Source organism: Arthrobacter sp. zg-Y1219 (genome assembly GCF_030125545.1).
GTDB lineage: Bacteria > Actinomycetota > Actinomycetes > Actinomycetales > Micrococcaceae > Arthrobacter_B.
The window spans coordinates 56,677-114,347 of record NZ_JASKLY010000012.1; the positions used below are offsets into that span (position 1 = coordinate 56,677).

The following is a 57,671-nucleotide window of genomic DNA, read 5'->3' on the forward strand; positions in this document are numbered from 1 at the left end:
GGGCCTCGAGCTTTTCAAAACCTTCCGAATCGCCGAGGTCGACGTCGTGATGGGCACCCAGATAGGCGTCGATGACGGCCTGGTCCTTCATGACCTCACTCGGCGGGCCCTCGGCCACCACCTTGCCTTCGGCCATGACAATCACCCAGTCGGCAATGTGCCGGACCATGTGCATGTCGTGTTCCACGAACAGGACGGTCATGCCTTCGGCCTTGAGGTTCTTGATGTGGTCCAGCAGGGACTGCGTCAGCGCCGGGTTGACCCCGGCCATCGGTTCATCCAGCATCACCAGTTTGGGCCGGACCATCAGGGCCCGGGCCATTTCCAGCAGCTTGCGCTGGCCGCCGGAGAGCGACGCCGCATAGTCGCTGCGCTTGGTGTCCAGCTTGAACTTGGCCAGCAGCACGTCGGCCTGCTCGGTGATTTCGTGTTCCCGGCCCCGCCAGAGCGGCGGCAGGAACGCCCGCCAGAGGGACTCGCCCGGCTGGGAGGAAGCGCCGAGCCGCATGTTTTCGATGACGGTGAGCTTGCCCATGACCTTGGTCAGCTGGAACGTGCGGACCATGCCCATCCGGGCCACCTTGTACGCGGATACTCCGGCCAGATCGCGGCCTTCGAACTGCCAGTCACCGGACTGCGGAGTGTCGAAGCCGGTCAGGAGATTGAACAGGGTGGTCTTGCCGGCGCCGTTGGGACCGATCAGGGCCGTGATCTTGTTCCGCGGGATCTCCACGTGCTTGACGTCAACGGCATTGATGCCGCCGTAGGTCCGGGTGACGTTCCGGGCCACCAGGATCGGATCGCGCTTGCGGCAGCCCGGTCCGGCGTCGTCGGCCGCTATGGCCCGGGTGTCGTTCATGTAATCGTCGGGGGCCGCGGCATGCGCGCCCGTCGCGCGGGCGCCCGGCCCGGGCTCGTCTGACTGGGAACTCATGCGAACGCCAGCTCCTTCTTGTTGCCCAGGATGCCCTGGGGCCTGAAGATCATCAGCAGCATCAGTGCCACACCAACAAGGATGTAGCGCACCTGTCCTGCCTGGGAAGTGGTTATGAAAGTGATGTACCCGGCTTCGATGGCGCCGTACAGCAGGCCCTGCGTCACGGAGAGGATGACCCAGAAGATCATGGCGCCGATGACCGGGCCCAGCACGGTGGACATGCCGCCCAGGAGCAGTGCGGTGTAGAGGTAGAAGGTCAGCTCGGTCCCGTAGTTGGCCGGCTGCACCGCATCCCGGGGGAGGGTGAAGATAATGCCGGCCAGGGAGCCGAGCAGGCCACCGATGATCAGGGCCTGCATTTTGTACGCGTACACGTTCTTGCCCAGGGCCCGGACGGCGTTTTCATCCTCGCGGATGCCCTTGACCACGCGCCCCCAGGGGCTGCGGATCAGCATCCACACCAGGAGGCAGGCCACGATGACGAGGGTCCAGGCGACAATCCGAACCCAGACGTCCCGCTCGTTCATGGCGAAGGGGCCCAGGTTGTAGCTGCCCGGAGGAACCGGGTTCAGGCCGTAGAAGTCTCCGGTGAAGGCCGCCAGGCCGTTCGCCGATCCGGTGATCGACGTCATGCCGTTGGTGGTCACGATGTAGCGGATGATCTCCGCTGCGGCAATGGTCACGATGGCCAGGTAGTCGGCCCGGAGCCGCAGTGTCGGGATGCCCAGGATCACCGCGAAAATCGCGGACCCCGCCAGGGCAATCAGCAGTGCCACCGGCAGCGGTGCGTTGAAGGACAGAATTGGGATGGCGAAGCCGTAGGCGCCCATCGCCATGAACCCGGCCTGTCCGAAGTTCAGCAGCCCGGTGTAGCCGAAATGCACGGCCAGCCCGAGGGCGGCAAGTGCGTAGGCCGCCGTGGTGGGGCTGATGATCTCGTTGAGTGCACCGAGAAGAATATTAACGAAGTCCATCTGAGCTAAGCCCCTAACCTATGCGCTCGCGGCGGCCGAGGATCCCCTGCGGCCGGACGAGGAGGACAAGAATCATGATGACCAGTGCACCCACGTATTTGAGGTCCGCCTCCAGCCAGATTGTGGAGATTTCCACGAAAAGACCCACGATGACGGAGCCAATCAGCGCGCCGTACACCGTACCGAGTCCGCCGAGCGTGACGCCGGCAAAGATCAGCAGCAGGATCTGCTGGCCCATGTTGAAGGAGACGCCGGGCCGGTAGTAGGCCCAGAGGATGCCGCCCATGGCCGCGAGGGCCCCGCCGAGGACCCAGACAATCCGAATGACGCGGTCCACATCGATGCCGGAGGCAGCGGCCAGCGCCGGATTATCCGAGACGGCGCGGGTTGCCTTGCCGATGCGGGTCCGCAGCAGCAGCACGGCCACGAGCAGAATGACGGCCAGGCTGACAAACAGGGAAATCAGGGTGTTCCGCGGAATGGACACCGGACCCAGCTCCAGCAGCGGGCTCTGGGCGCCCGGCAGCTGCTGCGTGCCTCCGCCAAAGAAGAACAGGATGATGTAGCGCACGGCAACCGCCAGACCGATGCTCACGATCATCATCGGCACCAGGCCGGTGCCGCGGCGCCGCAGCGGTTTCCAGAGTCCGGCGTCTTGGACGTAGCCGAAGGCGCCGCCTCCGACCACCGCCAGCGGCAGGGCAATCCAGGCCGGCATTCCCATCGCCGCAAAGCCGAAAGCCAGGACGGCGCCGAGGGTGACCATCTCGCCGTGGGCAAAGTTGGTCAGGCCTGTGGTGCCGAAGATGAGGGAGAGCCCGACGGCGCTCAGCGCCAGGAGCAGGCCGAAGCTCAGGCCCGCAATGGTGCGTTCAGTCAGGATCGAGGCGAAGCTCTCCTGCTGCAGGACGATGCCCTCGCCGAGCAGGAACAGCGTGGTGATGTTGGAGGTGCCGGCAAAGGTGACAGTGCGCGGGTTCTCCTGTCCCTCGGCCAGGGCGACACCCTCCGGCAGCGAGGATTCGTCCAGTTCCACTTCGAAGGCGCCCTGTTCGGGAACGCCGATGGACCAGGAACCGTTGGCTCCGGTTACCGTTTCCGCTTCGTAGCCGTTGCCGCTGGCCGTGATCCGGACCCCTTCCACCGGGACGCCCTCGTTCCGCACCACGCCGCTGATGCGGTCGCTGAATTCGGCACCGTCCGCGGCGGGGGCTGATGCACTGCCCGACGGCGGGGCTGAGGGTGTCGCTGTTGTTGCATGAGCGGCAGGGGAAGCGAGCAGCAGGGCAGCGAACATCGCCGCCACCGCTGCCAGCATCCCCAGATACCGGGTCAGCGCCGATGTTCTTAGCAAGTTCCAAAACCTCCACGCCACGGCCGCGGGCACCGAAAAATTCCCAGGCCTTAGGCGGATCTGATTGTGACTGATGTCACCGATTGGGGATTATGCTACCCAGTGAATGTTTCAGGCAGTGACCAATCCCATCCGGCGCATGTCGCGATCGGGTAACGACTTGATCCGCCAGTTCCGCGGGCTCTCGACAGGCGGGCTATGCCAAACTGTTACCGGCAGCGGTGGTTCCCCGGGAATCTCCCGCCCCCGTCCGCCGTTGACATTGGTAGGCTCTAGGTAAACAGCCCCCAGATGGAGGACATTGAATGGCACTCGGCGGTAATCCGGTCTTTAACGGCAAGAATTTCAACTCCCAGGTTCAGGGCAGCAGGATGAACCGAGGTTCCCTGGCGACGCAGGACCAGACTTCGATGACCCCGCAGCAGCTGCAGGAGCTCTACACCGCTCCTTCGGCGGGTCCGGCGCTGACCGGACGCATGACGTACGACGACGTCATCATGAAGACCCTGGCCTGCCTGGCGGTCGTCCTCATCGGCGCAGCTGTCCCGATGATCCTGATCCCCGGCGCCGCGGCGCCGCTGATGATCGTCGGTGCGCTCGGCGGTTTCGTGCTCGGCCTGGTGAACTCGTTCAAGCGCGAGCCCGCTCCGGCCCTTATCCTGGCCTATGCAGCGCTTGAGGGTCTGTTCCTCGGCGGCCTGACCCTGGTGCTGGACAACCTGTACCCGGGCATCGGACTGCAGGCCGTGCTCGGCACGCTGTCCGTCTTCGCCGTGACCCTGGTGCTGTTCCGCAACGGCAAGGTCCGCGCCACTCCCAAGGCCATGCGCTTCTTCATGATCGCGATGATCGGCTACGCCGTATTCTCACTGGTGAACATGGGCCTGATGATCTTCGGCGCCACCGACAGCATGTTCGGTGCCCGCGATTCAATCACGATCATGGGTATTCCGCTGGGCGTCCTGATCGGCCTCCTGGCCGTCGGCCTGGCCGCCTTCTCGCTGATCATGGACTTCACCTCCATTGAGCAGGGCGTGAAGGCCGGCGCTCCCCAGCGCTACTCCTGGACCGCTGCCTTCGGCCTGACCGTGACACTGGTTTGGCTGTACGTGGAAATCATCCGCATCCTCGCCATTCTTCGCGGCGACGACTAGCGCGTTGGGGGCGCCCTGACCAGTGGTCGGGCGTGCCCCGGGAACAGAGGCCGGCAGGAATTTTTCCTGCCGGCCTCTTTTCTGTAAGCCTCTTTTTTCCCCAACCACTCTGTGCCTGCCTTTCCCGGGACCGTAGGATCCGGGACGGGCCGTTCCGCCGGGGGATGTTTCCTCCGGGAGCGGCTGGACCGGCAGGTCCCGGGAACGGCGGAAGGGGGCGGACGTGGACGACTCGGCGGATACTGCCGCGTTGCCGCTGCGGCTCCAGGACCTGCTGCTGCAGCATCCGGACTTGGAGGAATTTCTCAGTGCCCTCGCCGTCCTGGTCGCCGGGCACCTGGGCGGCTGGGATGTGGCGGGTACGTCACTGATGGTTGTGCGGCCGCGGCGGCAACCGGCGCAGGCCGGCAGTGCGGAGCGCTTCGTGGCGCTGCAGGGTGGTTCGCGGGGGGATGACCCGGCCGGCGTCGTCCTGGCGGGCGGAGGTTCGGCCGTGGTCCGCGATCTGGCTACGGAAAACCGGTGGTTTGGCTTCCGGAGCGCGGCCCGGGAACAGGATGTGGCCGCCGTAGCCGCCGTGCCGGTGCCGGGGCTTGAACCGGCGGCCGCCGTGCTTACCTGCTATTCCTCCCGCCCCGGAGCCTTCGGCCCGGAGGCCGTGCGCGGGGTCGAACGTGCGGCGGCCGATCTGGCCGCGCCGCTGGCCCTGGCCCTGCGCCTGGACGCGCAGGCGCATCGGGCCCACAACCTGCAGGCCGCCCTGGAATCACGGACCGTAGTGGATCTCGCGGCCGGAATCATCATGGGGCAGAACAACTGCAGCCAGCAGCGGGCCGTGGAGATTCTGCGCAGCGTCTCCAACAGCCGCAACGTCAAGGTCCGTGAGGTGGCGGCCGGAGTGGTTGCCGTGGTCTCCGACCGGGTGAGTACGCACTTCGAGGAGTGAGCGGCTGTAGGCTGGTGCAATGAGCGCTACCGGCACGGATCCGGCGGCTGTCCCCGCCACCGGCACCCAGTTTCAGATCACCCGCAACACCCCCGGCGGCCGCGCGGAAGCACGCATCGCGTCGCTCGCCGGAGCGCTGCGCAGCTACTCGGTGGGCGGCACCGACTTCGTGGAGACCTACCCTGACACGGACCTGCCGCCGTCGGCGTGCGGCATCCTGTTGGCGCCGTGGCCCAACCGGGTGGCCGGCGGGAAATGGCTTTTGGGCGGCCGCATCCAGCAACTGGACATCACCGAGCCCTCGCGGGGCAACGCCAGCCACGGGCTGCTTCGCAATACCGGATACGTTCGGGCCGATCCGGGTGACGCTGCTGCCGGCAGCCACCTGCCCGGCAGCAGCGTCACCCTGAAGGCTGAGATTTTCCCCCAGCACGGATATCCGTTCCACCTGGTTCACCAGGTCACCTACAGCCTGGACGACGACGGCGGTCTGCGCGTGCGGCAGGGCCTGACAAATGTGGGCGGCAGCCGGGCACCGTTTGCCCTCGGCGCGCATCCGTTTCTGCGGATCGGATCGGTGCCGGTGGAGGACCTGACACTGACCGTTTCGGGAAACACCCGGCTGACCGCCGACGAGCGGCTGATCCCGTCGGGCCGGGAACCCGCCGACGGACCGAACGACCTCCGGGCCGGCCGCAGGATTTCCGAGCTCAAGCTGGACGCCGCCTACACCGGGCTGGACCTGCAGGACGGCGAGTTCCGGCACCGCCTCGAGGCGCCCGACGGCAGGCGGGTGCTGCTGTGGAGCGGTCCGGAGTTCGGCTATGTCCACGTTTTCGTGACCGACAAGCTTCCGGGACGCGCCTGCGCTGTCGCCCTGGAGCCGATGACCGCCCCAGCCAATGCCCTCAACTCCGGGGAGGGGCTGCGCTGGCTGGAGCCCGGAACAGCCTTCGCCGCAGAGTGGGGAATCCGCCCGGAAAGACCGGCCGGCAGCCCGGCCGCCGGCTTCGCGTAAAGGTGGGAACCGCAGCCAGTGAGTGTGGAAAGATGAGCGCATGAGACCTCATGCACGAAGCATCGCCGCGTCCAAAGCGGTGCAGGCTGCGGCTGTCCGCTCCGGCAGGGGGAACGACGACGTGCCGTACGCGCTCCGCGTCAGCGCAGCGTGGGCCTGGCGGCTGGGCGTGGTGCTGGTGGTCGCCGCCGGCCTGGTCTGGATCCTGCGCAACTTTTCCCTGCTGATCATTCCCCTGATGATTGCCGCCCTGCTGGCGGGCCTGCTTTCACCGATCACCACCTGGCTGCGCCGCAACAAGGTGCCGGGCGGGCTGGCGGTGGCCGTCACAATCGTCACCTTCCTCGGCGTGATCGTTGCCGCCCTGACCTTGGTCGGACGGCAGCTGGCGCTCGGGTTCCGGGATCTGTGGGGAGAAACCCTGTCCGGCGTGGGACAGATCCAGGACTGGCTCGCCGACGGTCCGCTGCGCATCACCACCACCCAGATGGACACCCTGCTGCAGGAAGCCACCAATACGCTGCAGCAGAATTCGGCGAACATCGTGTCCGGTGCGCTCTCCGTTGGCACCGGTGCCGGACACTTTGCCGCGGGCGTGCTGCTGACCCTGTTCGCCCTGGTCTTCTTCCTGCTGGACGGCCACCGCATCTGGCGCTTCACCGCCGGCCTGCTGCCGCGCCGTGCCCGCCCCGGCGCCTACGGCGCCGGCATCCACGGCTGGGAGTCCATGGTGAACTACGTCCGGGTGCAGCTGCTCGTGGCGTTCATCGACGCCGTCGGCATCGGCGCAGGCGCGGCAATCATCGGGGTTCCGCTGGCGCTGCCGCTCTCGGTCCTCGTCTTCCTGGGCTCCTTCGTCCCGCTGATCGGCGCGTTTGTCACCGGCTTCGTTGCCGTCCTGCTCGCCCTTGTCGCGAATGACTGGGTGAACGCCCTGATCATGCTGGGCATCGTGCTCCTGGTCCAGCAGTTGGAGTCGCACATCCTGCAGCCACTGATCATGGGCCGGGCCGTCGCCCTGCACCCGCTGGCCGTGATCCTGGCCGTCACCGGCGGGACGCTGGCAGCCGGCATTCCCGGCGCCCTCTTCTCCGTTCCGCTGCTCGCCATCCTCAACACCGTGGTGCGCTACATCGCCGCCAGGGGATGGGAGGGGGACCCCGCACTGGCCCGCGATCCCGTGTTCGCGGCCGCCGGCGGGCAGCCCTCCAGAACCGATGAAACCGAAAACGCGTTGGAAGACAACGCAGAAGACGAGAAGCGACCGTGACTGACCTGTCCCAACTGCCTGTGACCCTCGACGACATTGAGGAGGCCGCCAAGCTGTTGGACGGTGTGATTGCCCGGACCCCCATCGAGATGTCCCGGGCACTGGGACGCTTAACCGGCTCGAATGTCTATTTGAAGTGTGAAAACCTGCAGCGGGCCGGATCGTTCAAGGTTCGCGGTGCCTACGTCCGGATGGCCAAGCTCTCCCCGTCGGAACGGGACCGCGGAGTGGTTGCCGCATCAGCGGGCAATCACGCCCAGGGCGTCGCCGTCGCGGCCGCGCGCCTGGGCATCAAGGCCCGGATCTTCATGCCCCTGGGGGTGGCGCTGCCCAAGCTGGCGGCCACGCAGGGCCACGGAGCGGAGGTCGTGCTGCACGGGCACAACGTGGACGAAGCCCTCGCGGAAGCCCAGCGCTACTCCGACGAGACCGGCGCCGTTTTTGTGCATCCGTTCGACAACGTGGACGTTGTGGCCGGGCAGGGCACCATCGGCCTGGAGGTGCTGGAACAGATTCCGGACGTCGACACCGTGCTCATGGGCGTGGGCGGCGGAGGTCTTCTCGCCGGCGTGGCCGTGGCCATCAAGACCCGGGCGAAGGAACTTGGACGCGAAGTCCGCATCATTGGCGTGCAGGCCGAAAACGCCGCCGCCTACCCGCCGTCGTTGGCTGCCGACGCGCTGGTGCCGCTGACCAAGGTATCCACGATCGCCGACGGCATTGCCGTGGGGCGTCCGGGCCAGCTGCCCTTCTCCATCATCAAGGAGCTGGTGGACGACGTCGTGACCGTCAGCGAGGACTCGCTGGCACGGGCCCTGATCTTCCTGCTGGAGCGGTCCAAGATGGTGGTCGAGCCGGCCGGTGCCGTGGGCGTGGCGGCGCTGATGGACGGCAAGATCGAGAACCCGGGAAACACGGCGGTGATCCTTTCCGGAGGCAACATCGACCCGATGCTGATGCTGAAGGTCATCCAGCGCGGCCTCGCAGCCGCAGGCCGGTACCTGGTCGTGCGCATCCTGTTGGATGACCGCCCGGGCTCGCTGGCCACCATCTCCCGGATCATCGCGGAGTCGGACGCCAATGTCACCGGCGTCGACCATACCCGGGTGGGCGGATCAATCAGCATGGGGGACGTCGCCATCACCATCAACATGGAAACCAAGGGCCACGAACACTGCGAACTTGTGCTGAACAACCTGCGCGCGCAGGGGTTCCAGCCGATCGTGCTGCACGGGTAGGGCGTGCTTGCCAACCGGGCCAGGACGGCCCTCTTCGTTTCGCTCGGACTGGCCGCCCTGGTCTGGGGATGCTATCTCCTGGCCCTGTTCGCCGGTCCCGCGGTGCTGCATCAACTCGGCATCCTGCCGCGCCGGGTGGACGGGCTGGACGGAATCCTCTTCGGCCCGCTGCTCCACGCCGGGATCAACCATCTGCTGGGAAACACGCTGCCGCTGGTGGTGTTTTCGTTCCTCACCCTGCTGGAGGGCGTGCGGCGCTACTTGGTGGTGCTGGCCTCGTCCTGGCTCGCGTCGGGGCTGGGGGTGTGGCTCTTTGGGGGCGGGCTGACGGTGGGCATCTCCGGCGTCGTCTTCGGGCTTTTCGCCTATCTGATGGTCCGCGGCATCTACAACCGGGACCTGGCGCAGCTGCTGCTCGGGGGCATCCTGTTCCTGGTGTACGGCTCGCTGCTGTGGGGCGTGCTGCCGGTGTCGATCGGTGTCTCCTGGCAGGCGCATCTCTTCGGTGCCGCCGGGGGAGTGCTGGCGGCGGTGCTGCTCAGCCGGCACCGGCAGCGCGGACGCACAAGCAAAAGCGGGCCCTCCCGATGGAAGGACCCGCTGTAACGCCGAAAATCAGCTGGAGTAGGGCTTGGCGGAAATGATCTCCACCGAGATGCTCTTGCCGTTCGGGGCGGTGTAATTGGCCACGTCTCCGGCCTTCATGCCCTGGATGGCCGCGCCGAGGGGCGACTTCTCGCTGTAGACGTTGATGTCCGAGTCGCCGGCGATTTCGCGGCTGCCCAGCAGGAAGGTCTCCACGTCGCCGGCAATCTTGGCTTCGACGAGCATGCCGGGTTCCACGATGCCGTCGTCGGCCGGGGCCTCGCCCACGTGGGCGGTCCGCAGCAGGTGAGTCAGCTGGCGGATGCGGGCCTCGGCCTTGCCCTGCTCTTCCTTGGCTGCGTGGTACCCGCCGTTTTCCTTCAAATCGCCCTCGGACCGGGCCTGCTCAATACGGGCCACGATTTCCGTGCGGCCGGGACCGGACAGGTGATCCAGTTCGGCCTTCAGACGGTCGTAAGACTCCTGAGTGAGCCAAGCGGCGGGTGCGCTGTTGGTGGACACGGGTCTCTCCTTTTAGTGACGACCGGACCAAACGATCTGGTCCGGCAGGTGCGAATACGCTTTGGGGGCCGGAATGGCCTGACAAGCAAAGACCCCGCCGGGCGGTGACCGGTCACTGTGCTGATCACCTGGGCGGGGCATAACGTAGGCTCCATACTAGTTCGCTAAGCGCGTTTACCCAAGAACCTCGCGGGCTTGGTAATCCGCCGGAAACCTGCACCGCATGCGCCGCCGTGCATCGGCGGCCGGGGCTAGGGTTCCTCGGTGATCCAGCAGGCATTGACGCCGCCGGTGACGCCCAGGGAATCCGTGCGGATGGCCACCCGCTGGCCGGTGGTCTCGTCCTCCGCGGGACCGATGGTGATCTGCTTCCATCCCACCACTGCGTACGCGTCGTTCAGGGCTTGGACCGCACAGGTGGCTGTCGCGTCGCGGTCCTTCGTGACCTGGAAATCGATGACGGCACTGCCGCTGTCGGGGATGCTGAAACCCACGTCCTTGAAGGTCACGTCGCCGCCGGGCGAGGGGGCAGCGATCCACGCGGCTCCGGCGCACCCCAGCAGCACCGCGGCGCCGCCGATGATGGTCTTGGTCCGGCGGGACAGGCCCGGCTTGGGGGTGCCGTACCGATTGGCTAATCTTGTTGCGGACGGAAAACCATCCGGGGTCTGCTCGGGGGCTGGCTGCTTGACAGGACCTTCCTCAGTGCTCACTTCTCCATTTTATCCGAGTTTGCCGTCCACCTTTCGCCGACCCATCAGGAGCTGCTTCGTGTCGACCGCCTCAAAGAACAATTCCAGCCAGTCAGCACCGCTGCGGCTGCTGGCCGTGCACGCTCATCCCGACGACGAAGCCAGCAAGGGTGCGGCGATGATGGCGTTTTATGCGGCACAGGGTGTCGACGTGATGGTGGCCACCTGCACCGGAGGGGAACTCGGCAGCGTGCTGAATCCGGCCATGGAATCCAGCGCAGCGGCGAAGCGGGACCTCGCCGGACTGCGGCGGCACGAGATGGCCAACGCGCAGCGGGAACTGAGCGTGCAGCACCGCTGGCTGGGCTTCATGGATTCCGGACTGCCCGAGGGTGATCCGCTGCCGGATCTGCCCGCGGGATGCTTCGCCCTGGAACCGCTGCCGACCGCAGCGGCGCCCCTGGTAAAGCTCGTGCGTGAGTTCCGCCCGCACGTCATCATCAGCTACGACGAAAACGGCGGCTATCCGCATCCGGACCACATCATGGCCCACAAGGTGGCTGTCGAGGCGTTCAATGCCGCGGGAGACCCCGACAAGTATCCGGGCACGGGCGCAGCCTGGGAACCGCTGAAGCTCTACTACGACCGCGCCTTCAACCCCGAGCGCTTCCGGGCACTGCATCAGGCGCTTGTGGAGGAAGGCATCGCCTCGCCGTACGCCGAGCGCATCGCGGCCTGGCAGGAAGCCGACACCGAGGGCCACCAGCCTCCGGCACCCACGCATCCCACCACTACGCAAATCCAGTGCGGAGACTTTTTCGAGGCCCGGGACCGGGCTTTGAAGAGCCACCAAACCCAGGTTGATCCGGAGGGGTTCTTCTTTGCCGTTGACTGCGAGACGCAGCGGAAGGTGTGGCCGTGGGAGGACTATTCGCTGATCGAGTCAAGAGTAGAGACTGAACTGCCGGAAACTGACCTGTTCGCTGGCATACGATAGAGGGCAGGGACGGCGTGAAGCCGCCCGCTGCCAAGAGAGAGATACCTAGTGAACTTCCTGTACAGCCTGCCCCTGCTCGTCAATCCAGGCGGAACCGAGGAAGGCGAGCTCAAATCCGGCCTGAGCATCGCGGATGTCACTCCCGGCCTGCTGGGCTTCCTCGCGACCCTGTTCCTGGTGCTGGCAATCGTTTTCCTCATCCGCGACATGGTCAAGCGCGTCCGGCGGGTCCGCTACCGCGAGCAGGCGCGCACCGGCATCAGCTCCGACGTCTTCATCCCCAGCGCTGAGGACCTTGGCCCCGATTCGCAGCGTCCGGCGACCGGGAACGACGGCGGACCGCCGCGTTCCCCCGAACGCGGCTAGGAGCAGGACATGGCCGGCAGACTTCGCGACGAGGCTTCGGCCTACCTGCGCCAGCATGCCGGCAACCCGGTGGACTGGTGGCCCTTCGGGGATGAACCCTTCGCCGAGGCAAGGCGGCGGAACGTGCCGGTCTTCATCTCGGTGGGATACGCCGCCTGCCACTGGTGCCATGTCATGGCGCACGAATCCTTCGAAGACCCGGCGCTCGCCGCGTACCTGAACGAACACTTCGTCTCGATCAAGGTGGACCGCGAGGAACGTCCCGACGTGGACGCCGTCTACATGGCGGCCACGCAGGCCATGACCGGCCAGGGCGGCTGGCCGATGAGCGTTTTCACTCTTCCGGACGGCCGGACGTTTTACGCCGGCACGTATTTTCCGCCGCGCCCCGCCCAGGGACTGCCCTCCTTCCGCGACGTCCTGGAAGCCGTGTCCACGGCCTGGGCGGACCGGCCGGAGGAGGTCGAGCAGAGCGCCGCGCAGTTGGCCGCGCATCTGGCCTCCGGCCAGCAGGGAAACCGGCGGCTGCTGGGCCCGATCCAAGCTGATGCGCTGGCTTCCGGTGCGCTGGACGGTGCCGGCGCGGAGGCGGAAGCCGAGTCGGGCCGCACCCTGTCGGCGGCAGTTGAAGCCCTGGTTACCCTCGAGGACCGAGAATTCGGCGGTTTCGGCGGCGCACCGAAGTTCCCGCCCTCCACCGTGCTGCGGTTCCTGCTGGCCCACGCCGGCAGCGGTGCCTCCACCGCCGCCGACGCCGCGGCGCTGGCGGACCGCACCCTCGGCGCCATGGCACGCAGTGCCCTGTACGACCAGCTCGAGGGCGGCTTCGCCAGATACACCGTTGACCGCCGATGGGCGGTGCCGCACTTCGAAAAAATGCTGTACGACAACGTGCAGCTGCTGGCCCTGTATGCGCAGTGGGCGCGGACCGCCCAGGACGCCGGGGACCGCCGGCTTGCCCTGCGCGTGACCCGCGAAACGGCTGACTGGATGATCACCCGGCTGCAGGTCGCCGACGGCGGCTTCGCCTCCTCCCTGGACGCGGACACCGTGATGAACGGCCACCGGGTGGAAGGCGGCACCTACATTTGGACTGCGGCAGAGCTGACGGAGGTCCTGGGCGACGAAGCCGCCGCGGCCGTCAGCGGCCTGCTGGACCTGGACTCCGGGAACATGGCCGCCCACGGCGGAACACCCGGGGCCGACGGCGATGCCGGAAGCACTTTGCACTTCGGCCGCCGGTTAAACGCTGCCGAGGAGGAGCTGTGGCTCGGCTGCCGTCCTGCCCTGCTGGCCGCCCGGAACCGGCGTCCGCAGCCGGAACGGGACGACAAGGTGGTGGCCGGGTGGAACGGGCTGGCCGTGGCAGCGCTGGCCCGTGCCGCCGTCGTACTGGCCGATGCGGGGGAGCACGAGGCCGCGCGCCGGATCCGGAGCGCGGCCGAGGACGCAGCGGCCTACCTGCTGCGCGTGCACCGGGTGGGGCCCACGCTGAGGCGCGTCTCCCACGACGGGCGCGCGTCGTCCTTTGAGGGTCAGCTGGAGGACTACGCCGCAGCGGCCGAAGGACTGTTTGCCCTGTTCGCCGCAACCGGCAGCGAGCAGTGGTTCACCGCGGCCGAATTCCTGGTTTCAGCGGCCGAAGACCGGTTCCTGACCGGAGGCCAGCTGCAGGACACCGCCATTCGTCCCAACCAGCTGGTTAACGCCCAGGGGGCGCAAGCAGCCGCAGATCCGCTGGACGGCCCCACGCCCAGCGGTGCCGCGCTGTTCGCCGGTGCCCTGCTGACCTATTCCGCCTATTCGGGGTCCCAGCGGCACCGGGCGCTGGCGCAGTCCCTGCTGGCCCATGTGAACGTCGTGGCGCCGCGTGCACCCCAGGCCGTGGGCTGGGCCATGTCGGTGCTGCAGTTCCTGCTTGACGGGCCCCGGGAACTGGCGGTGACGGGCACCGAGGAGCCGGCAGTGGAGGCCCTGCTCCGCGCGGCGCGGGACGCCGGCGGCCCGGGCCTGGTGGTCGCCTGGCGGGTGGTGACCGGAGCGAAGACGGAGCCCGGCAGCGAATCGGACGGCAGCGGATCGGCCGGCAGCACCGGCGTGCCGTTGCTGGAGGGGCGGGATCCCGGCGCCGAACCGGCAGTTGCCTATCTGTGCCGGGGAATGGTGTGCCGCCGGCCGGTCAGCACGGCCGCAGAGCTGAAGGAACTGCTCGGCGAGGGCTGAGCAGGTGGCGCCGGGACGCGCCGTCCGGGTTGCGCTAGGACGCGCCGACCGACAGCACCGCCATCAGAATGGCGCTGTAGTGGCAGGCGAAGCCGGCCAGCGTGAAGGCGTGGAAAATCTCATGGAAGCCGAACCAGTCCAGGGACGGATTGGGTTTCTTCATCGCGTAGATCACGGCGCCGATGATGTACATGGCGCCGCCCACGCAGACCAGCACGGCCGCGGCCGGAAGCACCGCGAAGAAATCCGGAATGTAGATCAGCGCAGCCAGCCCCAGGGCAATGTAGACCGGGGTGTACAGCCAGCGCGGCGCGTTGAGCCACACCAGCCGGAAAACAACTCCGGCAACGGCGCCGCCCCAGATGAACCAGAGCAGCACCTTGGCTTTTTCGGGCGGAAGCAGGGCCCAGGCCAGCGGCGTGTAGGAGCCGGCAATCACCAGCATGATGTTGGTGTGATCCAGCCGCTTGAGCATCCGCTTCACCTTTGGCGACCAGTTGCCCCGGTGATAAACCGCTGAGACTCCGAAGAGCAGGACACCGGTGACAGCGTAGACCGCGGACGCGATCCGGGTTCCGGATGTCGGGGCCAGGACAACCAGGATGATCCCGGCGGCCAGGGCGAACGGGGTGGCGCCGGCATGCAGCCAGCCGCGGAATTTCGGCTTGATCTCCAGGATGTCGGCAACGTGCTCGACGGCGGATTCCACCGGGCCGGGAGTGCTGCGGGAGTTTGGGTCCCGCTCTGGCGGGGCTGACGACGATGAAGATGCCATGCTGAAAATCCTAACCTACGGAGCAGTAGGTTAAGGAGCCGTCGGCAGCGTCCGGCCCGCCGCAGCACTCCGTGCCCGGCTGTGTGTCCGGCTGCGGGTTGCGGGCCGCAGCGGAGCGCGCCGCTTCAGGAGGAAAGTGCGGGCACCTTTTTGGGAATACACTTTTTAGTGCGCCTCCCACCACCGCGGAGACGTTTTTCCTCCGGCACACAGGACAGGCAGGTGCGGCTCCGCATGAGGTTTCCAGGCGTTGTGTATGCCTATTACGAGCGCAAGCTGCGCCGCAGCCTGGCCGGGGACCGCATCCCCGAGCACATCGGCGTCATGGTGGACGGCAACCGCCGCTGGGCGAAACTGGCAGGCGCTCCGACCAGCGACGGCCATCAGGCAGGGGCCGACAAGATCCTGGAATTCCTGGGCTGGTGCCAGGAGATGGGCGTGCGCCGGGTGACGCTGTACATGCTCTCGACCGACAACCTGAACCGCGACGCCGACGAGCTGGAGCCGCTCCTGGACATCATCGGCAACACGCTGGACCGGCTGGGGGAGAAGGGCGACCTGCGGGTCAACGCCGTCGGAGCCCTGGACATCCTGCCGGCCAACCTGGCCGACAAGCTCAACGCCCTGGGCCGCAGCACCAGCGACGCCGACGGACTGCACGTCAATGTCGCCATCGGCTACGGCGGCCGGCGGGAAATCGTCGACGCGGTCAAGGAACTCCTGAACGACGCCGCTGCGCACGGCAAGACGATAGCCGAGATCACCGAAGAGCTGTGCGACACCCAGATTGCCGAGTATCTCTACACCCGCGGCCAGCCGGACCCGGAGCTGGTGATCCGCACCTCGGGCGAGCAGCGGCTCTCCGGATTCCTGATGTGGCAAAGCGCGTACAGCGAATTCTATTTCTGCGAGGCACTCTGGCCGGACTTCCGCCGCGTGGACTTCCTGCGTGCCCTCCGCGACTACGCCAGCAGGCAGCGCCGCTTCGGTTCCTGAAATCCGCGGGTGAACGGCAGGTAAACCCGCCGCGAAGACGCAGGAACAGGACCGTGTCCTGCTGCGGCGCCGGGCACGTCCGGCGTACCTTGGTGCTAATGATCAGCAACCCGCTGATCTCTCCGCCCAGCGATCCGGGGCAGCGCCCCTGACTGGAGTTTCCCGTGGCCATATCCTCCTCCCCGCGAACCTCTTCCTCTGCCGCTCCGGCGGCAGCCGCAGCACCCGGCGCCGGCGGCGACCCGGCAGGCTACGTGCTGGACACCTCGGTGCTGCTCTCGGACCCGAAGGCAATCCTGCGGTTTGCCGAGCACGAGGTCATCCTGCCGCTGGTGGTCATCACCGAATTGGAAAAGAAACGCCATGATCCGGAACTGGGATATTTTGCCCGGGCGGCCCTGCGCCTGCTGGATGACCTGCGGATTGAGCACGGCGGGCTGAGCGCCCCCATCCCCCTGGGGGAATCCGGCGGAACCCTGCGGGTGGAACTGAACCATGTGTCGGTGGACGTGCTGCCGGCCGGCATCCGGGGCACCGACAACGACAGCCGGATCCTCGCCGTCGCACGGAACCTGGCGGATGAAGGACGGAACATCACCGTTGTTTCCAAGGATCTGCCGATGCGGGTCAAGGCGTCGGCCGTGGGCCTGAACGCCGATGAATACCGCAGCGACCTGGTCCGGGACAGCGGCTGGACCGGCGTCGTCGAACTGGCCGTGGCGGAAGCCGACATCGACGGCCTGTACGAGCACCATCCGGTGTTCATTCCGGCGGCCGCCGAGCAGCCGGTGAACACCGGCGTCGTCCTGCTCTCCAGCCGGGGATCGGCCCTCGGCCGGGTGGGAGCGGACAAGCAGGTGCGGCTGGTGCGCGGTGACCGCGACGTGTTCGGCCTGCACGGACGCTCGGCGGAGCAGCGGCTGGCCATCGACCTGCTGATGGACTCGGAGGTCGGCATCGTCTCGCTGGGCGGCCGGGCGGGCACCGGCAAGTCCGCGCTGGCCCTCTGCGCCGGACTGGAAGCGGTGCTGGAGCGCCGCGAACACCGCAAGGTGGTGGTCTTCCGTCCGCTCTACGCCGTCGGCGGCCAGGAGCTGGGCTACCTGCCGGGCACCGAGGCCGAAAAAATGGGGCCGTGGGGGCAGGCGGTCTTCGACACGCTCGAGGCCCTGGTCTCCAAGGAAGTGCTCGAGGAGGTCCTGGACCGGGGCATGCTGGAGGTCCTGCCGCTGACTCACATCCGGGGCCGGTCCCTGCACGACTCCTTTGTGATCGTGGATGAGGCGCAGTCACTCGAGAAGAATGTGCTGCTGACCGTGCTGTCCCGGATCGGCCAGAACTCACGCGTGGTCCTCACCCACGACGTCGCCCAGCGCGACAATCTGCGGGTGGGGCGCCACGACGGGGTGGCCGCCGTCGTCGAAACGCTCAAGGGGCATCCGCTGTTCGGGCACATCACCCTGACCCGCTCCGAACGCTCGCCCATTGCCGCGCTCGTGACGGAGCTGCTGGAAGACGGGCAGATCGGCTGAGGCTGGCCTCCGGGCCGTGCCGGTTTGTCCACAGGGCGGCGCCGGCCCGGCTCCCGGGCCGCGGGGATGACGTACCGTGGTGCCATGGTGGGGATCCTGGGGGAGTACCGGTCACTGGGCGGGGCGGCCTTTTGGATGCTGTGCGCGGCCACCGCGTACTTCCTGGTGCTGGCCGTGCGGCTCGCCGCCGTGGACGCGGCGACGCACCGCCTGCCGAACCGGATCGTGCTGCCCGCCTATCCGGTGTCGGCGCTGCTGCTGGGCACGGCCGCCCTCGCGGCAGGCGATGCAGCCCGCATTGCCGCGATGGTGCTGGCCGGCGTCGTGCTCTTCAGCGCCTACTTCCTGTTGCGCTTCAGCAATCCCTCGGGATTGGGCTTCGGGGACGTGAAACTGGCCGGAGTCCTGGGGTTGTACCTGGGCTTCGCGGGATGGCCGTACGTTCTCGCCGGCACCGTTGCGGGGTTTGTCCTGGGCGGTTTGTGGGGGGTGTGGCTGATCCTCTCGCGCCGGGGGACGGCCAAGACGGCCATTGCCTTCGGGCCGTTCATGCTGGCCGGCGCCGCCCTGGCCATGGCGCTGCCTGGCCTACAGTAGAGCCATGCCCACCCCTGATTTTGTCCTGTCCCTGCGGAAAAAGATCGGCCATGACCTGCTCTGGCTGCCGGGGATCACGGGGGTCGTTTTCAACGAGGAGCAGCAGGTGCTGCTGGTTAAGCGGGCGGATGACGGTCGGTGGACCCTGATCACGGGAATGCTCGAGCCCGGGGAGGAACCGGCCGCCGGAACCCTGCGCGAGGTGGAGGAGGAAACGGGGATCACCGCCGCCGTTGAGCACCTCATCCATGTCGGCTCCCACGGCCCCATCACGTTCCCCAACGGCGACCAGTGCTCCTTCCTCAACGTGGCCTTCCGCTGCCGCTACACGGGTGGAACGGCGCGGGTCAACGACGACGAGTCCACCGACGTCGGCTGGTTTGCCCTGGACCAGCTGCCGCCGCTGAGCGAGCGGCACACCCTGCTCCTGCGGCTGGCGCTGGAGACGGACGGCGTCCCCGCCTTTTCCCGCTGACGACGCAGGCCTCCTCCTTCCCGAAGGAAAGAGGAGGCCTGCGCTGCTGCTTTTATTGCGGCTGCGGCTATCCGGCGTCGTTGTTGCGCGGCGCTGCCGGGTTGTTGCGGGCTGCCGGAGCACCAGCGTCGCCGTCGCCGTCGCCGTCGCCGTCGGCGTCCGGAGCCTCCGCCGCGGCTGCCGGGGACGATCCCTTCGCGGCTGCAAGGCGCTCGGCCTCGAGGCGGTCGGCCTCCGGGCCGGAGACGGCCTCACCGCGGGCCACCATGCCGGCGACGTCTGAGAGCGGAATCTGCTTCAGGAACACGGCCAGCACGAGAGCAATGACGAGGAACGGAATCAGGTACCAGAAGACCGGCGCCAGGGAATCCGCATAGGCGGTCACAATGCCGTCCTGGACCGGTTCGGGCAGCTGGTCCATCACTGAGGGCTGCAGCGTGGCGGTGGCCTCGCCGGCGGCCGAAGGATCGAAGCCGGCCTTGGTGAAGACCTCATGCAGGTTGTCGGAGAGGCGCGAGGTGAACATGGCACCGAAGATGGCCACGCCCAGGGAGGCGCCCACCTCGCGGAAGTAGTTGTTGGACGAGGTTGCGGTGCCGATCTGGTCCACGGGCACGGAGTTCTGCACCACGAGCACCACCACCTGCATGATGTACCCGAGCCCGGCGCCGAACACGAACAGCTGGGCGCAGATGACCCAGACCGGGGTGTCGGCGGAGAGCGTGGTCATCCACAGCATGGCGAGGATCACCAGGGCGGCACCCATGATCGGGTACTTCTTGTAAGTGCCGTGCTTGGTGATGGCCAGGCCGGAGTAGATCGAGGTGCCCATCATGCCCACCATCATCGGCAGCATCAGCAGGCCGGAGACGGCGGCGGAGGTGCCGGTGGACATCTGCAGGAACGTCGGCACGAAGGCCAGGGCGGCGAACATGCCCATGCCCAGGGTGAAGCCGATGGCGGTGCTGTTGACGAAGATCGGGTTCTTGAACAGGCTCATCGGGATGATCGGGTCCGCCACGCGGTTTTCCACCATCACGAAAAGCGCCGCCGCAACCAGCATGCCCGCGCCCCAGAGCAGGGTCATCTGGTGCGTCCAGCCGTAGTCGTCGCGGCCGCCGAAGTCGGTGAAGAAAATCAGGCAGGTGGTGGCGATGGACAGCAGTACGACACCGCCGATGTCGATGCGCTTGGTGGCCTTTTTGCTCGGCAGGGTCAGCGTGAAGAAAGCGATCAGGAACGCGATGATGCCGATCGGAATGTTGATGTAGAACGCCCACTGCCACGTCATGTGATCCACGAAGAAGCCGCCCAGCAGGGGACCGGCGACGGCGGAGAGGCCGAAGATGCCGCCCAGCGGGCCGAGGTACTTGCCGCGTTCGTTGGCCGGAACGATGTCGGCAATGATGGCCTGCGACAGGATCATCAGGCCGCCGCCGCCGAGGCCCTGGATGGCGCGGAAGATGACAAAGCCCCAGAAATCGGTGGCAAAGGCGCAGCCGACCGAGGCCAGGGTGAACAGGGCAATCGCGAACAGGAACAGGTTCCGCCGGCCCAGTACGTCGCCGAACTTGCCGTAGATCGGCATCACGATGGTAGTGGCGAGCAGGTAAGCCGTGGTGATCCAGGTCTGGTGCTCGACGCCGCCCAGCTCGCCCACGATGGTGGGCATTGCGGTGGACACGATGGTCTGGTCGAGGCTGGCGAGCAGCATGCCTGAGATCAGCGCGGAAAAGATGATCCAGATGCGTTTCTGGGTCAGCAGCAGCGGCCCGGAAGCAGGCGCGGCGGTGGTGGTCATGGCAGGTCCTTGGAAGAGGTGGAAGGGGTGGGTGCAAGTGCGGGAGGGGAAACGCCTGGAAGCGGTGCAGCCGCGGCGAACAGCTGCTGCAGGGCGGTGACGGTTTCGGTGAGGATCGTCCGGTAGGCGCGGGCGTTCTCCCGTTCGAAGAAGGCCGGCCCGGCCCGCTCGGTGAGGCAGCCGAACAGGGTCAGTGTGGCCTGGATGCGGGGATCCTCGGCCGGCAGTCCCTCCCGGGCCGTGAGCAGGGCCGCCATGGCTGCGGCCGCCTCGCGGGAGCCGTGCAGGACCTTTTCGAGCAGCCGGGGTTCGGCGGCAACGGCTTCCTTCAGTGCGGTCATTTCTTCGCGGGAGATCGCCATGCGGTCCATCAGGGCGACGGCGAAGTCCACAAAATCGGCCAGCAGCGAGGGGGAGAGGCTTCCGGGATCGGACTTTGTGCCGCCGGCAATGAACCGTTCGGCCAAATCCGCCGGGATTTCGTCGGCGGGGGAGCCCAGGATGGCGTCTTCCTTGGCGGCGAAGTAGTTGAAGAAGGTGCGCCGGGAAATGCCCACCCGCTCGCAGAGCTCCTCGACGGTGAACCCGTTGACACCGTGGGCGGCGGTCAGGGAACGCGCGGCGGTGATAATCGCAAGCTTGGTTGCGATGCGTTTCCGCTCGCGGAGGCCGCAGTTCTCCTCGGATGCACTATTCGTCACGGAGTGAATATTTACACTTCTGACCATGTAGTGCAAATTCACGCGCCTAACCCCGCCCGTTCCCGCCCGCCCGATCGCCGAACTGGCAGAAAGTGTCCTTCTCAGGGCTGAGAGACGCAGTTTCTGCCAGTTCGCGGGGACGTCAGGAACAGGCGGGGATGTCAGGAACGGGCGGGAACGCGGAAGGGCGCCCGGCTCCATGGCCGGACGCCCTTCCGGGGGTGTTGAAAGCTAGGCCTGCGGAGGCTTCGTCATGGACAGCACATCGAGGGCCGTGTCCAGCTGCTCCACGGTCAGTTCGCCGCGCTCGACGTAGCCGAGTTCCTCGACGGCCTGGCGGATGGTCTTGCCTTCCTTGACCGCGTACTTGGCGATCTTGGCGGCGTTCTCGTAACCGATGAACTTGTTCAGCGGGGTCACGATGGACGGCGACGCCTCGGCCAGGTAGCGCGCGCGCTCCACGTTGGCTTCGATGCCGTCGATCATCTTGTCCGCCATGATCCGTGAGGAGTTGGAGAGCAGGCGGATGGATTCGAGCAGGTTCGAGGCGATGACGGGGATGCCCACGTTGAGTTCGAAGTAGCCGAAGGTGCCCGCCCAGGCGATGGCGGCGTCGTTGCCCACCACCTGTGCGGCAACCTGCATCACGGCCTCGGAGATGACGGGGTTGACCTTGCCCGGCATGATCGAGGAGCCCGGCTGCAGGTCGGGGATGGCGATTTCGCCCAGGCCGGTGTTGGGGCCTGAACCCATCCAGCGCAGGTCGTTGGCGATTTTGGAGAAGGAGACGGCGATCGTGCGCAGCATGCCGGAGACCTCAACGAGGGCATCGCGGTTGGCCTGCGCCTCGAAGTGGTCGCGCGCTTCGGTCAGCGGCAGGCCGGTGTCGGCAGCCAGCAGTTCGATCACGCGCTGCGGGAAGCCGGCGGGGGTGTTGATGCCGGTGCCGACGGCGGTGCCGCCGAGGGGAACTTCGGCCACGCGCGGCAGGGAAGCCTGCACGCGCTCGATGCCGTAGCGGACTTGGGCAGCGTAGCCGCCGAATTCCTGGCCCATGGTTACCGGAGTGGCGTCCATCAGGTGGGTGCGGCCGGACTTCACGACGTCCTTGAATTCCACAGCCTTGCGCTCGAGCGAAAGGGCCAGGTGCTCCAGGGCGGGGATCAGGTTGTTGATCAGGGCAGACGTGGCTGCCACGTGAACCGAGGTCGGGAACACGTCGTTGGAAGACTGCGAGGCGTTGACGTGGTCGTTCGGGTGAACGGTGGTGTCGCTGCCGGTGTCCTTCAACGCGCGGGTGGCCAGCTCGGCCAGAACCTCGTTGGTGTTCATGTTCGAGGAGGTGCCGGAGCCGGTCTGGAACACGTCAATCGGGAACTGGTCGTCGAGGGAACCGCCGGCCACCATGTCGGCGGCCTTTTCGATCGCCCGGGCGCGCTCGGCGTCGAGCACTCCCAACTCGGCGTTCGCGGTGGCAGCTGCCTTCTTGATCCGGGCCAGCGCCTCGATGTGCGCGCTGTCCAGCGGCTTGCCGGAGATTGGGAAGTTCTCCACGGCGCGCTGGGTCTGGGCACGGTACAGGGCGTTGACCGGAACGCGGACCTCGCCCATGGTGTCATGTTCGATGCGGAATTCAGGAGTGTCAGAAGTCATGGTCCCAAGCCTAGTATCCGCAGCGCCGGGGCAGAAACCGCGCCGTCACGGGAGGTCGGGTGCGCACACGGCCTGAGGGCCGGCGGTCCCTCCGGAAAGCACGGAGGAACCGCCGGAACGTGCGGCTAGCGGTGCGAACGCAGCACGGCGGGGTGGACCACGGCGCCGAAGCCGGACACCAGATCCGCTGCGCCTTCGGCCAGCCGGTAGGAAACGCCGACGACGGCGGTGCGCCCTTCCTCCACGGCCGTGGAAATGACCTGGGAGCTTTCCACGAGGCGTTCGGCGGTCTGCTTGGTGTGTTCCACCACCATGTCGTTGACCTCGGTCAGCCCGTTGCGCTGGGCGGCGAGGACCGACGGCGTGATGCGCTCAACGAGGTTGCGCAGGTGCCCGCCGGGCATCTCTCCGGTCTCGACCGTGCGCTTGGCCTCGGTCACGGCGCCGCAGCTGTCATGGCCCAGGACCACGATCAGGGGCACGCCGAGCTTGGCGATGCTGTACTCCAGGGAGCCCAGGACGGCGTCGTCAATGACCTGCCCTGCGGTCCGGATCACGAAGGCGTCGCCGAGCCCGAGGTCGAAGATGATCTCGGCGGCCAGGCGCGAATCGGAACAGCCGAAGATCACCGCGAACGGATTCTGCTCATGGACCAGGGAGCTGCGCCTGTTGGCGTCCTGGTTGGGATGCGAGGACTCTCCGGCGACAAAGCGGGCATTGCCTTCGCGCAGGGTCTGCCAAGCCTGGGCCGGAGTGATTGCTGAAGCGGGAAGTTCATTCACGCCTCTTAGCCTAAACCCCGGGCCCGCCGCCGGCGGTTATTCGCTACGGCGCCGGTGTTTTGTCCAGGTCGAGAACCACTGCTTCGGCGAGGACGTCGAATTCGGCGAGGTCCGCTTCGCCGGTGAGGACGACGGTGAGCCCCTCATGTTCCAGGACCATGCTGGCTTCGCCGTCGGTGGAGTCGCGCAGCTCCCAGGTCTGGCCGCCGGCGACGCGTTCACCGGCAACCATGGAATCCCCGGAGGCCTGGGCTATCCACGTCGGATTGCCGGCATTGGTCTCGGAAAGACGAATAAAGTCGGAATTCGGAGTGACATAGCCCACTTCCCAAACGGGGACTCCGCTGCTGCTGGTCGCTTCCCAGCGGGCGTAATTGGAGCTCCAGCCCTCCGGCAGCTCAGGCGCCAGCGGCGCGTACCCGGCGTCGGCCGCGGCCTGGACGGAAATCTGCTGCACATCCACATTGCGGGTGGTGGCTTTGGGAGTCGGGTTCAGCAGTACCGGAACCAGGACCAGCAGCAGCGTAGCGCCGGTGGCCAGCAGCATTCCGATCACTGTTGCGTTGGCACGTTTGGCCTGCTTGCCGGTCAGTACTGGGGTTACGGGCGTCTCTGGGTCCTGCTGCTGCTCACTCACCCTTCAATGATCGCCCATCCGCCCGCCCAACTCCTACTTGGACCATTGTTCGTGCAGGCGAATAGGGTTTCGTTGGTGGTGGCGCAGGCCACGGAGACTATGATCGGAACAAGGATCAGCCGTTTGTGGGTTTTCGACAAGCGGTTCACAGCGAAATTTCGAAGATGAGGTTAGACGTGTCCAAAGGCGCTCAGTACTCAACACTTTCCCCCGCCCTGGCAGTCGGCGACGACGAGCCGGACCGGAACCTGGCGCTTGAACTCGTCCGGGTGACGGAGGCGGCAGCCATCGCCGGAGGCCACTGGGTCGGTTTCGGCGACAAGAACGCGGCAGACGGTGCCGCCGTCGACGCCATGCGTTCACTGATTTCCACCGTCCACTTCAACGGTGTCGTGGTCATCGGCGAGGGCGAAAAAGACGAAGCCCCCATGCTTTACAACGGCGAGTACGTCGGTGACGGCACCGGCGCCCTGTGCGACGTCGCCGTGGACCCGATTGACGGCACCCGGCTGACCGCGCTGGGCCTCAACAACGCCGTGGCCGTGCTGGCCGTGGCCGAACGCGGCACCATGTTCGATCCCTCCGCCGTGTTCTACATGGAGAAGCTGATCACCGGCCCCGAGGCCGCCGACATGGTGGACCTGCGCCTGCCGGTCAAGCAGAACCTGCACCTGATCGCCAAGGCCAAGGGCAAGAAGATCAACCAGCTCAACGTGATGATCCTGGACCGGGACCGCCACAAGCCGCTGGTGCAGGAAATCCGCGACGCCGGTGCCCGCACCCGCATGCTGATGGACGGCGACGTTGCCGGCGGCATCGCTGCCGCCCGCGAGGGAACCGACGTCGACGCCCTGATGGGCATCGGCGGCACGCCGGAAGGCATCATCACCGCCTGCGCCATCAAGACCCTCGGCGGCGTCATCCAGGGCCGGCTGTGGCCGACCTCGGACGAAGAAAAGCAGAAGGCGATCGACGCCGGCCACGACCTGGACCGCGTGATGTCCACCAACGACCTGGTCACCAGCGACAACTGCTACTTCGCCGCCACCGGCATCACCGACGGCGACCTGGTCCGCGGCGTGCGCTACTCCAAGGACCGCGTGCTGACGCAGTCCATCGTGATGCGTTCCAAGTCCGGAACCATCCGCGTGGTCGACGGCGAGCACCAGTCGCACAAGTGGGAGTCCTACGCCCGCCTGAAGTAGGCCTCGTAGCCCGCCTTGGGGCCCGCCTTGAGGTAGGCGAAAACCCCGGAACCGACGTTGTCGGGTCCGGGGTTTTTTGCTGCCTCGCGGGGATGTCTCCTCGGCGAGTGTGTAGCTATGGCGGGTTGCGGATGAAGCGGCAGCTCGAGTGTGCAGCTATGGCGGGAAACGTGCGTGGTGCCCGCCACAGCTGCACTTTCGGTGCGGGCTGTTGGCTGAAAGTCGGCAGACCTGCACTCTCGGTGCCGCTTGGAAGTAGTGCGAGGGCAGCGACGAACGTAAGCGGCCGGCCGGACGCCGGATCCTTCGTGCAGATATTGCAGCACGGAGAAATCTCTCGTGCAGATCAGGTCCTCTAGCTGGCGAGAACGACCGTGCGGAGTGCGTTATCTGCACGAGAGATTCCGGGCGCAGCGGGGCGGAGTGCGTTATCTGCACGAGAGATCCCGGGATGGACGGCATGGGGGTCTCCCGGAGAAGTGGCTGGATATGCGGCGGGTGCGGGGCGGCGGGGAAGGGCGGGCGCGTTGTGTGCGCCCGGTCTACCGGCGGGCCGTGGCTGCGGCCGGGATCCGGTTGCGCCCGATGAACCGGTAGACGACGGCGGCGAGGGCGACGACGACGGCGGCTGCAACGGCTGCGAATGCCGTGCCGCTGGAGGGCAGCTCGCCGTTAAGCCGTGACACGGCGATCCAGGACAGGCCCCAGGCCAGCGCTGCTGCCGGAGCCAGCCGTCCGCGGCCGTAGGCGGCAAGGGCCGCGCCCAGCGCCGCGACCACGGCCAGGACCGTGATGGACCAAACCTCCGGGGCAAGCCCGAAGCCGTTCCACCCGGCGTCGCTCAGTGCGGCGGCAATGTTGGCGCAGGTGGCAACGGAAACCCAGCCCAGGTACAGGCCCAGGGTTCCGTCGACCACGACCGCCTCGATCCAGTTGCGGGCCGGCGTCCGCGAGTAGCGGGCAAAGCAGACGGCGAGAACCGCGAGCAGGGCCACGATGACCAGGACACTGAACCCGACCCAGCCGGCCTGGACGCTCAGGATCCAGCCGGCGTTGAGGAGCAGCGACGCGGCGACCAGCCAGCCCAGGGACCGCTGGCGTTCCGAGGTGCGCTCCGAGGGCAGCCACTGCCAGAGGGTGTAGGCGCCGAGACCGGTGTAGATGGCGGACCAGATGGAGAACGCACCGCTGGCCGGGGCGAGGTAGGTGGCGTCGGCGTTCAGCGCCCCGCCCGCGGCCTGGGCGATGGGAGTGCCGCCGAACACCCCGACACCGATCATGGATCCCACCAGGCAGACGATGAAGCAGACGGTGACTGTCAGCTGCCGGGGCAGGTCCGATCCTCGGGCGCCGGGAACCGCGGGGCGGGTGCCGGGGGATGAAGTGGTCATAGCTGAGCGTAGCAAGTGGGCGGGACCACTGCAGGGGCGCGCGGGCGCGTCCGGCAACCCCCGGTAGGCTGGAAGGCATGACATTGCGCGTTACACCCTGTTCCGATTCCGCCCGCTGGAACGAAACCGTCAACGGTTTCAACGGACATCCTCAGCAGTTGTGGGGCTGGGGCAAGACCAAGGCCGAGCACAACTGGAGCGCTGAGCGCCTGCTGGTGCAGGACGACGGCGGCAAGGTGGTCGGCGCCGCCCAGGTGCTGCTGCGCCGGCTGCCGTTCCCGTTCAAGGCGCTCGCCTACATTCCGCGCGGGCCGCAGTCGGTTCCCGGCCGTGAACTCGAAATCCTCGGTGCCGTCAGCGAGTACGTCAAGGGCGCCCACTCGCCCGTGGCCCTGAGCATCGAGCCGGATTGGGACGCCGACGGCGACATCGCCGCCGGCCTGCCCGCTGCCGGGTTCCGGCCCTCGGAAAACACCATCCTGATCGGCCGCACACTGATCCTGGACCTGTCCCGGACCGAAGATGAGCTGCTCGCCGAGATGTCCAAGAAGCACCGGCAGTACATCCGCAAGTCCGGCCGCGAGGAGCTGGACTACCGGCGGGTCACGCGCGCGGAACTGCCGAAGTGCCTGGCCGTGTACAAGCAGACGGCGGAGCGGGCCGGGTTCGGCATCCACGAAGACGGCTACTACCTGGACATCTTCGACAACCTGGGCGAGGACTCGCCGGTCTACGCGGCCTTCAGCGGCGACGACGTCGTGGCCTTCCTGTGGCTCTCCACCAGCGGGTACACCTCGTTTGAGCTCTACGGCGGCATGACCGAGGAGGGCGAGCATCTGCGGGCGAACTACGCGCTGAAGTGGCTGGCGATCCGGGAGATGAAGGAGCGCGGCATTGTCCGCTACGACTTCAACGGGCTCCTGAACGACGGCGTTTCCAAGTTCAAGATGGGGTGGGCGAAGCACGAGAACCAGCTCGCCGGAACCTGGGACAAACCGCTCTCACCCCTTTATCCGGTCTTCACGACGGCGCTGCCGCTGGCGAAGAACGGACTGCGGAAGCTGCGCGGGCTGGCGGCTGCAGCACAGGCCAAGATCCGCCGCTAGCCGTACCGGGCCGTCGTCGGCCGGCGGGTGCTGCCGATCAGTACAGCACCCGCTGGTAGAGGGCATGGTCCTGCCAGGATCCCGCGATCTTCAGGTAGCGGGGCGCCAGGCCGATCTCCTCGAAGCCGGACCGCGCCAGCACCTTCTGCGACGCGGCATTGTGCTTCAGGGTGGCGGCCTGCACCCGGTGCAGCCGCAGATCCCGGCCGGCGGCTTTCACCGCAAAGGCCGCCGCAGCCGACGCCAAACCCCGGCCGTTGAACGAGCGGCCGATCCAGTAGCCGAGGTGGCAGCTCAAAAAGGGGCCGCGGACAATGCCCGTCAGGGTGACGCAGCCAATGATGCTGCCGCCGCTGAGCAGAACCCACGGAACCTCGGAACCGGCCTCGTGCAGAGCCAGCTTGGCGTCGATGACGGCGTGCTGCCCGGCCGCGGTAAAGAACTCCGCGGCCCGCTCCGGCTCCCACGGCGCCAGATGCTCCCTGTTGAGTTCGTAGGCTGCCGCCAGAAGTTCGGCGTCGGATCGCCGGAGCAGCCGGACCCGGATGTTCCCGGCCAGGGTTTCGGTCGTGATGGCCACCGGCTCAGATGGCCAGCCGGGGCTCGGCGGGGTCCGTTCCCTGGGCCTCGGCAGAGCCGACAGTCACCGCGAAGGCGAGGGCGCCGTCGTCGTGCTGTGCGGAATGCGCGGAGAGCTTGGCAATGACCGGCGCCTCGGCGGCCGGGATGAACGCGCTCTGCCCGGTCTCGAGCACCAGGTCGCCCTTGGGCGAATCCAGGACCACGGTCCCGCGCACCACGATCACGACGGTGGGACCGTTTTGCAGGACCGAAACGTCGGAACCGGACATCGACGCGGCGGGGGAGTAGCCCTCCCCGAAGTCCTGCGCCCGCTGCTCCAGCTCGATCCGCTGCAGCTGAAATTCGGCGAACGGCGGACGATAGAGCTCCTGTCCCATCTGCGTGTGTTCGGCCGCCAGCAGCGGAACGCCCAGCGGCCGGAAATCGACGGTCTTCAGCAGCTCTGCTACGTCAATGTGCTTGGGGGTCAGCCCGCCGCGCAGGACGTTGTCCGAGGACGCCATGACCTCGATGCCGAGGCCGCTAAGGTACGCGTGAACGTTGCCCGCCGGCAGGTACAGCGCCTCGCCGGGCTGCAGCGACGCCCGGTTGAGCAGCAGGGACAGCAGCACGCCCGGGTCCTCCGGGTAATACGCGTTCAGGTCCACGGCGGTGGCGAGTTCCTTGGCGTACGGCGCCAGGTCTTCGGCACCGGTGGCGGCCAGCGCCGCAGCGGTGCGCCGGACGGCGTCCCGGACCTCCTCGCCGTCGTTGATCAGGGTGCGGAAGACACTCTGCAGCCGGGCCGCGGCATCATGCCCGCTGGACAGCTCGTTCACCGCCCAGGACAGCAGGTCCGGAACCTCTGCGCCTTGTGCCTGCACGGCCCGCGCGGCGGTCCGGAAGATCTGCGCCGCGTCGTCCGGCTCGCGGAAACCGCAGAGCACCTCGAACGGGGTCAGCGCGAAAATCATTTCCGGCTTGTGGTTCCGGTCCCTGTAGTTGCGGTCCGGTGCGCCCCGGTCCAGGCCGGCGGCCTCCTCGGCGGCGAACCCGGCCCGCGCCTGCTCCTGGGTGGGATGCACCTGCAGGGACAGCGGCGTGCCCGCGGCCAGGACCTTGGCGAGGAACGGCAGCACGTTCCCGTAGGCCTCGGTGGTTTCGCGGCCGAGCATCTGGTGGGGATCGGCGGCGATCAGCTGGTCCAGCGTGTCAGCTTCCGGCACCGGAGGCACCAGGGCCGACGGCGCCCCCGGGTGGGCGCCGATCCACAGCTCGGCTTCGGGCTGGCCCGAGGGCTCCCTGCCGAAGAGTTCCGCCATGGCCGTGAACGAGCCCCAGGCGTAGGGCCGAAGTGTGTTGTTCAGCAGGTACATGGCTCTCTTTTCGAAGGTGTTGGTTGCGGTTCTCCGAGGGAGGTTACCCCGGGCTGCAGTCGCCGTTGTTGTTCAGCAGCTCGCCCAGCGTCGCGTCGTCCTGGATTTCGGCAAGGTACTGCAGGTATTCCTCGGTGACTTCCGGCTGCTCGGGAGCGGCCGGGGCCTGCTCCACCGGCCCGGTTTCGGTGCCAATGCCAGTGCTGCTGCCGGCCTCCGGCGCGGCCTCCTGGGCCGCCTCGGGTGCCGGGTCCGCCCCGGGGTCCGCGGCAGGTGCCTCGGCGGGCGGTTCGGCGGCTTCTTCTCCCTGCGCGGCGATTCTCTCCGCGACCCGGGCGTGGATTTGGTCGAAGTCCGGGTAGGTCACGAAGTTGTCGGCCGCGGTGCCGAAGTCCGGCGGACCGATGGTCAGCCGCTCCATCGGCTGGTCCTTGGCCTTCAGCGCCAGATCAAGGAAGCTGCCGAGCTGGTCCTGCGGAATGTCGGTCTTGACGATCTGCTCGCCGGCCGAAGCGATGGCCTGGAACCGGGTCAGGAGGGTGGTGGGATCCAGCTGGGCCACCATGGCCTGCTGGACGCACTGCTGGCGGGCGATCCGGTGATAGTCGGTCGCGAACTCACGGGACCTGGCGTACCAGAGGGCGGTGTACCCGTCCATCTTCTGGGTGCCCGGGGCGATCCAGCCGTCCGGCGGGTAGTGCCGGTTGGTGCCGGGAATTTCACCGGCGGTGATGGGCACCCAGCCGCCGGCGTTGATGGTGATGCCGCCCATGGCGTCAATCAGCTTGGAGAACCCCTCCATGTCCACGATCACGTAGGACTGGACCTCCAACCCGAGGATGCCGGATGCGGCATCCATCATGGCTTCGGCTCCGGGGTCGGTGGACTCCGGGTACAGGTCCGGATGGTTCTCCATGACCGTCTGGTAGAGGCTGTTCAGGATGCACTCGTCGCCGCAGTTGTAGCCGTCGGGGTACACCTCGGCCAGCGGGGAATCAGCGGGGAAGGGGGCGTTCTGGAAATTGCGGGGAAGGCTGAAGGTGATGGACTCGCCGGTCTTGGCGTCAACGCTGATGACCGACATGCTGTCCGGGCGCAGGCCGGTGCGGTCCTCGCCGGCATCGCCGCCCATCAGCATGAAGTTGTACCGCCCGTCCACGGGATCGAGTGACGGTCCTGACGCGAAGATGCTGCCGACGGCACCGCGGCCGACGTTGAGCATGTACGCGCCGTAGGCCAGGCCGCCGCTGGTGCCGATCATCAGGACAGCCAGCAGGCCGGCGACAAGCGGGCGCATGCGGCGCTCCAGCAGCGGCGGCCGGATGATGCGCAGCGTATTGAGGAACAGCAGGGCCCAGCCCACGGCCAGCAGCACCAGGACAACCATGAGGACAAAGGAGGCCCAGCCGTTGGTGACAATGTTCACCAGCAGCGCCCGGTTGGTCAGCGCGAGAACGAGGCCGGCCAGGACGAAGGCCCAGACCGTGAACGTCACCTGCAGTGCGCGGCGGCCCAGCTTGCGGCTTCCGGCGACCACCTGGGCCGAGCCGGGCAGCACCAGCGTGAGCAGCAGCAGGATGAAGGCTCGTTTGGTGCGCGCTCCGGACGGCGCTGACTGCGGATTGCGCACCGGATCGGTGAGCATCCCGGCGTCGTTGTTTCCGTTCCCCTGGTCCATGGCGGTCCTAGTCGGTGACCGTGACGGAGGTGCGCAGCTTGGCACCCTTGGCCAGGGCGCTCTGGCGCAGCCCGGAGGAAAACTCGAGCAGCTGCTGCTGCAGCTGGGCGGCCAGCGGATCGGTGCCGGCGGCCAGCATCCGCACGGCCAGCAGGCCCGCGTTCCGGGCGCCGCCGATGGAAACGGTCGCCACCGGCACGCCGGCGGGCATCTGCACGATCGACAGCAGCGAATCGATGCCGTCGAGGTACTTCAGCGGCACCGGCACGCCGATGACCGGCAGCGGAGTCACCGCGGCCAGCATGCCGGGCAGGTGCGCGGCGCCGCCGGCCCCGGCGATGATCACCCGCAGCCCGCGGCGGTGGGCCTGCTGGCCGTACTCGATCATTTCGGTCGGCATCCGGTGGGCGGACACGACGTCGGCCTCGTAGGGAATGTTGAACTCGGCCAGGGCCGCGGCAGCCGCGTCCATGACGGGCCAGTCGGAGTCCGAGCCCATGACGAGTCCGACCAGGGGGGTGTCGCGGGTTCTCATGAGTTCTCCTTCTGGGAATCGCGGCCGTCGCGGAGGATGGCAGCGGCGTGTTCGGCGCTTCGCCGCACCCGCGGCAGGTCCGCAGCGCTGCGGCCCACCACATTGACGTGCCCGATCTTGCGGCCCGGCCGGACCGACTTGCCGTAGCTGTGGATTTTGGCCGCCGGCTCGGCGGCCAGTGCCTGAGCATAGCCGCTGAACAGATCAGTGTTGGCACCGCCCAGATAGTTCTTCATGACGACGACGCCGCCCAGGACATCGGTGGCGCCCAGCGGAAGGCCCAGGACGGCCCGCAGGTGCTGTTCAAACTGGCCGGTCACCGACCCGTCCATGGTCCAGTGCCCGGAGTTGTGCGGCCGCATGGCCAGTTCATTGATCAGGAACCCGGCGCCGCGTCCCGGCGTTTCGAAGAGCTCCACGGCCATGACGCCGGTGACGCCCAGTTCCGCTGCAATGCGCAGGGCGGCGTCCTGCGCGGCCGATGCCACGGCCGGGTCCAGCTCCTGGGCCGGGGCGATGACTTCGTCGCAGACGCCGTCCACCTGGATCGAGTGGACCACGGGCCAGGGGAGCGCGCTGCCGTCCGGTGTCCGGGCGACCAATGCGGAGAGTTCCCGGGAAAAGGGAACCTTCTCTTCGGCCAGGAGCGGTTCTCCGGTAAACCAGTCCGCCGCGCCGGCGGCTTCCGCGGCGTCGTTGATGATCCGCACGCCCTTGCCGTCGTAGCCTCCGCGCGGCGTCTTGAGGACCACCGGCCAGCCGGCGGATTTGCCGAAGTCCACCAGGTCGTCGATCCCCGAGACCGCGGCCCAGCGCGGATTGGGAAGGCCCAGGCGGTCAACTGCCGCACGCATCACGAGTTTGTCCTGGGCATGGACCAGCGCGTCGGGCGTCGGCTGCACGTTGACCCCGGCGCCGGTGAGGGACCGCAGATGTTCGCCCGGAACGTGTTCGTGGTCAAAGGTCAGCACGTCGACGCCGCGGGCGAAGGCGGAGAGGGTTGCCAGGTCGGTGTAGTCCCCGACCGTTGCGGAGGCCACGGCGGGCACCGCGGAAACGTCGGGTCCCTCGGCCAGGACTCGAAGTTCAAAACCGAGGGCTACTGCAGCCGGGGCCATCATTCGGGCCAGCTGGCCACCGCCGACGACGCCAATTATAGGAAAGCTCACAAGATCAGGTTACCGAAAAGAGACCGTAAACCCCTTTTGTGCAGACGCCTCCGGGCTGTGCGCTCAGGTAACTCCCACGATCCGGGGGTAATATTGTGCCCTTACCGTCCGCGTTTCCTTGCGGCGGGTACTGTGTCCAGCTTCGGCAATTCCGGCCGGCGGCGCACCAACGGCCTCGGAGGATCATGTTTTCATCACTGTCTGCGCGCATTAGAGGGCTGGCCTCGCTGTTCTGGCGGGAACTCGCAAAGTTCGGCACCGTTGGAGCTTTCGCCTTCATCGTGGACAACGGACTGTGGTGGATCCTCTTCCACGGACCACTGGAAGGCAGCGCCACCAAGGCCCGCATCATCAGCGCACTGACGGCCACGCTCTTCTCCTGGGTGGCCAACCGCTTCTGGACCTTCCGCCGCCGCCGCCAGAACAACGTCACACGGGAACTGATCCTGTTCCTCATCATTAACGGCGTGGGCATCGTCATCTCGAGCGGTTTCACCTGGGTCGCCCAGTATCCGCTGGGCATCACCGATGCCAAGATGCTCGGGTTCGCCGGCATCCTGGGAATCGGCGTGGCCACCATCCTGCGCTTCTTTGCCTACCGGTTCTGGGTCTTCAACGCCGAGCTCGACGAGGAGCCGGGTTTCCAGGGCGACTACGATCTTCTGGACGAAAAGACCACCCGCAAACCGGGCCGCGCCCGGGAACCGAAGGCCGGCCTGCCGAACCCCGGTGCCGGCCGGTCCAGTTTCGAAGCGGAGCCTACGCCTCCAGCCGGGCAGTAATTTTCTCGGCGGCCAGCAGCCGCTCCGTGACCTGAACCTCATCTGACGCGAGCACCACGGTGCCGCCCGCGGCCCAGGTGCGCAGCGCCGCCGTCAGCACGGCCGGCAGCTCCGCCGCGGTCGGAACCAGCAGCGTCTGCTGCTTCCCGCCGTCGGCCGCTTCCGCCAGCTGGGCGTAGGTGAGGGTCAGGCGCTGCCCCAGCGTGCTGTGCAGCGCGGTGTAGCTCTCCTCCGCCTCGTAGCCCGGCACGTAGGTGTCCGCATAGCTGCGGACCTCGGCTGCGTAGTCGACGGCGGCAGCGGGAAGCCCTCCGGTCCAGCGGAGTTCCAGCGCCCCCTGGGCCACCGCCACCACGGTTCCCTCAACCGTGTCCAGGGCGGCCTGCGAGGCGGTCACCGTAACGTCCGGCGCCGAGATGCCGTCTGCCGGAGCATCGCCGACCAGTACCGTGCAGCCGGTCTGCCAGGCAGCCAGCGCCCAGACCAGGGTTTTCCAGTGCGCCGGAAGGTCGAGACGGATCCGGATCCCCGGTTCGGCGTCGAGCTCGTCAACCAAAAGGTTCGAGGTCTTGGCGACCCAGTTGTCCAGCACCTTTCCGGAGAGCTCAATCCGTTCTGATCCGGGTCCGTACCAAATGAGCGCGGGGGAGGTCGCCTGCTTGGTGCGCAGGGTGGACAGTAGGGTGGGAACGGTGATCCTTGCGGACATGCGGGGTCTCTTTCCTGTGAAAGCGGGAGGCGGCCGTCGGTGGCGAGAGCGCGGACGGCCCGGCGGGCAGCCGCCGGCCGAAGAAATAAATCCGGTGATGCAACTGCGACGCGCCGGTGAAGCGGGCTGAAATCCGGGCGTGGCGTGCCCGGCTTCTGAGGTCTCGACTCTATAGGATGCCGAAACAGCTTGACGGCATCGTATTACACGCGTGTAATTAGGTATCGGATTTGTTCCAGCAATCCACCACCAAGATGAATTCCAAGCAGGCTGATTGTGCCTGGCAGGGCTCAAAGATCCGCTGCAGGGACAATAACACCGGGAGGTCTTCCATGGGGCAGGCAGAATACACGCACGATCGGTCCATTGCCGCGCAGGCATCCGCCAGCTACGGCTCTCGGGGCGTGCCCGTGGACTGGTACGTGGACCCCGCGGACCCGGGTGCCGCTGAGCGCTACCGCCGGGACGCCGCCGGACTGGAAGACCAGGCCACTGCCTTCCTGGCCGCACACGAAGCCCTCGCCCCGGACACCGTGGAAGAAGAGCTCCTCGATCCGCCCGTCGCCCTGTTCCCGGCTCCCGCCGAGAAGGACAGTCGGCCCGTGTGGATCGGACTGCCCGGGCTCAGCGACGACTACGACGACGGCGAGCTCGGCTGGCAGTCCGACGCCCTGTGCGCCCAGACCGACCCCGAGGCCTTCTTTCCGGAAAAGGGCGGCTCCACGCGCGATGCCAAGAAGGTCTGCGCCGCCTGCAACGTGCGCTCACAGTGCCTGGAGTACGCCCTTGCCAATGATGAGCGGTTCGGCATCTGGGGCGGGCTGTCGGAGCGGGAACGCCGCCGGCTCCGGAAGCAGGCAGTCTAATTCCTTCGCACGTTCGCGTTTGCGCCGTTGTCGTTGCCCACAACGGCGCACAGTACCTTCCGGAAACACTCACCGCGCTGGCCGGACAAACCCGGCCCCCTGACCTTTGCGTCGGCGTCGACGCCGGCTCCACCGACAACTCCGCCGCGCTGCTGCAGCAGGGCCTCTCCGCCGGGAGCCCCGTAGTCACGGCACCGCCGAAAACCGGATTCGGCGCCGCGGTCCGGGCCGGTCTGGCCGAGCTGGACGCGCTGGCTGAACCCGCAACCGACCCTTCGGACGGAATCGTTGACTGGCTCTGGCTGCTTCACGACGATTCAGCCCCCGCCCCGCAGGCGCTGCACGAGCTGCTTCTCGCCGTCGAGCGGGCGCCCTCGGTGACCATTGCCGGCGCCAAGCAGGTCGAGTGGGAAAACGAGCGGCTGCTCGTGGACGTTGGCGTGTCGATCAGCCGGTGGGCTGAACGCGTCACCCTGATTGACGCCGACGAGCTGGACCAGGGCCAGTACGACGCCCGCAGCGACATTTTCGCCGTGAACTCCGCCGGCATGCTCGTGCGCCGGGACGTCTGGGAAGCCCTGGGCGGTTTTGACCCCGCCCTGCCCGGCACCGGCGACGACGTGGACCTGTGCTGGCGCAACCGGCTCGCCGGACACCGGGTCGTCGTCGTGCCGGCGGCGAAGGTGCGCCATGCCGGCAGCAGGCCGAACACTGCAGCCAGCGCCCGTGCCTTCCGCCGGGCCGAAATTTTCCTCCGCCTCAAGCATGCTCCGCTGTGGCAGCTGCCGTTCCTGATGGTTGGCGCCGTGCTGGGCGGTTTTGGCCGGCTGTTCCTGGGGATGCTCGCCAAGGATCCCGGCTACGCGCTGGCGTCGCTGACCGCGAGCATCGGCGGCGTGCTGCGGCCGGTGGACCTCTTCCGTTCCCGCCGCGCCGCTGCTGCCACCCGGACCCGTCCGCGCAGCGCGGTCAATGCCCTGATCACCGGCATGCGCGAAGTCCGCGAACACCGCCGGTCGCTTTTTGAAGCCGAACCCGCAGCTGCTTCGGCCGACGCATCCGGCCTTGCGACGCCGGCCGCGGCCGCCGACAGTGCGGGGCTCCTGGGCGCCAGCCTGGATGCCGGCGCCTTCGAGCCCAGCGGCGATTCCAACGACGATTTTTCCTCCCTGGCCGCCCCCTCCCGGGCCTGGGTGGGGGCCGGCGCCGTCGCCGCCGTGCTGCTGCTGCTCGCCGCGTCGCTGATCGCCCTGCACCGCTTTATCGGTGCGCCGGCGCTGGCCGGCGGGGCGCTGCTGCCCGTGTCCGGCAGCCTGGGGGAGATCTGGTCCAACGCCTCGGGCTGGTGGATCGAGCTGGGCTCCGGCTATCCCGGCCACGGAGATCCGTTCGATTACGTGCTGTGGCTGCTCGGTACGGCCGGACTCGGTCATACCAACGCTGCCGTTGTCGCCCTGATGCTGACGGCCATGCCGCTGGCCGGGCTCAGCGCCTGGTTTGCCGCCGGCGCACTGACCCGGCACCGCGGGCTGCGTTTCTGGGCCGCCGTGTTCTGGGGTGCCGCACCGGCACTGCAGGCCGCGCTGGGCGAGGGCCGCCTCGGCGCCCTGATCGCGCACATCCTGCTGCCGCTGTTCGTCCTGGCCATGCTGCGCGCCGTGGGCGGCGGGCGGCCGGCAAAGCTGCCGGCGGAGACCGAACGAAGCCGCGCGGGTGCACCCCGCGGCCTGGCACCGCGCACCGACGGTGTGCCCAGCTGGGCTGCGGCTGCCGCCGCGGGCTTGCTGCTGGCGGTTCTCACGGCCGCTGCGCCCACGCTGTTTGTGCTGGCCGCAGTGGCCGTCCTGCTGCTGTCCCTGCGGTTGCGCCGCCGGGCGCGGACGCTGTGGTGGTCACTGCTGCCGGCCGCAGCGATGCTGCTCCCGGTGGTGCTCTCCACGCTGAACCGGCCGCGTGCCCTGGCCGCGGACCCCGGGGTGCCCCTGGCCTTCGATCCCGCTGCGCTGTGGCAGCAACTTCTGGGCTTTCCCACGGCCTTCGACGTCACCGGAAGCCTGCCGCTGGCAGGGTTCCTGCCCGCCGGGCCCTGGCCCCTGGTGCTGGCGCTCATCATCGGCGCTCCCGTCGTGGCGCTTTCCGCTGCCGCCCTGTTCCTTGGCGCCCGAGCCGCGCCTGCCCGGCTGGCCTGGATCCTAAGTATTCTGGCACTTCTTGTGAGCTGGTTCTCGGCCTTCGTCGCGACCGGAGCCGCTCCTGACGCCCTCGTGACGCCCTTCCCCGCACCGCTGGTGTCGGCAGCGGTGTTCCTGCAGCTGTGCGCCGCACTGCTGGCCTGCGATGCCCTGTTGACGCGGCCTCGAACGCCGGCACGGCCCGGACGCACCGGCAGCCCGGGACGCACCCGCCGGTCCGGTCGCCCGACCGCCGTGCTGCTGGGGGTCCTGCTGGCGCTGGGCCCGGCGGCGAGCCTGGCCCTGTGGAGTGTTCCGCTGGCCACCGGCACCGCCTCCGGCGGCGGAACGAACGGCGTGCATGGGGCCGCCTCCCTGGTGGCACCGGCGGCGGAACGCACGCTGCCCGCCACCGCTGCGGACAAGGGCAGCAGTGCAGAGCGCACCCGAACCCTGCTGCTGCGCACCGACGCCAACGATGATGTCACGGCTGCCTTGATGGGCAACGGCGGCACCACCCTGGACGGACTGTCGGCCATTTACGCCGCCCGGGCGATTACCGGACCGGTCAACGCCGAGCAGCTTGCCGCCGACGACGACGCCGCCGCCGACCTGCGCCGCGCCGTCGCCGTCATCACAGCCGGAACCGGCGTGGATCCGCGCGGGGAATTGTCCCGTCTCGGGGTCGGCTACGTTGTCCTGCAGCAGTCCGACACCTCGGCGGAACTCCTGGCCGGCAGGATGGACTCGGTTCCCGGGTTGGCCCCCGTGGGGCAGACCGGCTCCGGCTGGCTGTGGCGGGTTGTCGGGCAGCTCGACGAGCAGGGCACCGAAGTCCTCTCGGAGCAGACCGGAAGGGTCCGCATCCTGGCCGCCGACGGCGCCGTGGAAACCGTCGTTCCGTCCGAGCGCACCAGCGTCCGGACCTCCATCCCGGCCGGCGGCGAAGGCCGGCAACTGGTGCTCGCCGAACGCGCCAACCCCGGATGGCAGGCGAGGCTGAACGGTGCAGAGCTGCCGGCGACAACCGACGGTTGGGCTCAGGCCTTCGAACTGCCCGCCGAGGGCGGAGAGCTGGAACTCGGCTACACCACCGTCTGGGAACCCTGGACCGGCGCCCTGCAGGTGCTCATCGTCGCCCTGACCGTGCTGCTGGCGCTGCCGACACGGTCCCGCACCGGCCCGGTCCGGCTGCCGGGCCGGCAGGGTCCGCGCCGCAGCGAGCCGGACAACGCCCTCCCCGACGGGGAGACCGCCGGCAGTTCAGCTGCCGCCCGGGAGCCGGCGACGGCGGCCGGCGGCACGGGTGCGCCATCGCCGGCCTCCGACGACGGACCGGCACCGGGACGCACCCGGCCCAAGCAGAACGACAGAGTCAGCGCCTCCGGAGTATCCGGCGCGACGGAAGGAATGCGCTGATGAGCCGTAAGAACTCCGGTAAAAAGGCCAGCGGGCAGCAGGCCCCTGCCGGCGCCGCGGCCCCTGCCGGCGCCGCGGCCACGGACGGTGAAACGGCTGCGCACGGCGCAACGGCTGCGCAGCAGAGCGAGCCGGAGGCCGGCCGGGCGGAAACCCGGTCCCGACGCCAGCGGCGGCGGCAGCGGGCCGCGTCGGCGGCTGCCGGCCTTCTGGTCCTTGCCGCAGCCTCTGCCGTGATGGCCGGTTCAGTGGTCGCGGACTCCGGAAAGGCCGGCCGGAGCGTTGATGTTGCCGCGGCCGAAGTGCCGGCCGGACCGCTGACCGCCGTCTGCCCTGAGCCCTTGCGGCTACTGTCCGGCGACGTGGCCGGAACCGATCCGGAGTTCAGCCCCGTGTCGGCGTCCGCCCGGACCTCGCTCAGCGCCGCGGTGCTCAGCGGACCGGGCAACCCGGTGCCCGTGTCCTCCCTGCTGCGCGCTGACGGCACCGACCTGAAGACCATCGCCGACGACGCTCCGGATGCCGCCGCGCCCCTGGCCGGGGTGCGCAGCGCCGGCATCGTCAGCAGCCTCGATGTCTCCGAGGTGTCGGTGCTGAGCGCCGAGCCGACGGCCACCCTGCAGGCCACGGCCAATGCCGTGGTCAGCTTCACCGCTGCGGACGGAGACCTCGCCGGTCTCGCCGCGGCAAACTGCCAGGCGCCGGGCAACGACATGTGGATCACCGGCGCGCGCACCACGGTGGGGGCGACTGCCGTGCTGCGGCTGACGAATCCTTCGGAGAGCGCCGCCACCGTTGACCTGGACGTTTACGGCGCGAAGGGACGCGCCGAGGGGACAGGCACTCGGGGAATCCTGATTCCGCCGGGCGCCACGAAATCCATCGTCCTGGCGGGTCTGGCGGCAAACGAACCGGCTGTGGCCGTGCGGGTGCGCAGTTCCGGCGGGCCGGTCACCGCCCTGGTGCAGCAGAGCATCCTGCGCGGCCTGACGCCGGGCGGCGTGGAGCTGATTCAGCCGGCCGCGGCTGCCTCGCCGCAGCAGGTGATCACCGGTGTCCGGGTCCAGAAGCCGGCTGCCACCAAGAAAGTGGCCGCTCAGCGCGGCTACGACTTCGTGACGCCCGCCGTGCAGGTGGCCGTTCCCGGCAGCACGAACGCCGTGGTCTCGGTGAAGGTGCTCGGCCCCCGCGGCGAGCTGCCAATCCCCGGCGGCGGCGTGTTCACCGTTGACGCCGGCAGCGTCGGCCAGCTGCCCCTGGACGCCCTGGCCGAAGGAACCTACACGGTGGAGGTCACCGCCGATGTGGCCGTGGTGGCCGGCGTGTCCTCCAGCCGCGGGGGAGAGCCCAACGCGCCTGTCGACATCGCCGTCGCACCGTCCGGGGAGCGGCTGGGCAGCGAGCACCTTGCGGTCATGCCGCCTCACAGCAGTTCTGTGCTCACCTTTGCCGCTCCGGCCGGTGCCGCTGAAGTGCGCCTGACCGGAGTCGGAGCCGACGGCGGCCTCAAGGAGGACCGGGTCGTCACCGTCGCCGGGGGAACCACGCTCAGCCTGCCGGCGGCCGAGGTGGGGTCCAACCTCGCCGCCGTGCTGATCAGCACCACCGGGGACGCGGTCTACGGCGCCCAGGTCCTCACCACGGCTGAGGGACCCGGCGTCTCCGTGCTGCCGCTGCCGAAGGGAAACATCGGCGGGCTGAGCGTTCCGGTCGGACTGGGCTACTGACCGGGGCTGCCTGCCGGCGGCCTGATCACAGCGGGCGGAACCGTCCGTAGGTGGGATCGACGGTCTCGGGATCCATCCCCATCAGGGTGGCCAGCTGTTCCACTACGACGTCGTGAATCAGTTCGCTGACGGGCACCAGGCCGCGCGCCGCGGACTCCACCGGATGGCGGTACACAGTAATCACCGCGGGCCGGGGACCCGACGCGGGAGTGCCGGTGCCGAAGGGAAGGTGCCCGCCCGATGCGGCCAGTTCCTCGAGCCCGGGAGGTATGTCCTGGACGACGAACTGGTAGGTCTGGATGCTTTCGCCCCACAGCCGTTCCAGGCGCTGCGCGGATTCCAGGACCCAGGCATCAAAGCGTTCCGATCGGGTGCGCGACCCGGCCAAATGGGCCGGTATGAGTTCCCCGCGCAGGCCGCGGCCGTGCCGGTTGCGGCGGCGGCTGCGAAACGGCCTCGGCGGCCCGGGCCAGGCCGGTTCGGCCTCGGCAGGGCCCTTGGCGGGGTCGGTCTCCGGCGTGGCCGGCGCCGGCTCGTCGCCGGGGCCAAGATGCACCCTAAGAGTTGGTCCGGTGGACATATAAGAACTGTAGCCGCAGAAGCGGCTCCGCGGGCACTGTTTTTGCTGCCGGACGTTCGGCGAGCCTGCCGCCGCCTGGGCCTGCGGCGGGTAAAGTGGTCCTCCGTGGATTCCTTAAGACAGTGCTCAAGATCAGCGTGCCGACAGGCGGCTGTAGCCACCCTGACGTACGTTTATGCGGATTCCACTGCGGTGCTGGGACCGCTGGCCACGTACGCCGAACCCCATTGTTACGATTTGTGCAAAGAACACGCCGCCCGGCTGACTGCTCCGCTGGGGTGGGAAGTGGTCCGCCTGAATCTTTCCGGCCAGCCCCGCACTCCGGGCCGCGATGATCTCTCAGCACTCGTGGATGCCGTGCGGGAAGCGGCCGAGGCGCCTGACGCCGAGGCACCCAAACGCGCCGGCAAGAACGCGCTGGAACCCCCGGCGGAGAACCCCGGCGCCCGGCGTTCCCATCTGCGCTTGCTCCGCGACGAGGTCTGAACACCGCGAAGTCGGTAACCGAAAGGGATAGTCTGAGGGCCTGCGCCGCGTATATCGAGCACGGCATCGACGTCTCCAAGGAAGTGCTGTAATCCATGGCTAAACTCACTGCCGACCTGATGGCGGTCCTGCGCTGCCCCGTGACCGGTTCCCCGCTCGAAGAAGACAACGGCGGACTGGTCTCGACCGCCCCCGACGCCGCCGGCCACCGCGTCCGCTACGTCTTGGAGGAGGGCATTCCGGTTTTGCTGGCGCCCTCGGTTGCCACGGCGTCCGATTCGCCCGCCACCTCGGACTGATTCTTCCGACCCGAACTGGTTCTTCCGACACCTCGAACTGATTCTTCCGACCTCTAACTAAGGATCCGCGTGAGTTTTGATTTCAAAGTAGCCGACCTCTCCCTGGCCGAAGCCGGACGCCACCAGATCCGCCTGGCCGAACACGAGATGCCCGGACTGATGGCCCTGCGCCGGGAGTACGGCCCCAGCCAGCCGCTGCAGGGCGCCCGGATCGCCGGATCCCTGCACATGACGGTGCAGACCGCCGTGCTGATCGAGACCCTCACCGCGCTGGGTGCCGAGGTCCGCTGGGCCTCCTGCAACATCTTCTCCACCCAGGACGAGGCGGCGGCCGCCGTCGTCGTCGGCAACGGAACGCCCGAGGCGCCGGCGGGCGTGCCGGTGTTTGCGTGGAAGAACGAGACGCTCGAGGAATACTGGTGGACCGCCCAGCAGATCCTCACCTGGCCCGAGGGCTCCGGCGGACCGAACATGATCCTGGACGACGGCGGCGACGCCACCATGCTGCTGCATGACGGAGTGAAGTTCGAGGCCGCAGGCGCCGTGCCGGAGAGCCCCGCGGAGGGCGACCCGGGCTACTCCCATGAATACACAATTGTCCTGGACGTCCTGCGCCGTTCCCTGGCCGAGAACCCGGGGAAATGGACCGAAATCGCCAAGGGCATCCGCGGCGTCACCGAAGAGACCACCACCGGGGTGCTGCGGCTCTACCAGCTCGCGGCCGACGGTCAGCTGCTCTTCCCGGCGATCAATGTCAATGACTCGGTGACCAAGTCCAAGTTCGACAACAAGTACGGCATCCGGCATTCCCTGCCGGACGGCCTGAACCGCGCCACGGACACGCTGATCGGCGGAAAAGTGGCGGTGGTCTGCGGCTACGGCGACGTCGGCAAGGGTGCGGCCGAAGCGCTGCGCGGCCAGGGCGCCCGCGTGATCGTCACTGAAATCGATCCCATCTGCGCACTGCAGGCAGCCATGGACGGCTACCAGGTGGCCAAGCTGGAATCGGTGCTCGCCGCCGGCGACATGTTCATCACCACCACCGGCAACAAGGACATCATCATGGCCGAACACATGGCCCGGATGAAGCACCAGGCGATCGTGGGCAATGTGGGCCACTTCGACAACGAGATTGACATGGCAGGCCTCGCGAAGATCCCCGGCATCCGGAAGGTCGAGATCAAACCGCAGGTGCACGAGTGGATCTTCGATGAGGGCACTGACAGCCAGCGCAGCATCATCGTGCTCTCCGAAGGCCGCCTGCTGAACCTGGGCAACGCCACCGGGCACCCCTCGTTTGTCATGTCCAACTCCTTTGCGAACCAGACCATCGCGCAGATTGAGCTGTTCACCAAGCACGGCAAATCAGTGGATGAGGGCGGATACGCCAACCAGGTGTACGTGCTGCCCAAGGTCCTGGACGAAAAGGTGGCCCGCCTGCACCTGGATGCTCTCGGCGTCGAACTCACCGAACTGACCAAGAGCCAGGCCGAGTACCTGGGCGTGGACGTGGCCGGTCCCTTTAAACCCGAGCACTACCGCTACTAGCCAGGGAGAAAACCCCGGGACGGTGCGCTGAGCGGCGCACCGTCCCGGGTCCTTGCCCGTGACGGCGAATCGGCCGCAGCGCGGCCGCATCAGGGGTCACCGCTGTCCGGGCATGCCGTAAAATGTCGCAGGGGGAGCATGGTTGCTCCGCATCTGTCGAGAGCACCGGGAAGCATTGGTTACCAGTTATGGCAAAGGGTACAAAGAGGCGCAAGGGCTGGATTGTTGGGTCCGTCGTGGCCGGAGTCGTTGTGTTGGGCGGCGGCGCTGCTGTGGTCACCGCCTCCTCCTGGGCCGGTGAGGACTTTGGACTCCCGTCATTCACTGCGTCGTCACCGTCATCGTCGCCGTCGGCCACTCCCAGCCGGCCTCCGGCACCCGAGCCCGTTGCCGTTGTCACCCCGGAGGCGGACGCCGTCGAGGTGAACCCCGCGGCCGCTCCTGTTATCACCGTGCAGAAGGGGACCATTGAATCCGCCAAGCTGGCGCCGAGCGCCGGCGGCGAACCGGTTCCCGGCGAGCTCAGCGCGGGCGGCACCGTGTGGACGGCCACCGGCAAGCTGGCGTTCAACACGCCGTACAAGCTGACCTACACGCTGGCTGACGCCAACGGCGAGACCAGCACCAAAACCCGGCAGTTCACCACCGTGGCCACCGCCAACGAGGCCAACGCCGTCATGTATCCGGCGTCCGGGTCCACGGTGGGCACCGGACAGCCGATCGAACTGAGCTTCAGCGAGCCGGTGCTGAACAAGCCCGCCGTCGAAGCAGCCATCACCGTCACGTCCACATCAGGCCAGGTGGGCGCCTTCTACTGGATCAGCGACACCAAGGTCCGCTACCGGCCCGAGACCTTCTGGGCGCCGAACAGCAGCGTCACCGTGGACATGCAGCTTTTCGGCGTGGACTTCGGCAACGGCATGATCGGCAACTTCAACGAAACCGCGAGCTTCACCACCCACAACACGCGGCTGGCCGTGGTCGACAATGCGGACAAAATGATGCGGGTTTACATCGACGGGGTGCTGACCCGCACCTTCCCCGTCACGCTGGGCACCGAGGACTGGCCCTCCACGATCGGTTACCACGTGATCATGGACCAGCATGAAACCATCCCGTTCAAGGCGGAATCCCTGGGACTGAAGCCGGGAGACGAGGCCTACTACGAACCGGTAACCGCCAAGAACGCGTCACGGATCTCCAACGGCGGCGCGTTCATCCACGAAGCGCTGCCGTCCGCGCAGCCGGTGCTGGGCAAGTCCAACGTGTCCCACGGGTGCATCGGCATGAGCCCCGAGGGCGCCAAATACATGTACGACAACTTCGACGCCGGCGACATCGTCCAGGTGCTGAACACCGGCTACGGGCCGATGTACGTCTATGACGGCTTCGGGGACTGGAACCTGCCGTGGGCGGAGTGGATCAGCCAGCCCAAGCAGTAGCAGGATCGAGCTCCGCTGCAGCTGGATGGAGCTACCGGTCGAACGGGAGCCGGTGCAGGCGTTGGCCGATGTGCTCAGTGCGCTCGCGCTGCCGGGTCATCGACACATAGCTGCGGTTCCGGCGCTCGGCCATGACGGCGCTGAGATAGTCTTCGGCGAACGTCCCCGGCGGGGGCTGCGGCGACACGAAGGCCGAGACCTCCGCTGCCAGATCGGCGGCAAGAGTGGCGCGCGACTGCGGCGAGAGCCGGCTGCTCTGCGTCAGGAAGCGTGACACCCGTCGGGACAGCGCATCCGGAAGCCGTCCGATGTCGGCAAGTCCGGCCCAGGCGCGGAGCGACGGCGGCATCAGGACCTGCGCGGGCGGGGGAGCGGAGACCCGTTCCCGCAGGGCATAGGTTCCGGCCATGATGTCGCCGACGCGCTTGGACTTTTCATTGAACAGAGCCACGATGAAGGCCAGGGAGCCGGCGGTCAGGTAAATTTCGAGGACCGCAGTCATGCCCCGGATGAGGCAGTGGCGGAAGCGAACGGCTCCGCCGTCGTCGCGCACTATCCGCAGCCCCATGGCGAGGCGCCCCAGCGACTTGCCGCGGGTCAGCGTCTCGACGGCAACCGGAGCCCCCACCATGACCAGCACCACGATGGTCACGATGAGGGTCCGTCCGAGAGCGGGATCGACGGACTCGCCCAGCGTCTGCCCGAACAGCAGCAGCACTCCGAAGAGCACGATGAGCTGGGCAAAAACGTCGATGATCGAGCTGAGGGCCCGCGCCGCGAAGGACGCCGGGCGCAGCTCCAGGACAACTGCCTCGCCGGTGACGATGGAACTCACGCGTTGTCCTCCCGGCGGCAGTTCGTGATTGGAACTCCACTGTACCCAGCGTTGGGGCGGAACCGTGGATTAGGGTGTAACCGTGGATATGGATGCCTTTAGCGCGGTGCACGCTCCGGACTGGCGCCGTCTGGACGACCTTGCGGCGCGCCGCCGGCTCAGCGGCGAGGAAGCCGATGAACTGCTGCGCCTGTACCAGCGCACCTCGGCCCATTTGTCGATGGTTCGGTCGGTGGCGCCGGAGGGCGCGCTGTCCGCGGCCCTGTCCATGCGGCTGTCCCGGGCGCGGACCCGTTTTACCGGTGCCCGGTCGAACTTCCTCGAGGATTTGGTGTCGTTCTTCGTCTTTGCGCTCCCGGCCGGCTTTTACCGGGTCCGCTGGCTCACGCTCGCCGTGGGGGCGGCGTTCATCCTCACGGCCTGGCTTTTCGGTGCGTGGACGGCGTCCAACCCCGCAGTCATCTCCGCCTCGCTGGGCTCGGACAGCCAGATCCGGCAGTACGTGGAACAGGACTTCGTCTCCTACTACTCGGAAAACCCGGCCGCTTCCTTCGCGGGAATGGTGTGGACCAACAACGCCTGGATCGCGCTGCAGGCCGTCGCCTTCGGCATTACCGGAATCTGGGGGCCGTTTGTCCTGTACCAAAACGCCATGGGCGTGGGAATGGCCGGCGGCACCATGGCTGCCTACGGAGAGTTGGACACCTTTTTCACCTACATCCTGCCGCACGGCCTCATGGAGCTGACCGCGGTGTTCATTGCCGTGGCCGCCGGATTGAGGATTTTTTGGGCCTGGGTGTCGCCCGGCCGGCGGACCCGTGCCGCGTCCGTCGCCGCTGAGGGACGTTCGCTGTTCACCGTGGCCCTGGGACTGGTGATCGTGCTGTTCCTGTCGGGGCTGGTGGAAGGGTTCGTGACCGCCTCCCCGCTGCCCGTCTGGCTGCGGATGGCCATTGGGGTTGCCCTCTTCGGGGCGTACTGGGCCTACACCCTGATCCTGGGCGGCCGGGCCTACCGCGCCGGGCACCGCGGGGACCTGTCGCGGCGGGACAGCGGGGAAGTGTTGCGGACCGCTTGACGTTTCCGGGGGCGGTGCGCGGACCGGCGTCCGGTCGACCTCCGGAGACGAAAGGGTAACGGTCCGATGCACTCTGCGGTGATGCGGGGTGGCGGCACGATACCTGATGCGCTCTCCCGGTAGGGTCGAAGGAGGATGGAGCCCGAAAGCCCACCGGAATCCGCAAAACAGGCCATGACGCACAGGCCAGGGAAGTGAAAGAGGAAGTAGTGGCAAGCCAGGACGATACCCCCCAGCAAAAACCGACGCCCGGAGGCTCCGCCGATACTGAGCAGGACCGGCCCGAACAGGGCCCCCAGAGCGACGACGGCCTCAGCGACGCCAGCGAAACCATCGTCAGCGGTGAGCACGCGGTGGGAACCGAGGCTGCGGGAGCAGAATCAGCGGCACCGAACACCGGATCGCCCGCCGACGGATCGAACGCCGGCAACGGCGCAGCCACCGACGCGACGACGACTGCAACTGACGTCGACGACGACGGCACGACGACCGCAACTGACGTCGACGACGACGGCACGACGACCGCAACTGACGTCGCCGACGACGGCCTCGACCACGACGACTGGGACGCGGCCTTTGCCGACGCCGCAGGAACACCGCCTGAAGCTGCCGGAGCGGTGGCCGTAACCGGGCCGCGCAACGGCACGGCAGGTGACGATGCCGACGTCGTGCCGGGAGGTCATCCCTCCCTTGCCCAGCGCAGCAGCTTGCCGATGCGCCATGCCAGCACGATGCCCAACCTCAACGGATACGCTGACCTCTCGGAGGAAGAACAGCGGGAGGCCGGGGACATCAACGCCGTGATTCCGTCCGGCAGCCATGCTGCCGATGGCTCCGGCACCGAAGAAGCTGCGACTGCTGCCGGGAAGACGCCCGCAGAAACTCCGGCGGCTGCCGCGGTTGCCGGTGCCGGTGCCGGTGCCGGTGCCGCAGGGTTGGGCGCCGTTTCCACGGATGCCGCTCCCCGGACCATGCAGATCAGCACGGCCACCGCGTCGGCTCCGGAAGGATCCGCGGCCAACGACTCCGGAGCGGAAGAGTCCGAGGTTGTCGAACCGGAGGCAGAACTGACCGACGACTACGAGATCTCGGCAGAGGAAGCCCGACGCCGGGCCGAGGAGCGTGAGCGGGCGGGCTCACCCAAGCCCGTCCTGGCCCGCATTTTGCAGGTAATGATCGCGGTGTTCTTCCCGGTGATGCTGCTTGCCGCGGCCATCCGGGCGGTTGCGACACCCCTGTTCCTCTGGATCGAATACCACCGGCCGGGGTTCCCGGCGGACGGCTACGGCTTCTCCACCGATGACCGGATGACCTACGGCTCATACGCCGTGGATTACCTGCTGAACTTCTCCGGTGCCCGCTACCTCGGCGACCTGGTCACGGCCGGCGGCGAGCCGCTGTACCTGGACAGCGAAGTCAGCCACATGGCGGATGTGAAGACGGTCCTGACCGTTGCGTTTGTCTCAGCACTGGTGATGGCCGTGCTGAGCGTGCTTGCCTGTGTGTACCTGGCCAAGCGCCGGCCCGGCGGAATCCGGCGGGCGCTCTTCTCCGGGGCGGTCTTGACCCTGGTTCTCGTTGGCGCGCTGATCGTCACGGCGGTTCTGGGGTGGGAGAACTTCTTCACCCAGGTGCACTCCATCTTCTTCGCCAACGGCAATTGGACGTTCCGGATGGATGACACCCTGATCCGGCTCTTCCCGGCCCAGTTCTGGATGGATGCCGGCATCGGCATTGCCGGTCTGGTGCTTCTGACCTGCATTGTCGTGCTGGTCTCCGCCTGGCCCACCAAGGCCCGGCGGGAACGCGCGCGCAGCAAGCAGGAAGCGGCCCGCCGCCGCTACCTCGACTCGCTGGAAGCGGTCTAACTTAGCGGTCTGATCCAGCGGTCCACCACCGTTGGCCCAACAGAAAACTGCACGTCTCCGGCCGCCGGAGACGTGCAGTTTTCTGTTTGCTGGGGAGCTCCGCGGAGCGCTACTTCGTGTAGAGCTTTTCCACCTCGGCGGAGTAGTCGGCGATCACGGCGTTGCGGCGCAGCTTCAGTGTTGCCGTCAGGTGCCCGGACTCCAGCGAGAAGTCCTGCGGCAGCACGGTGAACTTGCGGATCTGCTCGGCCTGGGACACCGTGGCGTTCGCCGCGTCCACGGCCTCCTGCAGCGACGCGCGGACCCGCGGATCATCAGCCGCCGTCTTGGAGGTCACCGACGAGCCGTTCTCCCGCGCCCACCCCGCGAGGGTTTCGTCGTCCAGGGTCAGCAGCGCGGTCACAAACGGACGTCCCTCGCCGACGACAATCGCCTGCGACACCAGCCGGTGCTCCCGGATCTTCTCCTCCAGCGGCCCGGGGGCAATGTTCTTGCCGCCGGCCGTCACCAGGATGTCCTTTTTGCGGCCGGTGATGGTCAGGAATCCGTCGTCGTCCAGGGCGCCCATGTCCCCGGAGTGGAACCACTCACCGGTGAAGGCGGCAGCGTTCGCCGCGGGGTTGTTGTGGTAGCCCTTGAAGACGCCGGCGCCGCTGATCAGCACCTCGCCGTCGTCGGCAATCCGAACGGCCGATCCGGGCAGCGGCATGCCCACCGAACCCACCCGGGCCAGGGGGACGGTGTTCACGGTGGCCGGGGCCGTGGTCTCGGTCAAGCCGTAGCCCTCCAGGACCATCACGCCCGCTCCGCGGAAGAAGTGCGTGAGCTGCGGGCTCAGCGCGGAGGCGCCGCTGATGGCGTAGGTCAGCTTGCCGCCGAAGGCGTTGCGGACCTTGGGGTACAGCATCTTGTCGAAGAGTGCGTGCCGCAGTTTCAGCGCCGCGGACGGACCCTTGTTCCCGCGGGCAGCGGCGTCGACGGCGGTGGAATACGCGACGGCGGTCTCCGCGGCGGCGGTGAACAGCTTGCCCTTGCCGGCCGCCTCGGCGGAGGCCTGCGCCCCGGCGTAGATCTTTTCGAAGATCCGGGGAACGGCCAGCAGGAAGGTGGGCTGGAACGACTTCAGGTCGGCCATCAGGTCAGCGGCGCTGCTGGAATGGCCAACCCGGACCCCTGCAGCCAGGCACCCCACCTGCACGGCGCGGGCCAACACATGCGCCAGCGGCAGGAACATGAGCGTGCTGACTCCCTTTTCCTTGAGCATTTCCGGCAGGAACTCCACGATGTTCACTCCGAACAGGGCAAAGTTGCCGTGCGTGATTTCGCAGCCCTTGGGGCGGCCGGTGGTGCCGGAGGTGTAGACCATGGACGCCACCGATTCCAGCCCGGCCGCGGTCCGGGCCGCTTCCAGCCGGTCGTCGTCAACGCCGGAACCCGCAGCGATCAGCTCGCGGAACGCACCCGCGGCGGCGTCGTCGTTCATCAGCCAGATCTGAACCTCAACCTCACCGACCTCACCGGCCGCGGCGGCAGCCGAGACAACCGCGGCTTTGCGGGCGTCTTCGACAAACACGTGGGATGCGCCGGAATCCTGGAGGATCCACTCCACCTGCGAGGGGGAGGAGGTTTCATAAATGGGGACCGTGACCGCGCCGGCGAACCACACGGCCAGATCCACCAGGGTCCACTCGTAACAGGTCTTGGACATGACGGCCACGCTGTCGCCGGGGCGGACACCGAGGCCGATCAGGCCCTTGGCCAGCTCGCTGACGGAGGTCAGGAAGTCATTGGCCGTCAAGTCCTTCCATCCGCCGTCGCTCTTCAGCGAGAACAGGGGATGGTCGGGAGTCCGGGCGTGCAGCCCCACCAGGATGTCGGTGATGTTTGACTCCGGAGCAAGATGGACCAGCAGATCAGTGGCAGATTCGCGCACTGGGGGCCTTTCTTTTGGTGCCTGCGCACATGGGTGGTGAGACTAAATCCAGCTGGGCATCCACATGCGCCGCCGCCAGTCAGAATACGGGATAGTTTCGGCCGTCCAGACCGGAAGGAAAAACGCGGTCATCAGGACGGCGGCCAAAAGGAAGAGTGCGACGGCGGCCGCACCCAGGCGCCGGCGGGTGATCGGGTCGGTTGCCCGGCCCAGGACCAGGCCCAGCACCCAGGTCAGGGCGAGGATCAGGAACGGCTCGAAAGACACGGCGTAGAAGAAGAACGTGGTGCGTTCCGGATAGGCGAACCACGGAAGATAGCCTGCGGCGACGCCGGCGAGGATGGCTCCGGCGCGCCAGTCGCGGCGGCCGATCCAGGCGAACAGGAGAACCAGCAGGGAAAAGGCGGCCGCCCACCAGATCAGCGGATTGCCCACCACGGAGACCGCGGAGGAGCAGGCATCAACGGGGCACCCGTCGACGCCGAGGGTCGAGGATTCATAAAAGAACGACGTCGGGCGGCCCATGAAGAGCCAGGTCCAGGCGCTGGACTCATAGGTGTGTTCGGAGCTGAGCCCGTTGTGGAAGGCATACGCGCTGCGGTGGTATTCCGCCAGGGAACGCAGCGAATCCGGCAGCCAGCCCCAGGCCTGCGACGGATTGTCCTGCGCCCAGTTCCGGCCGTACGCGTCGGCGGACCGCAGCCAGCCTGTCCACGACGCCAGATAGGTGAGCGCCGCGACGGGAATGATCGTGAAGAACGCCGGCACTCCGTCCTTGAGCAGACCGGCGGCAGGCCAGGCACGGATCCCGGCCACCCGGCGGGCACCGACATCCCACAGCACGGTCATCAGGCCGAAAACCGCGACAAACGCCAGCGCCGACCACTTCGTTCCCACCGCCAGGCCCAGGCAGATGCCCGCCGCCAGACGCCAGGGACGCCAGAGCAGCCACGGGCCGTATCTCAGCACATCTGCCGGCGGCGACCCGCCGCGGGCTGAACCGGAGAGCTTGCGGGCCAGCCGCCGTCGTCCGTCGTCGCGGTCCAGCAGCAGGGCGCCGAACGCGGCCACAACCCAGAAGGTCAGGAACACGTCCAGCAGCGAGGTGCGTGAATGCACCAGGTGGTGACCGTCGATGGCCAGCAGCAGACCGGCAACGCCGCCCAGAAGCGGCGAGCGGAACAGCCGCACGGCGATGAGGCCCACCATCAGGACGGTCAGGGTGCCGGCAACCGCGGCGCCGAAACGCCAGCCGAAGCTGTTGTCGCTGCCGAAGAGCGCCATGCCGGCCGCGATCATCCACTTCCCGACCGGCGGATGCACCACGTATTCGGGAGTGGAGAGCAGGATGTCGGGGGTGCCGGCGTTGAACAAGGTGTTGGCGTCCTGAGGCCACTCACGCTCATAGCCGGAGACGAGATAGGAGTAGGCGTCCTTGACGTAGTAGGTCTCGTCGAACACCAGCGACGGCGGTTGTCCCAGCCGGACGAAGCGCAGCACGCCGCCAATGACGGCGGCTGCCAGCGGCAGGAGCCAGCCCCAGAGCCCCAGGCTGAACGTGGTGCCCGGCGCCCAGCCCAGCAGGCGGTTCCGCAGCGCACTGAAGCTGAAGGCGGCCCCCGGATCGGAAACGAGCGGTGCTGCTCGAGGTACGGGGGTCTCACTCACGGTCAGGCTCACGCGCTCCACTCTATAGCGGCCGCCGGGCGTTCCCCGCCGCCAACTCGCGTAGGGTTAGATGGTGAATTCCAGCAAGCAGACCACCGGGCCAGGCACCACCAAGAACACGCAGAACGACGGCGGGAAGAGCGCCGCTGCCGGCAGCGCGGCGGGGAGCCCCGCGGGTGCCGCCGCCGGACAGATTGTGCTGGCCGCGACTCCCATCGGCAATATGGGGGACGCCACCACCCGGTTGATCGGACTGCTGGAGACGGCCGACGTGATCGCCGCCGAAGATACCCGCCGGCTCCACCGGCTCGTGTCCGCCCTGAAGATCACCACCACCGGGCGGATCATCAGCTACCACGAGCACAACGAAGCAACCCGCACCGCCGACCTGCTGGAAATGGTGCGCGGCGGTGCCACCCTGCTGATGGTGACCGACGCCGGCATGCCCGCCGTGTCCGATCCGGGCTTCCGTCTCGTGGAGGCCGCCGCGAAGGAAGGCCTGACCGTCACCGCGGCTCCCGGCCCGTCCGCTGTCCTGACCGCCCTGGCGCTGTCCGGGCTGCCCACCGACCGGTTCTGCTTTGAGGGTTTCCTGCCCCGGAAGGCCGGTGAACGCAGCGCCCGCCTGGCGGATCTGGCCGGAGAGCAGCGCACCATGGTGTTCTTCGAAGCCCCGCACCGGCTGGAACCGATGCTGCGCGCGTTGGACGCGGCCTTCGGCGGCGACCGCCGTGCCGCCGTCGCCCGCGAACTGACCAAGCTGCACGAGCAGGTGCTGCGGGGTCCGCTGCGCGAACTGCTCGAATGGGCCGAGACGTCCGAGATCCGCGGCGAGATCGCCGTCGTCGTCTCCGGGGCGGGCGAAGCGGCGCCTGAGCTGCCCGAGGATCATGTGGCGGCCGTGAACGGGCTGATCAGCCAGGGCGCGCGGCTCAAGGACGCCGTTGCCACCGTGGCGGAGGACGCCCGGATCAGCAAGCGGGAACTGTACTCGGCCGTCCTGGCTGCCCGCGGCTGACCTGACTGGCGGGAGACCGCCGGCGCTGACGTCGGGCCCCGCATCACACCTTCGTTGGCCATCTGCACAGTCCGGAGCGCCTGGCGTGGTGCACTTCTTTCTTTACAGTCCGAGCGGCACGCGCCTACGGTGATCTCAGATGACGGGCGACGTGCCCGGGCAACCACCGTCGAAATTTGGAGGCATCCCCATGGGTATTACTGCTGACCGCGAAGCCGCCCTGCTGGCCCAGGTCCCCACCGGACTGTTGATTAACGGCGAGTGGCGGGATGCCGCCGGCGGCAAGACCTTCGACGTCGAAGACCCCGCCACCGGCAAGGTGCTGCTGAGCATCGCCGATGCCAGCGCAGAAGACGGCGCCCTGGCCATGGACGCAGCCGCTGCGGCGCAGGAATCCTGGGCGAAGACCGCACCGCGGGAGCGCGGGGAAATCCTGCGCCGTGCCTTTGACCTGGTGACCGAGCGGGCCGAGGACTTCGCACTGCTGATGACCCTGGAAATGGGCAAGCCGCTGGCCGAAGCCCGCGGCGAGGTCACTTACGGCGCCGAATTCCTGCGCTGGTTCTCCGAGGAAGCGGTCCGCATCTCCGGGCGCTACGGCATGTCCCCGGACGGCAAGTCCCGCCTGATGGTCAACAAAAAGCCGGTCGGCCCGTGCCTGCTGATCACGCCGTGGAACTTCCCGCTCGCCATGGCCACGCGCAAGATCGCCCCCGCCGTCGCCGCCGGTTGCACCATGGTCCTCAAGCCGGCCAAGCTCACCCCGCTGACCTCGCAGCTTTTCGCCGCCGTCCTGATTGAGGCAGGCCTGCCCGCCGGGGTCCTGAACATTGTGTCCACCACCGCCGCCGGCGACGTCACCGGACCCATCATGAAGGACGAGCGCCTGCGCAAGGTCTCCTTCACCGGCTCCACCCCCGTGGGACAGGGCCTGATCCGCGACGCCGCGGACCGGGTGCTGCGCACCTCGATGGAGCTGGGCGGCAACGCTCCGTTCGTGGTCTTCGAGGACGCCGACGTCGACAAGGCAGTAACCGGCGCGATGCTCGCCAAGCTGCGGAACATGGGCGAGGCCTGCACCGCCGCAAACCGCTTCATCGTGCATGAATCGGTGGCCGATGAATTCGCAGAGAAATTCGCCGCGAAGGTCGGTGCCATGACCACTGCGCGCGGCACCGAGGACGAGTCCAAGATCGGTCCGCTGATCGACGCAAAGAGCCGCGACAAGGTTCATGCGCTGGTTTCGGACGCGGTCGACGGCGGCGCCTCGGCCGTAGTGGGCGGGGCACCGGTGGACGGACCCGGCTACTTCTACCAGCCGACGGTCCTCAAGAACGTGGCGCCGGACGCGCGGATCCTGCAGGAGGAAATCTTCGGCCCCGTGGCTCCGATCGTCACGTTCTCCACCGAGGATGAGGCAGTGGCGCTGGCCAACAACACCGAATACGGCCTCGTGGCCTACGTCTTCACCGAAGACCTGAACCGCGGCCTGCGCATCGGCGAAAAGCTGGAGACCGGCATGCTGGGCCTGAACGCCGGCGTCATCTCCAACGCTGCCGCGCCGTTCGGCGGGGTCAAGCAGTCGGGACTGGGCCGGGAAGGCGGAGCCGAAGGCATCGAGGAGTACCTCTACACGCAGTACATCGGCATCGCTGACCCGTCCGACGGCTAAGTCTGGGGAAGGCCCGGTCCCGGTCCCGGGTGGGGCCGGGCCAGGCTGTCCGGCCGGTCCAGCCCTCCAATCTGCTGCCATTCCGGGATTGTGCTGCCGTTTTGGGCATTTGCTGCCGCTGCGGACCGGCAGTAAATGCCCGAAACGGTCGAATAATCCTGAACCGGTCGATTTTCCGCGGTCCGAACGGCCTGGATCGCCCTGTGTTGGTCCCGGCTCGCTTCGAATCAGCGGCGAAACCGCGAGGCCAATGACGCCGGGAAAAACCGAGCCCGGAGGCGGGAACCCAGAGGGGCCGTTGAGGCCAGACTCTCCCGCACCGTGGTGACGTCATCCCAGAGCCGTTCCGCCCATGCTGCTCCGGACTCGTCGGCATCGGCTCCGGCCGAAACACCCGTCGAGGAAAGAGTTCCTGTTTCGGTAACAGACGCTGCCCCAACAGACCCTGCCCCAACATCAGGAACTCCGCCACCCGGTATCCGGGGACGGGGCGCTGCATAGACCTCCTCTTCGTAGGCACCGCGGAGCCGCTGAAGGGCGAGCGCGGGGCCATCCGGCAGGCCGGCGTCGTGCGTCAGGCGCAAAGCGTAGGCGCGCGGAGACTCAGCCTTCCGGGGCAGGTGGCCGTAGTCCAGACCGGTGTCGGCGGCTTCGTCCCAGGCCAGGGAGGCCGGCCCCGGATGCTGCCCGTCCGCGCCGTCCGGCCCGCCCGAATTGCCCGTCCTGCCCTCCCGGCCTGTCCTGCCCGTCCGCACCGGACCGGTAAGCCCGCGTCTGCGGATGCTGCGCCGGCGTCGCCGCAGCGCCCACGGGCTCAGCAGCGCGGCGGCAACAGTGAGGAGCGCCAACGCCGCCCCCAGGACTTTTCCGGCACCGCTTTCCGCCGGAGTCACCGGCGCCGCGACGGGCGGTGTCGAGGGCGTCGCCCGAGGTTGCGGGGCCGGCTCCGTCTCCGGCACGGGCCGGTCCAGCTCCGCTGCTCCGCTTTCGGTACTTTCCCCGGGAGCGGTCCGAGGCTGCACGCTATACGCCGGAACGGAGCCCCGCGACGGGGTGGGCTCGAAGCGGACCCAGCCCGTGCCTTCGAAGTAGAGTTCCGGCCAGGCATGGGCATCGCGGGCGTCCACTTCAAATTCCCGCAGTTCCTCGCCGCGGGCATCAGTGACGGTTTCTCCAGTGGAGCGGCCCGGCGCGAAGCCCAGGGCCATGCGGCTGGGGATGCCCATATCACGGGCCATCACCGCCATCGCCGCGGCGTAGTGGATGCAGTAACCGGACTTTTCTTCCAGGAACCGGTCCAGGATATCCATGCCGTTGCCGTCGTAACCGCCTTCGACCGGTGCCTCCAGTGAATACGTGAAGTCGGTTCCGCGGAGGTAGGCCTGAATCGCCACGGCCTGCTCATACGGTCCCTCGGCTCCGGCGGTTGCGGTGAGCGCCGCCTCCCGGATACTTGCGGGCAGGTCCTCCGGGATGGCGGTGAAGATCGGGTCCACCGCGTTTTCCGCGGCAGGTTCCAGCGCCTCCAGATCATCAGGGGAGATGTTCAGGGAAGCGCTTTGGACCATGTAATCCAGCCGTGACGCTTTCCGGTTTCCTTCCGCGATGACTGTCATGGTTTTCGGATCCCAGCTGAACCGGCCGCTGGCTCCATTGACCTGCAGCGGAGCATACGGAGTCAGAAGCCACGGACTGGCGTAGGTTTCCGACCGCACCCGCGTGGTGACCGTCGTACTGCCTGCTGCCGGCTCGTCCGCTTCGGCCGGAACCATGTCCTGCAGGCCGGCGAGCCGGGTCTCCGAGCGGAGATCGGGCGCCCACCGCTGGCCGGAAAAGTCCTCCAGCGTGGTCGAGCGCAGATAGACGGGCTGCGCAGAATTGGTGGCGTAGCGGATCCGGCCCGACGCCGAGGGCTGCCGCAGGTCATTGCCGAGCGCCACCACCGGGTTCAAACCGGACTGCCCGGTCCAAATGTTCAGCCGCGATCCCTGCGGAAAGGTGCCCTGGGTGAATCCGGGAAGAGCCGCATTCAGGCCCAACGCGACCACGAGGGCGGCGGCACCAATCCCGGCGGCAATGCCCATCTGCCGGCCGGGGGGCCGCCGGGCTGCGGCTGCGCTGCGGGGACGCTCCTGCCAGGAGCCGGTGGCCAGAACCAGCAGGTACCCGGCGCAGGCCAGGACAAAGGGGAACACTCCGATGCTGTCCGGTTTCAGGACCGCCGGAACGGTCAGCAGGGCCAGCAGTCCCAGCCCGCTCGCCGCCGGCATCCGCAGCGTGGTGGCGAGCGTATCGACCAGCAGCGTGATCAGGCCTGTGCCGAG

At 67.8% G+C, this 57,671-nt stretch carries 50 protein-coding genes (2 of these 50 only partly in view); 27 read left to right on the forward strand and 23 right to left on the reverse strand.

Annotation, left to right across the window (positions count from 1 at the left end; genetic code table 11):
* The 3 genes in view from QNO00_RS07405 to QNO00_RS07415 are tightly spaced (at most 13 nt apart) and all read right to left on the reverse strand, a layout consistent with a single transcriptional unit that may run on beyond the window.
* Positions 1-934, reverse strand: partial view of an ABC transporter ATP-binding protein gene (locus tag QNO00_RS07405; RefSeq protein WP_502863204.1) — the 5' portion only. The gene continues 89 nt to the left of window position 1, outside the view; the window shows 934 of its 1,023 coding nt (coding positions 1-934); its start codon is at positions 932-934; its stop codon lies beyond the left edge, outside the window.
* Positions 931-1,911 carry a branched-chain amino acid ABC transporter permease gene (locus QNO00_RS07410; RefSeq protein WP_229964657.1) on the reverse strand — a complete coding sequence of 327 codons (981 nt, stop codon included), beginning with the start codon at positions 1,909-1,911 and terminating at the stop codon, positions 931-933. The genes QNO00_RS07405 and QNO00_RS07410 overlap by 4 nt, the downstream gene beginning before the upstream one ends.
* A 13-nt stretch (positions 1,912-1,924) precedes the next feature.
* Complete coding sequence (locus tag QNO00_RS07415) at positions 1,925-3,229, reverse strand: branched-chain amino acid ABC transporter permease (protein WP_229965042.1); 1,305 nt, start codon at positions 3,227-3,229, stop codon at positions 1,925-1,927.
* Between the two features lie 341 nt (positions 3,230-3,570).
* Between QNO00_RS07415 and QNO00_RS07420 the strand changes: the two genes are divergently transcribed.
* From QNO00_RS07420 to QNO00_RS07445, 6 genes are all read left to right on the forward strand, one after another.
* Positions 3,571-4,419: a Bax inhibitor-1/YccA family protein gene (locus QNO00_RS07420; protein WP_229964658.1), complete on the forward strand. Its 849-nt coding sequence runs from the start codon at positions 3,571-3,573 to the stop codon at positions 4,417-4,419.
* Positions 4,420-4,642: 223 nt separating this feature from the next.
* Positions 4,643-5,365, forward strand: a complete 723-nt coding sequence (locus QNO00_RS07425) for an ANTAR domain-containing protein (RefSeq protein ID WP_284024104.1) — start codon at positions 4,643-4,645, stop codon at positions 5,363-5,365.
* Between the two features lie 19 nt (positions 5,366-5,384).
* Positions 5,385-6,383: an aldose 1-epimerase family protein gene (locus QNO00_RS07430; protein WP_229964660.1), complete on the forward strand. Its 999-nt coding sequence runs from the start codon at positions 5,385-5,387 to the stop codon at positions 6,381-6,383.
* A gap of 40 nt (positions 6,384-6,423) precedes the next feature.
* On the forward strand, positions 6,424-7,653 hold the full coding sequence (locus tag QNO00_RS07435; protein ID WP_284024105.1) for an AI-2E family transporter: 1,230 nt from the start codon (positions 6,424-6,426) through the stop codon (positions 7,651-7,653).
* Positions 7,650-8,891 (forward strand): threonine ammonia-lyase, encoded by a 1,242-nt coding sequence (ilvA, locus tag QNO00_RS07440; RefSeq protein WP_229964662.1) that lies wholly within the window; start codon positions 7,650-7,652, stop codon positions 8,889-8,891. Before QNO00_RS07435 ends, ilvA begins: the two co-directional genes overlap by 4 nt.
* A gap of 3 nt (positions 8,892-8,894) precedes the next feature.
* Positions 8,895-9,497, forward strand: a complete 603-nt coding sequence (locus tag QNO00_RS07445) for a rhomboid family intramembrane serine protease (protein ID WP_284024106.1) — start codon at positions 8,895-8,897, stop codon at positions 9,495-9,497.
* 9 nt (positions 9,498-9,506) lie between these two features.
* Here QNO00_RS07445 and greA read toward each other — a convergent pair whose 3' ends face one another.
* Positions 9,507-9,998, reverse strand: a complete 492-nt coding sequence (gene greA, locus QNO00_RS07450) for a transcription elongation factor GreA (RefSeq protein WP_229964664.1) — start codon at positions 9,996-9,998, stop codon at positions 9,507-9,509.
* 251 nt (positions 9,999-10,249) lie between these two features.
* Entirely contained in the window at positions 10,250-10,711 is a 462-nt protein-coding gene (locus QNO00_RS07455; RefSeq protein WP_284024107.1) for a DUF4307 domain-containing protein, read from the reverse strand.
* A 58-nt stretch (positions 10,712-10,769) separates the two neighbouring features.
* On the opposite strand from QNO00_RS07455, the gene mca reads away from it, so the two are divergent.
* From mca to QNO00_RS07470, 3 genes are read left to right on the forward strand one after another with little or no spacing between them, the layout of a single operon-like run.
* Positions 10,770-11,687: a mycothiol conjugate amidase Mca gene (mca, locus tag QNO00_RS07460; RefSeq protein WP_229964666.1), complete on the forward strand. Its 918-nt coding sequence runs from the start codon at positions 10,770-10,772 to the stop codon at positions 11,685-11,687.
* Between the two features lie 48 nt (positions 11,688-11,735).
* Positions 11,736-12,053 (forward strand): hypothetical protein, encoded by a 318-nt coding sequence (locus QNO00_RS07465; RefSeq protein WP_229964667.1) that lies wholly within the window; start codon positions 11,736-11,738, stop codon positions 12,051-12,053.
* 9 nt (positions 12,054-12,062) lie between these two features.
* On the forward strand, positions 12,063-14,276 hold the full coding sequence (locus QNO00_RS07470; RefSeq protein ID WP_284024108.1) for a thioredoxin domain-containing protein: 2,214 nt from the start codon (positions 12,063-12,065) through the stop codon (positions 14,274-14,276).
* A 34-nt stretch (positions 14,277-14,310) separates the two neighbouring features.
* On the opposite strand, the gene trhA is transcribed toward QNO00_RS07470, so the two are convergent.
* Positions 14,311-15,051 carry a PAQR family membrane homeostasis protein TrhA gene (gene trhA / locus QNO00_RS07475; protein ID WP_229964669.1) on the reverse strand — a complete coding sequence of 247 codons (741 nt, stop codon included), beginning with the start codon at positions 15,049-15,051 and terminating at the stop codon, positions 14,311-14,313.
* A 234-nt stretch (positions 15,052-15,285) separates the two neighbouring features.
* Here trhA and QNO00_RS07480 point away from each other — a divergent pair, with 234 nt between their 5' ends.
* From QNO00_RS07480 to QNO00_RS07495, 4 genes are all read left to right on the forward strand, one after another.
* Entirely contained in the window at positions 15,286-16,047 is a 762-nt protein-coding gene (locus QNO00_RS07480; protein ID WP_229964670.1) for an isoprenyl transferase, read from the forward strand.
* 254 nt (positions 16,048-16,301) lie between these two features.
* Positions 16,302-17,579, forward strand: coding sequence for an RNA 5'-3' helicase PhoH2 (gene phoH2 / locus QNO00_RS07485; RefSeq protein WP_284024323.1), 1,278 nt, complete (start codon positions 16,302-16,304; stop codon positions 17,577-17,579).
* A gap of 84 nt (positions 17,580-17,663) precedes the next feature.
* Positions 17,664-18,176, forward strand: coding sequence for a prepilin peptidase (locus tag QNO00_RS07490; protein ID WP_229964671.1), 513 nt, complete (start codon positions 17,664-17,666; stop codon positions 18,174-18,176).
* A 4-nt stretch (positions 18,177-18,180) separates the two neighbouring features.
* Positions 18,181-18,651, forward strand: coding sequence for an NUDIX hydrolase (locus tag QNO00_RS07495; RefSeq protein WP_284024109.1), 471 nt, complete (start codon positions 18,181-18,183; stop codon positions 18,649-18,651).
* A gap of 67 nt (positions 18,652-18,718) precedes the next feature.
* Here the strand turns inward: QNO00_RS07495 and QNO00_RS07500 are convergent, their stop codons facing one another.
* The 5 genes from QNO00_RS07500 to QNO00_RS07520 all read right to left on the reverse strand — a co-directional run bounded on the left by QNO00_RS07500 (position 18,719) and on the right by QNO00_RS07520 (position 24,225).
* Positions 18,719-20,452: an MDR family MFS transporter gene (locus tag QNO00_RS07500; RefSeq protein WP_284024110.1), complete on the reverse strand. Its 1,734-nt coding sequence runs from the start codon at positions 20,450-20,452 to the stop codon at positions 18,719-18,721.
* Positions 20,449-21,153, reverse strand: a complete 705-nt coding sequence (locus tag QNO00_RS07505; RefSeq protein WP_284024111.1) for a TetR/AcrR family transcriptional regulator — start codon at positions 21,151-21,153, stop codon at positions 20,449-20,451. The genes QNO00_RS07500 and QNO00_RS07505 overlap by 4 nt, the downstream gene beginning before the upstream one ends.
* Positions 21,154-21,384: 231 nt before the next feature.
* Positions 21,385-22,806 carry a class II fumarate hydratase gene (locus QNO00_RS07510; protein WP_284024112.1) on the reverse strand — a complete coding sequence of 474 codons (1,422 nt, stop codon included), beginning with the start codon at positions 22,804-22,806 and terminating at the stop codon, positions 21,385-21,387.
* 125 nt (positions 22,807-22,931) lie between these two features.
* Positions 22,932-23,588: a carbonic anhydrase gene (locus QNO00_RS07515; RefSeq protein WP_284024113.1), complete on the reverse strand. Its 657-nt coding sequence runs from the start codon at positions 23,586-23,588 to the stop codon at positions 22,932-22,934.
* 43 nt (positions 23,589-23,631) lie between these two features.
* Positions 23,632-24,225: a DUF4245 domain-containing protein gene (locus QNO00_RS07520; RefSeq protein ID WP_229967138.1), complete on the reverse strand. Its 594-nt coding sequence runs from the start codon at positions 24,223-24,225 to the stop codon at positions 23,632-23,634.
* A gap of 164 nt (positions 24,226-24,389) precedes the next feature.
* On the opposite strand from QNO00_RS07520, the gene glpX reads away from it, so the two are divergent.
* Positions 24,390-25,430: a class II fructose-bisphosphatase gene (gene glpX, locus QNO00_RS07525; protein WP_227891445.1), complete on the forward strand. Its 1,041-nt coding sequence runs from the start codon at positions 24,390-24,392 to the stop codon at positions 25,428-25,430.
* Positions 25,431-25,972: 542 nt separating this feature from the next.
* Here glpX and QNO00_RS07530 read toward each other — a convergent pair.
* Entirely contained in the window at positions 25,973-26,821 is an 849-nt protein-coding gene (locus QNO00_RS07530; RefSeq protein ID WP_284024114.1) for a TspO/MBR family protein, read from the reverse strand.
* Positions 26,822-26,898: 77 nt separating this feature from the next.
* Here QNO00_RS07530 and QNO00_RS07535 point away from each other — a divergent pair, with 77 nt between their 5' ends.
* Positions 26,899-27,927, forward strand: a complete 1,029-nt coding sequence (locus tag QNO00_RS07535; protein ID WP_284024115.1) for a lipid II:glycine glycyltransferase FemX — start codon at positions 26,899-26,901, stop codon at positions 27,925-27,927.
* A gap of 37 nt (positions 27,928-27,964) precedes the next feature.
* Here QNO00_RS07535 and QNO00_RS07540 read toward each other — a convergent pair whose 3' ends face one another.
* The 5 genes from QNO00_RS07540 to QNO00_RS07560 are packed head-to-tail and all read right to left on the reverse strand — an operon-like array spanning position 27,965 to position 33,198.
* The gene (locus QNO00_RS07540) at positions 27,965-28,507 is read right to left on the reverse strand and encodes a GNAT family N-acetyltransferase (RefSeq protein ID WP_284024116.1); all 543 of its coding nucleotides are present in this window, start codon (positions 28,505-28,507) and stop codon (positions 27,965-27,967) included.
* Between the two features lie 4 nt (positions 28,508-28,511).
* The gene (gene manA / locus QNO00_RS07545) at positions 28,512-29,864 is read right to left on the reverse strand and encodes a mannose-6-phosphate isomerase, class I (protein WP_284024117.1); all 1,353 of its coding nucleotides are present in this window, start codon (positions 29,862-29,864) and stop codon (positions 28,512-28,514) included.
* Positions 29,865-29,907: 43 nt separating this feature from the next.
* Positions 29,908-31,542, reverse strand: coding sequence for an LCP family protein (locus QNO00_RS07550; RefSeq protein WP_284024118.1), 1,635 nt, complete (start codon positions 31,540-31,542; stop codon positions 29,908-29,910).
* 7 nt (positions 31,543-31,549) lie between these two features.
* Complete coding sequence (gene purE, locus QNO00_RS07555; RefSeq protein WP_229967150.1) at positions 31,550-32,077, reverse strand: 5-(carboxyamino)imidazole ribonucleotide mutase; 528 nt, start codon at positions 32,075-32,077, stop codon at positions 31,550-31,552.
* Positions 32,074-33,198: a 5-(carboxyamino)imidazole ribonucleotide synthase gene (locus tag QNO00_RS07560; protein WP_229967549.1), complete on the reverse strand. Its 1,125-nt coding sequence runs from the start codon at positions 33,196-33,198 to the stop codon at positions 32,074-32,076. The genes purE and QNO00_RS07560 overlap by 4 nt, the downstream gene beginning before the upstream one ends.
* A gap of 233 nt (positions 33,199-33,431) precedes the next feature.
* Between QNO00_RS07560 and QNO00_RS07565 the strand changes: the two genes are divergently transcribed.
* Entirely contained in the window at positions 33,432-34,028 is a 597-nt protein-coding gene (locus QNO00_RS07565) for a GtrA family protein (protein ID WP_229967152.1), read from the forward strand.
* Here the strand turns inward: QNO00_RS07565 and QNO00_RS07570 are convergent.
* A complete protein-coding gene (locus QNO00_RS07570; protein WP_284024119.1) occupies positions 34,006-34,737 on the reverse strand; it encodes a TIGR03089 family protein in 732 nt (243 codons plus the stop codon). The genes QNO00_RS07565 and QNO00_RS07570 overlap by 23 nt on opposite strands.
* 332 nt (positions 34,738-35,069) lie before the next feature.
* Between QNO00_RS07570 and QNO00_RS07575 the strand changes: the two genes are divergently transcribed.
* The 3 genes from QNO00_RS07575 to QNO00_RS07585 are packed head-to-tail and all read left to right on the forward strand — an operon-like array spanning position 35,070 to position 40,920.
* Positions 35,070-35,603 carry a WhiB family transcriptional regulator gene (locus QNO00_RS07575; RefSeq protein ID WP_284024121.1) on the forward strand — a complete coding sequence of 178 codons (534 nt, stop codon included), beginning with the start codon at positions 35,070-35,072 and terminating at the stop codon, positions 35,601-35,603.
* Positions 35,603-39,193 (forward strand): glycosyltransferase, encoded by a 3,591-nt coding sequence (locus tag QNO00_RS07580; protein WP_284024324.1) that lies wholly within the window; start codon positions 35,603-35,605, stop codon positions 39,191-39,193. The genes QNO00_RS07575 and QNO00_RS07580 overlap by 1 nt, the downstream gene beginning before the upstream one ends.
* Positions 39,193-40,920, forward strand: coding sequence for a DUF5719 family protein (locus QNO00_RS07585; protein ID WP_284024122.1), 1,728 nt, complete (start codon positions 39,193-39,195; stop codon positions 40,918-40,920). The genes QNO00_RS07580 and QNO00_RS07585 overlap by 1 nt, the downstream gene beginning before the upstream one ends.
* A gap of 25 nt (positions 40,921-40,945) precedes the next feature.
* Here QNO00_RS07585 and QNO00_RS07590 read toward each other — a convergent pair whose 3' ends face one another.
* Positions 40,946-41,500 (reverse strand): metallopeptidase family protein, encoded by a 555-nt coding sequence (locus tag QNO00_RS07590; protein WP_284024123.1) that lies wholly within the window; start codon positions 41,498-41,500, stop codon positions 40,946-40,948.
* A gap of 105 nt (positions 41,501-41,605) precedes the next feature.
* On the opposite strand from QNO00_RS07590, the gene QNO00_RS07595 reads away from it, so the two are divergent.
* The 4 genes from QNO00_RS07595 to QNO00_RS07610 all read left to right on the forward strand — a co-directional run bounded on the left by QNO00_RS07595 (position 41,606) and on the right by QNO00_RS07610 (position 45,275).
* Positions 41,606-41,986: a DUF3499 domain-containing protein gene (locus QNO00_RS07595; RefSeq protein WP_229967162.1), complete on the forward strand. Its 381-nt coding sequence runs from the start codon at positions 41,606-41,608 to the stop codon at positions 41,984-41,986.
* A gap of 95 nt (positions 41,987-42,081) precedes the next feature.
* Positions 42,082-42,285 (forward strand): Trm112 family protein, encoded by a 204-nt coding sequence (locus tag QNO00_RS07600; protein ID WP_229967164.1) that lies wholly within the window; start codon positions 42,082-42,084, stop codon positions 42,283-42,285.
* Positions 42,286-42,354: 69 nt separating this feature from the next.
* Positions 42,355-43,833 (forward strand): adenosylhomocysteinase, encoded by a 1,479-nt coding sequence (gene ahcY / locus QNO00_RS07605; RefSeq protein WP_229967166.1) that lies wholly within the window; start codon positions 42,355-42,357, stop codon positions 43,831-43,833.
* Between the two features lie 188 nt (positions 43,834-44,021).
* Complete coding sequence (locus QNO00_RS07610) at positions 44,022-45,275, forward strand: L,D-transpeptidase (protein WP_284024124.1); 1,254 nt, start codon at positions 44,022-44,024, stop codon at positions 45,273-45,275.
* A 31-nt stretch (positions 45,276-45,306) separates the two neighbouring features.
* Here the strand turns inward: QNO00_RS07610 and QNO00_RS07615 are convergent, their stop codons facing one another.
* A complete protein-coding gene (locus tag QNO00_RS07615) occupies positions 45,307-46,110 on the reverse strand; it encodes an RDD family protein (protein WP_284024125.1) in 804 nt (267 codons plus the stop codon).
* An 82-nt stretch (positions 46,111-46,192) separates the two neighbouring features.
* Between QNO00_RS07615 and QNO00_RS07620 the strand changes: the two genes are divergently transcribed.
* Together QNO00_RS07620 and QNO00_RS07625 are read left to right on the forward strand one after the other, a co-directional pair.
* Complete coding sequence (locus QNO00_RS07620; protein ID WP_229967171.1) at positions 46,193-47,188, forward strand: stage II sporulation protein M; 996 nt, start codon at positions 46,193-46,195, stop codon at positions 47,186-47,188.
* Between the two features lie 209 nt (positions 47,189-47,397).
* The gene (locus QNO00_RS07625; protein ID WP_284024126.1) at positions 47,398-49,056 is read left to right on the forward strand and encodes a TIGR01906 family membrane protein; all 1,659 of its coding nucleotides are present in this window, start codon (positions 47,398-47,400) and stop codon (positions 49,054-49,056) included.
* 109 nt (positions 49,057-49,165) lie between these two features.
* Here QNO00_RS07625 and QNO00_RS07630 read toward each other — a convergent pair whose 3' ends face one another.
* Entirely contained in the window at positions 49,166-50,989 is a 1,824-nt protein-coding gene (locus tag QNO00_RS07630) for an AMP-dependent synthetase/ligase (protein ID WP_284024127.1), read from the reverse strand.
* Positions 50,990-51,031: 42 nt separating this feature from the next.
* Complete coding sequence (locus QNO00_RS07635; RefSeq protein WP_502863210.1) at positions 51,032-52,678, reverse strand: dolichyl-phosphate-mannose--protein mannosyltransferase; 1,647 nt, start codon at positions 52,676-52,678, stop codon at positions 51,032-51,034.
* A gap of 172 nt (positions 52,679-52,850) precedes the next feature.
* Here QNO00_RS07635 and rsmI point away from each other — a divergent pair, with 172 nt between their 5' ends.
* Positions 52,851-53,675, forward strand: coding sequence for a 16S rRNA (cytidine(1402)-2'-O)-methyltransferase (rsmI, locus tag QNO00_RS07640; RefSeq protein ID WP_284016051.1), 825 nt, complete (start codon positions 52,851-52,853; stop codon positions 53,673-53,675).
* A gap of 190 nt (positions 53,676-53,865) precedes the next feature.
* Complete coding sequence (locus QNO00_RS07645) at positions 53,866-55,347, forward strand: NAD-dependent succinate-semialdehyde dehydrogenase (protein ID WP_284024128.1); 1,482 nt, start codon at positions 53,866-53,868, stop codon at positions 55,345-55,347.
* A gap of 227 nt (positions 55,348-55,574) precedes the next feature.
* On the opposite strand, the gene QNO00_RS07650 is transcribed toward QNO00_RS07645, so the two are convergent.
* On the reverse strand, positions 55,575-57,671 hold the 3' portion of the coding sequence (locus tag QNO00_RS07650) for a transglutaminase TgpA family protein (protein ID WP_284024129.1). It continues 447 nt past the right edge of the window; only the last 2,097 of its 2,544 coding nucleotides appear in the window; its start codon lies beyond the right edge, outside the window; the stop codon is at positions 55,575-55,577.

Coding starts and splice junctions, on each gene's coding strand:
- purE (WP_229967150.1), bottom strand. CDS start 32,077: ATGAGAACCCGCGACACCCCCCTGGTCGGACTCGTCATGGGCTCGGAC.
- QNO00_RS07490 (WP_229964671.1), top strand. CDS start 17,664: ATGGTGGGGATCCTGGGGGAGTACCGGTCACTGGGCGGGGCGGCCTTT.
- QNO00_RS07600 (WP_229967164.1), top strand. CDS start 42,082: ATGGCTAAACTCACTGCCGACCTGATGGCGGTCCTGCGCTGCCCCGTG.
- QNO00_RS07435 (WP_284024105.1), top strand. CDS start 6,424: ATGAGACCTCATGCACGAAGCATCGCCGCGTCCAAAGCGGTGCAGGCT.
- QNO00_RS07500 (WP_284024110.1), bottom strand. CDS start 20,452: ATGACCACCACCGCCGCGCCTGCTTCCGGGCCGCTGCTGCTGACCCAG.
- QNO00_RS07550 (WP_284024118.1), bottom strand. CDS start 31,542: ATGGACCAGGGGAACGGAAACAACGACGCCGGGATGCTCACCGATCCG.
- QNO00_RS07610 (WP_284024124.1), top strand. CDS start 44,022: ATGGCAAAGGGTACAAAGAGGCGCAAGGGCTGGATTGTTGGGTCCGTC.
- trhA (WP_229964669.1), bottom strand. CDS start 15,051: ATGGCATCTTCATCGTCGTCAGCCCCGCCAGAGCGGGACCCAAACTCC.
- QNO00_RS07645 (WP_284024128.1), top strand. CDS start 53,866: ATGGGTATTACTGCTGACCGCGAAGCCGCCCTGCTGGCCCAGGTCCCC.
- QNO00_RS07415 (WP_229965042.1), bottom strand. CDS start 3,229: ATGCTGGCAGCGGTGGCGGCGATGTTCGCTGCCCTGCTGCTCGCTTCC.
- QNO00_RS07560 (WP_229967549.1), bottom strand. CDS start 33,198: ATGATGGCCCCGGCTGCAGTAGCCCTCGGTTTTGAACTTCGAGTCCTG.
- QNO00_RS07470 (WP_284024108.1), top strand. CDS start 12,063: ATGGCCGGCAGACTTCGCGACGAGGCTTCGGCCTACCTGCGCCAGCAT.
- QNO00_RS07585 (WP_284024122.1), top strand. CDS start 39,193: ATGAGCCGTAAGAACTCCGGTAAAAAGGCCAGCGGGCAGCAGGCCCCT.
- QNO00_RS07590 (WP_284024123.1), bottom strand. CDS start 41,500: ATGTCCACCGGACCAACTCTTAGGGTGCATCTTGGCCCCGGCGACGAG.
- QNO00_RS07410 (WP_229964657.1), bottom strand. CDS start 1,911: ATGGACTTCGTTAATATTCTTCTCGGTGCACTCAACGAGATCATCAGC.
- manA (WP_284024117.1), bottom strand. CDS start 29,864: ATGTACCTGCTGAACAACACACTTCGGCCCTACGCCTGGGGCTCGTTC.
- QNO00_RS07575 (WP_284024121.1), top strand. CDS start 35,070: ATGGGGCAGGCAGAATACACGCACGATCGGTCCATTGCCGCGCAGGCA.
- QNO00_RS07495 (WP_284024109.1), top strand. CDS start 18,181: ATGCCCACCCCTGATTTTGTCCTGTCCCTGCGGAAAAAGATCGGCCAT.
- QNO00_RS07535 (WP_284024115.1), top strand. CDS start 26,899: ATGACATTGCGCGTTACACCCTGTTCCGATTCCGCCCGCTGGAACGAA.
- QNO00_RS07420 (WP_229964658.1), top strand. CDS start 3,571: ATGGCACTCGGCGGTAATCCGGTCTTTAACGGCAAGAATTTCAACTCC.
- QNO00_RS07510 (WP_284024112.1), bottom strand. CDS start 22,806: ATGACTTCTGACACTCCTGAATTCCGCATCGAACATGACACCATGGGC.
- QNO00_RS07430 (WP_229964660.1), top strand. CDS start 5,385: ATGAGCGCTACCGGCACGGATCCGGCGGCTGTCCCCGCCACCGGCACC.
- glpX (WP_227891445.1), top strand. CDS start 24,390: ATGAGGTTAGACGTGTCCAAAGGCGCTCAGTACTCAACACTTTCCCCC.
- QNO00_RS07570 (WP_284024119.1), bottom strand. CDS start 34,737: ATGTCCGCAAGGATCACCGTTCCCACCCTACTGTCCACCCTGCGCACC.
- QNO00_RS07565 (WP_229967152.1), top strand. CDS start 33,432: ATGTTTTCATCACTGTCTGCGCGCATTAGAGGGCTGGCCTCGCTGTTC.
- QNO00_RS07530 (WP_284024114.1), bottom strand. CDS start 26,821: ATGACCACTTCATCCCCCGGCACCCGCCCCGCGGTTCCCGGCGCCCGA.
- QNO00_RS07480 (WP_229964670.1), top strand. CDS start 15,286: ATGAGGTTTCCAGGCGTTGTGTATGCCTATTACGAGCGCAAGCTGCGC.